The sequence below is a fragment of the Streptomyces canus 299MFChir4.1 genome (assembly GCF_000383615.1).
Lineage (GTDB): Bacteria > Actinomycetota > Actinomycetes > Streptomycetales > Streptomycetaceae > Streptomyces > Streptomyces canus_C.
Genome location: NZ_KB911602.1, coordinates 23,112 through 80,782, shown reverse-complemented (window position 1 = coordinate 80,782; position 57,671 = coordinate 23,112). Strand labels below are relative to the sequence as shown.

The window sequence follows — 57,671 nt, the reverse complement described above, 5'->3', positions numbered from 1 at the left end:
GCCCGCATCCTCGTGGTCTTCCAGCCCCATCTGTTCTCGCGGACGCAGGAGCTCGGCCAGGAGATGGGCGAGGCCCTCGCGCTCGCGGACGGCTCGCTGGTCCTGGACATCTACCCGGCCCGCGAGGACCCGATCCCCGGGGTGACGAGCGCGCTGATCATCGACGCGGCGCGGGCCGCGGGCGCGGACGTGACGCCGGTCCACGACAAGGCGGACGTGCCGGAGGCGGTCGCGGGAATGGCGAAGGCCGGTGATCTCGTTCTCACCATGGGCGCGGGTGACGTGACGGACCTCGGCCCGCTGATCCTGGACCGTCTCGCACAGTAAGGGGCTGAGCTTCATGTCGTACGACGTCGAAAAGCCGGACGAGCAGTGGCGGGCGGAGCTGACCCCGGCCGAGTACGCCGTACTCCGCCAGGCCGGAACGGAACCCGCCTTCACCGGTGAGTACACCGACACCAAGGCCACGGGCGTGTACTCCTGTCGTGCCTGCGGTGCCGAACTCTTCACCTCCACCGAGAAGTTCGAGTCCCACTGCGGCTGGCCGTCCTTCTACGACCCGAAGGACACCGACGCGGTCGAACTGATCCAGGACCGCTCGCACGGGATGGTGCGCACGGAGGTGCGCTGCGCCCGCTGCGGCTCACACCTCGGACATGTGTTCGATGGTGAGGGGTATCCGACACCCACCGACCAGCGGTACTGCATCAACAGCATCTCCCTGCGGTTGACGGCCGACGAGAGCTGACCCCGGGTCCCGTTCACCGAGTCCGGTGGCCGGTTCCGCCAACTCCGCCCGCCCTGCGTCCACTTGTGATGCGGTGGCGGGCGTCCGGGCGGGATACGGTGCGGATTCGGTGATCCAGAGGGAGGCCCGATGCGCGTCGGGGCAGAGTCCGCGGTCCGGCCCGTGGCGGAGTTGCTGGTCGAGAACGCCTCGCGGTACGGCGCGAAGCTCGCCTTCGCCGATGACCGGCGGGCGGTGAACTGGGCCGAACTGGAGCTCCGGACACGGCGGTTGGCGGGCGCGCTCGGGGTGGACCGCGGGGCCACGGTGGCGTTCTGCCTCGACAACGGCGTCGAGCTGGTGGAGGGACTGCTCGCCACGGTGCGGGCCGCCGCCGTCGGAGTCCCGCTGAGCCCGCGCGGCACTCATGCCGAGCTCGCGGCGCTGCTCGCCGACTGTGATCCCGACGTACTGGTCGTCGACCGGCGGCAGTTGGCGCGGATCGCCAGCGTGGTGGGGGAGCGGTCACCGCGACTGGTGGTGACCGGCGAGGGACCCGTGCCCGAGGGGGTCGTGCACTTCGACGACCTCGTGGCGGACGGCCGTTCACCCGGACCCCGCGACGACCTCGCCCTGGACGAGCCCGCCTGGCTGCTGTACACCTCCGGCACCTCGGGCACCCCCAGGGCCGCCGTCGCCAGCCAGCGGTCCGCGCTGTGGTCACCGGTCGCCTGCTATGTGCCCCGGCTGGGGCTCTCGGCGGACGACCGGCTGCTGTGGCCGTTGCCGCTCGCGCACACCTACGCCCACTCGCTCTGCGTCCTCGGCACGACCGTGGCGGGCGGCAGCGCGCGGATCACCGCGGTGCGGGAACCGGCCGCGCTGGTACGGCTGACCGAGGGGTTCGCGCCGACCGTACTGGGTGGAGTGCCGCTCACCTACCAGCAGTTACTGGACGCCGGACTCGGCGAGGTGCCCTCGCTGCGGGTCTGCGTCACCGCCGGGGCACCGAGCGATCCGGAGTTGCGGGAGCGCGTCGAGGCGCGGCTCGGGGTGCCGCTGCTCGACGGGTACGGCTCCACCGAGACCTGCGGCAAGATCGCGATGGAGTCGCCTGCGGGGCCGCGGGTGCGGGGCAGCAGCGGGGCCGTGCTGCCCGGCATGGAGGTGCGGTTCGTCGAGCCCGGGACCGGCACGGAGGTCGTGGGCGCCGAGGGGGAGATCTGGGTGCGCGGGCCCGGCGTCATGCTCGGCTACCGCGACGGGGCGGGGGTGGACGGCGACGGCTGGTACCGCACCGGTGACCTGGGGCGACTGGGTGAGCACGGGCACCTGACCGTCACCGGGCGCGTGAACGACCGAATCGTGCGGGGCGGGGAGAACGTCGACCCCGTCGAGGTCGAGCAGGTGCTGCGCGGGCTGCCCGGGGTGCTGGAGGCGGCGGTGGTGGCGCGGCCGCACCCGCTGCTCGGCGAGGTTCCGGTCGCGTTCGTCGTACCGGACGAGCGGGCCCTCGACACGGGCGCGCTGCTGCGGGCCTGCGCCGAGGTGCTCTCCGCGCACAAGGTCCCCGAGGACGTCCTGGTCACCCCGGCCATCCCCCGCACCGCGGCAGGCAAGCCGCGACGGGCCGTCCTCAGGGAGGGCCTCGCCGCCCGCCCGGCCGAGGAGGCCCTCGCGGGACTCGCCGACCGGACCCCGGCGGAGCGCCGGGTGGTGCTGACCGAGCTGGTGTGCGCGGAGACGGCCGCGATCGGCGGCGCGTCGGTGGTCAACGGGGGTGTGGGGGGCCGCGGAGGTGGGACGGTCGCGGAAGTGGCCGTGGGCGGTGGGCTCGCGGCTGCCGACAGGCCCGCGGCCCTGCGTGAGCCGGCGGCCAGGGGCCGTGAAGGGTCGGGCGGTCAGGATGCTGCGGTTCGCGCCGAGTTCGTGGGCCGTGAACGGTCCGTCGGGCACGAGGCTGCCGACCGTGACGAGGCACCCGTCACCGACGCGGCGGCGATCGACCCGCACACCGCCTTCGCCGACCTCGGTCTCACCTCCATGGGCGCGATGACCCTGTGGCACCGGCTCGGCCTCCGTACCGGACTGCGGCTGCCCGCCACCCTGGTCTGGGACCACCCGACGCCCGCCGCGGTCGCCGCGCACCTGGACGAGCGGCTGCACGGCGGCGGGTCCGCGACCAGGGTTCCGCGCCGCGGCCCCGCCGCCGAGCCGATCGCGATCGTGGCCGCCGGCTGCCGTTACCCGGGCGGGGTGCGCTCGCCCGAGGACCTCTGGCGGCTGGTGTCCGACGGCGTGGACGCCACCGGGGAGTTCCCGGCCGACCGGGGCTGGGATGTCGACGCCCTGTACCACCCCGACCCCGACCGGCTCGGGACGACGTACACCCGACGCGGCGGCTTCCTCACCGACGCGGCCGACTTCGACCCGCTCTTCTTCGGCATCTCGCCGCGCGAGGCCACCGCCACGGACCCGCAGCACCGGCTGCTGCTCGAAGTCGCCTGGGAGACGCTGGAGCGCGCCGGCATCTCCGCGCCCTCGCTGCGCGGCAGCGCCACCGGCGTCTATGTCGGCCTGATGCACGGCGGATACGGCGCCGGGGCCCCGGCGCACGCGCTGGAGTCGCACATCGGCGTCGGGTCGGCGGGCAGCGTGGCCTCCGGGCGGATCTCCTACGTGCTGGGCCTGCGCGGTCCCGCCCTGACCGTCGACACGGCCTGCTCGTCCTCGCTCGTCGCCATGGACCTGGCCGCCGCGGCGCTGCGCGCGGGCGAGTGCACCCTCGCGCTGGCGGGAGGCGTGACCGTACTGACCAGTCCGAAGCCGTTCGTGGTGTTCAGCAGGCAGCGCGGGCTGTCGGCGGACGGCCGTTGCCGGTCCTTCGCGGACGGCGCCGACGGCACCGCGTGGGCCGAGGGGGTCGGCCTGGTGCTGCTGGAGAAGCTGTCGGACGCCCGGCGCAACGGCCATCCGGTCCTGGCCGTGCTGCGCGGCTCCGCCGTGAACCAGGACGGCGCCTCCAACGGCCTCACCGCCCCCAACGGGCAGGCCCAACGCGAGCTGATCCGGCTGGCGTTGGCCGACGCCGGGCTGGACACGGCCGATGTCGACGTCGTCGAGGGCCATGGCACCGGGACCGCGCTCGGCGACCCCGTCGAGGCGGGCGCCTTGCTGGCCACCTACGGCCGGGGCCGCGACGCCGACGACCCGGTGTGGCTCGGCTCGGTGAAGTCGAACGTCGGGCACACCCAGGCCGCGGCCGGGGTCGCCGGTGTCATCAAGGTGATCGAGGCGATGCGCCACGGCGAACTGCCCAGGTCGCTCTACGCGGAGCGGCCGTCGCCGCACGTCGACTGGTCCGACGGGGCGGTACGGCTGCTGGACCGGGCCCGGCCCTGGCCGGAGCGCGACCGGCCGCGCCGGGCGGCGGTCTCGTCGTTCGGGATCGGCGGGACCAACGCGCACCTGATCATCGAGGAGCCGGGGGAAGCCGAGGGGGCGGCGCCGGAGCCGCGGCGCGTCCGCTCCGGCCCGGGCACCGTCACCTCCTGGCTCGTCGGCGGCAGCGACGAGGCCGGACTGCGCGCCCATGCCCGGGCGTTGGCGAGCGCGCTGGCCGACGCCGACGGGGAGACGGACGCGCTGGACGTCGCCTACTCGCTCGCGACCACCCGCGCACCCCTCCAGCGCCGTGCCGCCGTCCTGGCCAACGGGACCGAAGGACTCCTCGCCGGATTACGCGAGTTGGCCGACGGCGCCGACAGCCCCGCACTGCGCAAGGGCACCGCGCGCGGTACCGCCAAGGTGGCGCTGCTCTGCACGGGCCAGGGCGCCCAACGGACCGGCATGGGCCGTGAACTCGCGGCGCGCTTCCCCGCGTTCGCCACCCCCTTCGGCGAACTGTGCGACAGCTTCACCCCGTTGCTCGGCCGTCCCCTGCGCGAGGTGATCGACGACCCCGACAGCGACCTCCTGCACCGCACCGACTACGCCCAACCCGCCCTGTTCGCCTACGAGGTCGCGCTGCACACCCTCCTCGCCGACTGCGGTGTACGCCCCGACTTCCTGGTCGGCCACTCGATCGGCGAACTGGCCGCCGCGCACATCGCGGGCGTCTTCTCGCGGGCCGACGCGGTACGGCTGGTGGCCGCGCGGGGCCGGCTGATGGCCGAACTGCCCGCGGGTGGAGCCATGTTCGCCGTACGGGCGCCCCTGGCGGACGTGGTGAAACGGCTCGACGAGGAACCCGGCGCCCGGGTCGCCGTAGCGGCCGTCAACGGACCCGAGTCCGTGGTGCTGTCTGGCGACGAGGAGGCGGTGTCCGGTCTGGCCGCCCGACTCGGGCGCACGGCAACCCGGTTGAAGGTCAGCCACGCCTTCCACTCGCCGCTGCTCGACCCGATGCTGGACGCGTTCCGGGAGGTAGCGGAGTCGGTCACCTACCACCGGCCGTCCGTCCCGGTGGTGTCGACGCTGACCGGCCGCCCGGAACCGGACGCGATCAGGACCGCCGCGTACTGGGTACGGCAGGCACGGGAGACCGTGCTGTTCGCTGACGCGGTGCATTGGCTGGCGCGGGCGGGGGTGACGGCGTACGTGGAGGCGGGACCGTCGGCGGCCCTGCTCACGGCGGCCGAGGAGGGTGTGGAGCCGGATTCCGGAGCCCTGTTCACGTCCGGTGCCGAGACGGCCGCGGCCCTGGCGGAGCTGCACGTCCACGGTGTGCCGGTCGACTGGCGGTCCGTGTACGCCGGAACCGGCGCCCGGCGGCGGGCGTTGCCGACGTACCCCTTCCAGCGTCAGCGCTACTGGCTCGACGTCCGTGACCAGGGCGGCGGGGCCGACGGGAAGCTGGTCGGCGAGGCGCAGCCGGACGCCGACGGGCCCGGGACCCGGTACAGCGGCGCGCTGTCCACCGCACGGCAGCCCTGGCTCGCGGACCATGTGATGGGCGACCGGGTGCTGGTGCCCGCGACGGTCTTCGCCGAGCTGGCCTTCCGGGCGGCGGGGGCGGACGTGGCCAAGGGCCCGCTGCGGCTGTCCGAGCTGGTCTTCCACGAACCGCTGGTGCTGCCCGCCTCGGACCCGGTGCGGATCCAGGTGGTCGCGGACGCCCCGGATGAGGAGGGGAACCGTCCGGTCGCCATGTGGGCGCGGACGGGCACGACCTGGACGCGCCATGCCGAAGCGTCGGTGGCCCCGGTCGGCACAGCTCCCACAGCCGCCCAGGACACCGCTTGGCCACCCGCCGGCGCCGAGGAGGTCGCCGTCGACTACCAGCGGCTCGCCGCGTACGGGCACCACTACGGTCCGGCCTTCCGCGCGGTCACCGGGCTCTGGCTGCGCGGTGCCGAGACCTTCGCCGAGGTGGCGCTGCGCTCTCAAGAGGCGGCGGAGGCCGGCTCGTACACCCTGCACCCCGCGCTGTTCGACGCCGCCCTGCACGCCGCGCTGCTGGCCGAGGGGCCCGGCGAGGCGCGCGTCCCGCTCGCCTGCACCGGCGTGACCGTGCACGAGACCGGCGCCTCCGCCGCCCGGGTCCGTCTGGAGCGACTCGGGGCCGACGAGACACGGGTGACGCTGACCGGCGTGGACGGGCGGCCGCTGGCCACCGTCGAATCCCTCGTCACCCGGGTGACGAAGGTGCGGCCGACAGAGCTGTACCAGGTGGTCTGGCGGCCCGCCACAGAAGCCGGGCACGCCGACACCGAGCACGAACTCCTCGACACGGCAGACCTGTTGAACCAGCCCGGCGAAGACATGCCGGGCCGGACCCGGGACCTCGTCACGGCCGTCCTCGCCCGGGTGCGCGACCGGGTCGCCGGCACCCGCCCGGGCCGTCTGCTGGTGCTCACGCACAAAGCCACCGGGGACGACCCGGACCCGGCGCAGGCCGCGGTGGCCGGGTTCGTGCGCAGCGCCCAGTCCGAGCACCCCGGCCGGATCGTGCAGGTCGACCTCCGCGGCGGCACCCTCACGCCCGCGGCACGGGACGCAGCCCTGAGCTCCGGCGAACCCCAACTCGCCCTGCACGACGGCACGGTGCTGGTGCCCAGGCTGGTCACCACGGGTCCCGCGAGCACCGCGCCGCCCGCCCTCGATCCCGACGGCACCGTGCTGATCACCGGCGGCACCGGGGCGCTCGGCGCGAGCCTCGCCCGGTATCTCGTGGCCGAACACGGAGCCCGGCACCTGCTGTTGGCGAGCCGCAGCGGCCGTACGCCCCACTGGGCGGCCGAACTGGACGCGGACGTACGGGTGATGGCCTGTGATGTGAGCGACCGGTCCGCCGTGGACGCGCTGGTCGGGTCCTGCCGACTGCCCCTGACCGGTGTGTTCCATCTCGCCGGAGTGCTGGCCGACGGGGTGGTGGACGGCATGACGCCGAAGCGGGTGGCCGAAGTGCTGGCGCCCAAGGCGGACGCCGCCTGGCATCTGCACGAGGCGACCGCGGGCCTGGGCCTGGCGGCGTTCGTGCTCTACTCCTCGGCCGCCGGAGTGCTGGGCAGGCCGGGACAGTCCAACTACGCGGCGGCCAACGGCTTCCTCGACGGGCTCGCCGCGTACCGGGCCGCCCGGGGGCTGCCCGCGCGGTCGCTCGCCTGGGGACCCTGGACCACCGCGCAGCACGACGGCATGGCGGGCCGGGTCGGGCCGAACCCGCCGGCCGAGGACGAGGTGCCCGCGATCACCGAGCGGGCGGGCGTCGAACTGCTGGACTCCGCGCTGCGCACGGCGGTACCCGTGCTGGTGCCCGTCCCGTTCGCCCGCGCCACGTGGGGCGGCTCGCCCCTGCCGTTGCTCGCGGACCTGCGGCCGGCGCGCCCGACGCCGGCCGCCGTGGCACCGGCGGCCGACCAGGCCCCCGGTGCCTGGCGCAAGAGGCTCGCCGCCGCTCCAGAGGCCGACCGCGCCGCTGTGCTGGCCGGTCTGCTCCGCGCCGAGCTCGCTGCCGTGCTCGGCTTCCCGGACGCGGACGCCTTCCCGGCCGACCGCGAGTTCGGACAGCTCGGCTTCGACTCGCTGACGGCCCTTCAGTTCCGCAACCGGCTCAGCGCGTTCACCCGGGTGCGACTGGCGCCGACGGTCGTCCTCGAACACCCGACGCTGGAGGGGCTGTCGGCGCACCTCCTCGCCGCGCTGGGGGCGGCGGGTGCGTTGCCCGAGCCGGTGGACACCCCGGGGCCGGGGACGACGACCACCACGGCGAAGCGGACGACGGAGACCCCGGCGACGGAGCCGCCGACCCAAGTGCCTTCGCCCGCCTACCGGTTCACCACCCTCTACCACCGCGTCCTGCGCGAGCAGGGCCCGCTGGAGGCGATGACCCTGCGGTGCGTCTCCTCGTACGCCCTGCCGTCCTTCACCGCGGACGACCGCGCCCGGCACGCCGTCCGACCCGTCCGGCTCGCCCGAAACGGCACCGGCGGAAGGGCCGCGGCGCTCGCTTACCTCCCCGACTACCTGGCACCCTTCCACCGTGTCCCCACCGGCCTGGCCGAACGGTTTGACGGGGAACGGGACGTGTACCTCCTGGAGCACCCCGGATTCGGTGCCCACAGGGCGGTTCCGGACTCGATGGAGACACTGGCGCGGGCGCACGCCGACGCGGTCCGCGAGATCGCCCGGGGCGGCCCCGTCGTCCTGGTCGGCTACTGCGCAGGCGGTGTGATCGCCCACGAGGTGGCACGCCGTCTGGCGATCGCGGGAGAGCCGCCGGCCGGTGTCGTCCTGGTCGACTCCCACGCGGGCGTGCTCCAGCGAGGGGACGCACGCGCCCTGGCCCTGATGGCCGCCGGTGCCGCCCTGCCGGAGGACGTGGTCGCGGAGTTCGACGACTCGTTGCTCATCGCGGGCGGTGGCTATGCGCGCGTCCTGGAGGGATGGCGGCCCGAGCAGGATCCGGGGATCCCGCCCGTGCCGACGCTGCTGCTGCGCGGCCGGCCGACCGCCGAGATGCGGCGCGGCGACCCCGAGGGTGACTGGCTGCCGCACTGGCCGCTGCCCCACGACACCGCGGACGTCCCCGGCGACCACTACTCCGTCGTCCACCAGGACGCCGATTCCACGGCCGCGGCGATCCGGGCCTGGCTGACCGAGTGACCCGATCGAGGAGCTTCGATGAACCCCGAGTACGACCTGATCGTCGTCGGCGGCGGTCCGGCCGGATCGACCGCGGCGGCCGCCGTCGCGCTGCGCGGACACCGGGTGCTGCTGCTGGAGCGGGAGACCTTCCCGCGGTACCAGATCGGTGAGTCGCTGCTGCCCGCGACCGTGCACGGCCTGTGCGGCCTCCTCGGTGTCGCCGACGAGGTCGCCGCGGCCGGGTTCACCCTCAAGCGGGGCGGCACCCTGCGCTGGGGCCGCGACCCGAAGCCGTGGCAGTTCTCCTTCGCCATGACGCCCCGGCTGCCCGAACCCACCGCGACGGCCTTCCAGGTGGAGCGCTCCCGCTTCGACGAGATCCTGCTGCGCAACGCGGCCCGGGTCGGCGCCGAGGTCCGCGAGGGCAGCCCGGTGCGCCGGATCGTCGCCGACGACGAGCGGGTGCGCGGGGTCGAGTACACCGACGGGGACGGCAACTCCCGTACGGCATACGGCCGTCACGTGATCGACGCGTCCGGCAACACCAGCCGGGTCCACTCCGGGGTGGGCGGGATGCGGGTGTACTCCGACTTCTTCCGCAACCTCGCCGTGTTCGGGTACTTCGCGGGCGGACGCCGGCTCCCCGAACCGAACCGGGGCAACATCTTCTGCGCCGCGTTCGACGCCGGCTGGCTCTGGTACATCCCGCTGCGCGACGACCTGACCAGCGTCGGCGCGGTGATCTCGCCCGAGCACCACCTGGCCGTGCAGCGGGACCCGCGGGCCGCCTGGCAGGACATGGTCCGGGCCTGCCCCGAGGTCGCCGAGCTGCTCGACGGAGTGCCGGCCGCGACCGAGCCGCCGTACGACCGGGTGCGGGTGCGCAAGGACTGGTCGTACTGGAAGACGTCCTTCTGGACGCCCGGCATGGCGCTCGTCGGCGATGCCGCCTGCTTCGTGGACCCGGTGCTGTCCTCCGGGGTCCATCTGGCCACCTACGGCGCCCTGCTGGCGGCCCGCGCGGTCAACTCCGCGCTCGACGGCAGCGTGCCGGAGGAGCGCGGCTTCGCCGAGTTCGAGACCCGCTACCGGCGCGAGTACCGGGTGTTCTACGACTTTCTCATCGCCTTCTACGACATGGAGCGCAACGACCGGTCGTACTTCTGGTCCGCGAAGAAGGTCACGAAGGTCGACAGCACCGAGGTGGCGGCCTTCGCCGAGCTGGCGGGCGGACTGGTCTCGGGTGACACGGCGGTGCTGGGTCCGGAGCGGTTCGGGGACCGGTGGAGTGCCGCGGCGGCCGAACTGGACGGCGCGGTGGGCCGGTTGGCCACGTCGGACGACCGGACCAACCCGCTGCTGTCGACGCGGGTCGTGGGCGAGACCTTCCGGACCGGCAACGACCTCCAGGAGCAGGCGCTCTACGGCGGCCCGCTGGACGAGACCGCGCCCGCCGCGCCGGGCCACCTCGTCGCCTCCGCCGACGGGCTGGGCTGGGAGAGGTAGCCGGAGAGCCGGCGGGGCAGGCAGCGGGAGAGCCGGGGATGAATGGCAGAACCACTGGTCTGTTGACTTTCGGCTGAGCGAGCCAGAGGATTCCAGGGGTGACCCACTCCGAGCGCCCGTCTGCCCGCACCGCCCTCCCCGTCGACCTCGACGAGGCCGCCCACCGCTGTCTCGTCGCCGGGTTCGAAGGCACCACGGCCGTCCCCGACACCCTGAAGCGGCTCATCGACCGCGGTCTCGGCGGGGTCATCCTGTTCACCCGCAACGTGCGCGACGCGGAACAGGTGCGCCGGCTCACCGACACCCTGCGGGCCCTGCGCCCCGATCTGCTGGTCGCCATCGACAACGAGGGCGGCGGCATCGGGCACCTGGTCGCCGCCGACGCCCCGGAGGTCCCCGGCTCCTACGCGCTCGGCGTCGTGGACGACCCGGAACTCACCGCCCGCTGCGCCGACGCCCTCGCCGGACATCTGGCCACCCTCGGCATCACCGCCTCCTACGCCCCCGTCGCCGACGTCCAGCGCCAGGCCGGCAACCCGATCGTGCGCACCCGTGCCTTCGGCGAGGACACCGCGCTGGTGTCCCGGCACCTCGGCGCCTGGATCACGGCCACCGAGGCACGCGGCATCGCCTCCTGCGCCAAGCACTTCCCGGGGCACGGCGGCACGCTCACCGACAGCCACCACGAACTCGCCGTCGACCCGCGGCCGTACGAGGAACTCGACCTCGCTCCCTTCCGGGCCGCGATCGCCGCGGGCGTGCCGATGCTCATGAGCGCGCACGTCGTGTTCCCGGCGCTGGACGCCAACCGGCCGGCCACGCTCAGCCGGCGCGTCCTCGGGGACCTGCTGCGGCACGAGCTCGGGTTCGACGGGGTGCTGGTCAGCGACGCGCTGGAGATGAAGGCGATCTCCGACCTGTACGGGGAGGCGGCCGGGGCGCGGATCGCGCTGGCCGCCGGGGCGGACCAGGTCATCGTCGCCGTGCCGGATCTGGGGGTCACGTTGGAGTGCCGGGACGCGGTGCTGGAGGCGTTGCGGGACGGGGTGCTGGCGCGGGAGCGGGTGGGGGAGGCCGCCCGGCGGGTTCAGCGGCTGGTCGAGCGGTATGCGACGCCGGTGGACGAGATCGCCGTATGGGACGCGGGGGCGGGGTTGGAGGCGGCCCGGCGCGCGGTGGGCTCCCAGCCCCTCCCGGTGCCCGTGTCCGGTGCGCATGTCGTGGATCTGTTCCCGGTGCCGCATCCCGCGCTGAACTGGGGTGGGGAGGATCTGCTGACCGAGGTGCTGGCCGTCGATCCGACGGCCACGGGGGCGGCGGTGGCCGGGGAGCCGGTCGATCCGTCCGCCCTCGTCGACGTGATCCTGGCCAAGGCAGGGAGCGCGCCTCTGGTCGTGGCCACGTGTGATGCGGGCCTGCACCCGTGGCAGGCCCGCGTGCGGGACGAGCTGCTGGGCCGGCGGCCGGGGGCGGTGCGGGTCGCCACGGGGCTGCCGGAGGACGGCGCCTTGTGTTCCTACGGGCGCGGGAAGGTCAATCTGCGGGCGGTCGCTGAGGTGCTGAGCGCCGCGCGTTAGCTGCGGGCCGGTAGGGGGCCGGTCGCGTTCCCCGCGCCCATGAGGACGCTCACCTGCGGGCTCACCTGCTACGGAACTCGAACGAGCTCCTTGATCCCCCTGGCCGCCAAGTAGCTCTCGTCCTCCGCCCGCTCCGCCAGGACCACCGCAGGACGCACCCCCTGCTGACGCGAGCGCATCCACTCGTCGAAGTACGCCCCGCCCGGCCCCGACACCGAGCGCGTGGACGGTGTGCAGTCCAGGACCAGGGCCGTGTCGCGCGGCTCGACCGACGACGGTCCCGCCCGCAGTTCGGCGATCGTCGCCGCCACCGCCCGCGCGATGGGCTTGGGCCTGCCCGCCGCGTCGAACAGCCCGAGCGTGTACTCCAGTTCCGGGAAGTCCGCCAGTGACCGGTCCACGTCGTGGGAGCACCACCACGTCACGCCCCACAGGTCCGCGCACCCCGAGGCGTTCAGGATCGTCTCGCGGGCGAAGTGCGGGGCGTCGGCGGCCGGGATGTGGGGTTCCGGGGCGCCCGTCTCCTGGATCCAGACCGGGCGGGCCGGGTCCTCGGCGTAGGCCTTGGCCAGTTCCGTGCCGTACTCGGCGAGGTGCAGGACCTGGGGGGAACGGGGGCCGTACAGGCTCGCGCAGCCGCCGGAGAAGACCCACGGGTGGACCGTGGTGACATCGCCCTTGCGGGCCGAGGCCTCCGGGGTGAAGGGGTGGTCGTCGCCGTACCAGGCGGCGTCGTACGCGGAGTGCGTGACCAGGCCGCCGTCGGCGCCGAGGCCCGCTCGGGCGGCCGCCAGCAGCGTGTCCAGGTAGTGGTCGACCTCCGCCGCCGTCGCCGGGTTGTGCTCGATCAGGTTGTTGAGCTCGTTGCCCAGCTGGAGGCCGATGAGGTTCGGGCGGCCGGCGAGGGCGCGGCCGAGGGTGCGGAGGAGGTCCGCCTGGGCGGTGATGGCGTCCGGGTCGGTGAAGACGTTGCGGTGGTGCCAGCTGCGGGTCCACTCCGGGTAGAAGTCGAAGCTCGACAGATGGCCCTGCACGCCGTCCACCAGCACGTCGAGGCCCGCCTCTGCGGCTAGGTCGACCAGCCGCGCCAGCTGGTCCACGGCGGCGGAGCGGATCAGCGTGCGGTTGGGCTGGAGCAGCGGCCACAGGTGGAAGACGCGGACGTGGTCGAGCCCGAGCCCGGCTATCTGGGCCAGGTCCTCGCGGGTGCGGGCCGGATCGAAGTCGTGCCAGGCGTGGAACCAGCCGTGGCGGGGCGTGTAGTTGACGCCGAAGCGGAGCGTGGGAATGGGATCCTCCTCGGGTTCGGCCAGGTCCGACCTCGGTCCGGCTCAGGTTCAGCTCTTGTCCTGCGCGAATGTATCAATCACCATAGTCATCGATGGGTAATTATTTGAACCACGACGTGCGCGACTCCGGCGCCCTGGTCATCGGCCTCGACGCCGGCGGCACCCGCACCCGCGCGGTCCTCGCCGCCGCCGACGACGGTCGCGTGCTGGGCGAGAGCACCGGCGGGCCGGGCAACGCCATGACCGTCCACGTCCCCCAGCTCACCGACCACCTCACCGAGGCGCTCGCCCAGGTGGTGCCGGAGGCGGCGCGTGCCCGCGTCGTGGCCGTGACCGGCGGTTTCGCGGGCGCCACGGCGGCCTCCGGGGACGACCCCGGCACCGGCAGGGCCCGCACCGCCCTCACCGAGGCCCTGCGCCGCCTGGGCGTCCCGACCGGCCGGGTCGGCGTCTGCAGCGACATCGAGGCCGCCTTCGCGGCCGCCCCCGGCACCCCCTCCGAGGGCCTCGCCCTGGTCGCGGGCACCGGCGCGGTCGCCATGCGCATCACCGGCCGGCACGCCACGACCACCGTGGACGGCGACGGCTGGCTCCTCGGCGACGAGGGCAGCGGCTTCTGGATCGGCCGCAGCGCGGTCCGCGCCGCCCTGCGCATGGCCGACGGCCGCGGCCGTCCGACGGTCCTCGCCGGCTGGGTCGGCCGCACCCTGGGCCTGCCGGTCGACGTCCTCCCGAAGGGCGGAATCCCTTCCTACGACCGTGGCGGCGCCGTCTCCCCGAGCGGTACCGCCCCCCACCCCACCGGCGTCCCCGGCTGGGAACGCGCCCGGCGTGAGGACTTCCGCCGCCATCTGCTGCCCGCCGTCATGGCCGATCCGCCGATCCGGCTGGCCCGCTTCGCCCCGCTGGTCGCCGAGGCGGCCGCCGAGAAGGACGCCGTCGCCGAGACCATCCTGGGCGAGGCGGCGGACCACCTGCTGGAGGCCGTACGGGCGCTGGAACCGCAGCCCGGGGAGCGGATCGTCGCCACGGGCGGGCTCCTGGGCCCCGAGGGCCCGCTCACCGACCCGCTGGCCGAACGGCTCCGCGCGCACGGCCTGAGCCTGGACTGGGTGGCCGACGGCTGCCCCGGCGCGGTCGCCCTCGCACGCCTGGCGCACCGGTCATGAGCGACGCCGTGTACCGCGACCCCACCGCCCCGGTCGACGCCCGCGTCCGCGACCTCCTCTCCCGGATGACCCTGCGCGAGAAGGTCGGCCAGCTCAACCAGCGGATGTACGGCTGGGACGCCTACCGCCGCACCCCCGACGGCGGCTTCGAGCTCACCGAGGCCCTGCATGCCGAGACCGACCGCTTCGAGGGCCTGGGCGCCCTGTACGGCCTCCAGCGCGCCGACGCCTGGTCCGGCGTGGATCACGGGAACGGACCCGGCGCGGAGGACGGGGCCGCCCTCGCCGACCTGGTGCAGCGGCACGTCGTGGGCCGGAGTCGGCTCGGCATCCCGGCGCTGTTCGTCGAGGAGGTCCCGCACGGCCTCATGGCCCTCGACGGCACGGTCCTCCCGGTCAACCTGGCGATCGGTGCCACCTGGGACCCCGAGCTGTACGAGCGCGCCGCCGCCCACGCCGCCGCCGAACTCCGTGCGCGCGGCGGCCACGTGGCCCTCGTCTCCGCCCTGGACATCGTCCGCGACCCGCGCTGGGGCCGCACCGAGGAGTGCTTCGGCGAGGACCCTCACCTCGCGGGCCGGCTGACGCAGGCGTTGGTCCGGGGAATGCAGGGTGCTTCTCCGGACGGCCTCTTCGCCGCCGACAAGGCCCCCGTCGTCCTCAAGCACTTCGCCGGGCAGGGAGCAACCGTCGGCGGCCGCAACTCCGCGGAGTCGGAGCTGGGTTGGCGTGAGCTGCACGAGATCCACCTCCCCGCCGCCCGGGCCGGTGTCCGCGCGGGTGCCGCCGCCGTCATGGCCGCGTACAACGAGGTCGACGGCATGCCCTGCTCCGGCAACCGCGCCCTGCTCACCGGGCTGCTCCGCGAGGAGTGGGGCTTCGACGGGCTCGTCATGGCGGACGGCCTCGCCGTCGACCGGCTGGCCCGGATCACCGGCGACACGACCTCGGCGGGCGCTCTCGCCCTCGACTCCGGGGTGGATCTGAGCCTTTGGGACGAGGGCTTCACGCACCTGGAGGAGGCGGTCGAGCGAGGGCTCGTCAAGGAGACCGTCCTCGACGCCGCCGTCGCCCGGGTCCTGCGCCTCAAGTTCCGGCTGGGCCTGTTCGAGCGGCAGCACACGACGGCCTCCCGGCCGGCCGGCGGCGCGGAACTCAGCAAGCAGATTGCACGGGCCGCCGTCACCCTGCTGCGCAACGACGGAGTGCTCCCCGTCGGCGCGAACGTCTCACGGATCGCCGTGCTCGGACCCCAGGCAGCCACCACCGCCCACCAGTCGGGCGACTACACGGCCCCGCAGCGCCCCGGCACCGGCAGCAGCGTCCTCGACGCCCTGCGCAGGCTCGCCCCGGCCGGCCTCGACATCCGCCACGCCCCGGGCTGTTCCCTCACCGGTGACGACCTCTCCGGCATGCCGGCGGCGATCGCCCAGGCCGCCGCGTCCGACCTCGCCGTGCTGGTGCTGGGCGGCAGCAGCGCCCGTACTCCCGGCACCGAGTTCGACGCCAACGGGGCCGCGCGCACGGCGGTCTCCGAGATGACCTGCGGCGAGGGCGTCGACCTCGCCGGACTGCGGCTGGGCGGCGCCCAGTACGCACTGCTGGACGCCGTGGTGGCGACGGGTACGCCGACCGCGGTCGTGCTGGTCCAGGGGCGCCCGCACCTCGTGCCGGACACCGCGCCCGCCCTGCTCTCCGCCTGGTATCCCGGCCCCTGGGGCGGCGAGGCGATCGCCGAGGTGCTGCTCGGGCTCACGGAACCGGTGGGCCGTCTGCCCGTCTCCGTGCCCCGCTCGGCGGCCCAACTCCCCGTCTACTACAACCACAAGGACACCGAGTACGGCGGCTACGTCGACGAGAGCGCCGAGCCGCGGTACTCCTTCGGGCACGGACTGTCGTACACGAGCTTCGCGTACGGCGAGCCGCGACCGACGGGACGCACGGTCGAGGTCGACGTCACCAACACCGGTCGCCGGTACGGGCGTTCGGTCGTCCAGGTGTATCTGCGCCGCCTGATCACGCGCACCTGGCCGCGCACCCTCGAACTGTGCGCGTTCGAGGGCGTCGGCCTGGCGCCGGGCGAGCGCCGTACGGTGACCCTGCCCCTGGACGGCGTCACCGGCACCGTCGAGATCCGGGTCGCCGCGTCAGCCCGGGAGGCGCTCACCGCGAAGGGTCACAGCTTGACGGCCCCGGACGACACGCCCTTGTAGAACCAGCGCTGGGTGATCACGAACAGCACCAGCACGGGGACCACCGAGATCACCGAACCGGCCATGACCATCCGCTGGTCGTAGCCGAACGACGAGCTCTGCAGGCGGGAAAGCCCCAGTGTCAGCGTCATGTTGCTCTCGGAGCGCAGCACGATCAGCGGCCACAGGAAGTCGTCCCAGGCGCTGATGAACGTGTTGATGACGACCACCATGATCGCGCCCCACGCGGACGGCAGATACAGGTACCGGAAGCGCTGCCACTCGTTCGCTCCGTCGAGCATCGCCGAGTCCTCGATCTCGCGTGGGACCGCGAGGAAGGCGCCGCGCATGAGGAGGACGTTGATGGCGCCGACGAACCCGGGCAGCCACACGCCCGCCAGGCTGTCGACCAGGCCCAGGTCGCGGATGCTGATGAACAGCGAGACCATGATCGACTCGAAGGGGAACATCATCGAGGCGACCAGCACCACCCAGACCGCCTTGCGGCCCTTCCAGGCGGGCTTGGAGAGCATGTAGCCGGCCGTCGTGGAGAAGACCAGCTGGCTGGTGATCGACAGGGCGACCACGATCAGGCTGTTCCTGATGTACGACCACACCGGCACCTGGTCGAAGACCGTCCGGTAGGCGCGCAGCGTCGGGTGGTGCGGCAGCAGGGTGGCGTCCGCGCCGAAGACATCCTCGCTCGTGCCCTTCAGGGAGGCCAGCAGCTGCCACAGCAGCGGGCCCACGGTGAGGCCGAGCACCAGGAGGAGGAGCAGATAGCGGACGACCAGCTCGCGCGGACGGCCGTAGTCCCGCCAACGCGGCATCAGGCGACGGCCCTTGGTCTCGACGACACTCGTCGTCATGACTCGTCCTCCTTGGTCAGACGCTGCGCCAGCAGGGTCAGCCCCAGCGTCAGCGCGAACAGGGCCACGCTGACGGCCGAGCCGTATCCCGCGTTGCCGGTGATCGGGTCCAGGCCGACGTCCCGGATGTAGAACGGCAGGGTGCGGTCGGCGCCGCCGGGACCGCCGGTGGAGCTGCCGAGCATGTAGATCTCGGTGAACACCCTGAGCGAGCCGATGCCGGTGAGGGTGCCGACGAGCATCATCGCCGTCCGTACGCCGGGAACCGTGATGTGCCAGAAGCGGCGCACGGCACCGGCGCCGTCCATCTGCGCGGCCTCGTGCAGTTCCCTGGGCACGTTCCCGAGGGCGGCCAGGTAGAAGACCGTGTACCAGCCGAGGCCCTTCCACAGGGTCAGGCCCATCGCGGAGAGCAGGATCAGCCACGAGTCGGAGAGGAACGGGATCGCCGACTTGATCAAGTGGGCTTTCTGCAGCCAGGTGTTGACCAACCCGTCGTCCGCGAGCAGCCACTGCCAGCTCAGGCCCACGACCACGCTGGAGGCGAGCACCGGGGTGTAGAAGGCGGAGCGGAAGAAGCCGATGCCGGGCAGGTTCCGCTCCACCAGGACGGCCAGCATCAGCGGCAGCAGCACCATCAGCGGCACCACGATCACGGCGTACAGGACGCTGTTGCGGGTGGCGAGCCAGAAGTCGTCGTCCTGGAGCATCCGCGTGTAGTTGTCGAGTCCGACGAACCCCGCGGTGCCGCCCAGCGGCTTGGCGTTGGTGAACGACAGCAGGAGCGTGTTGAGGAACGGGAACACCCCGAAGACCACCGCGCACCCGATCGCCGGGGCGGTCCACAGCCACGGCAGCCACCAACGGCGGTACATGGCCGCTCCGTTGGCCCCGGGAGCGGGACCCGGCAGCACGGCCCTGGCGAGTCGGCGGAGGCGGGACGGGGCCGGGGCCGGGCCCGGCGCGGAGCTCGGGGACTCCGTGCCGGACACCGGCTGCGTGATCTGCGCCGTCACCGTCAGCTGCCCTGCTTCAGCAGCTCGTTCGCCTTCTCCTGGGCGTCCTTGACGGCGTCCGCCGGGCTCTTCTTGCCCTGCATGGCCAGCTGCACCTGGGACACGATGGCGTTCTGCACGGCCGGGGAGAGGTTGGTCTGGTTGGTGGAGGCCGTCTTGAGCTGGTCGGCGACGAGCTTGCGGGCCTGGGAGAACGGGTCGCTGCCGGTGACGTTCTGGAAGAACGGGTCGCTCAGCGACTCGGTGGTGGTCGGGAAGATCACCACGGCCGGGTCCTTGCACCAGGCCGTCTGGTTCTCGGCGTTGGTGAGGAACTCCGCGAACGACAGCGCCGCGGGGGCGTGCTTGCTGGTCGCGGCGACCGAGATGTACTGCGGGGCGCCGGCGGAGGCGACGCCGAGGGCGTCGTAGGGCTGCTGGCCGACGGCCGTCTTGTCGTACACCGACGGGCTGTTCTGCTTCACGAACCGCACGAAGCTCGGGTTCGTCGAGCCGTAGGCCACCTTGCCCTGGCTGTAGAGGGTGGAGGGGTCGTTGCTGGAGGACAGCGAGTCCTTCGGCATCGCGCCCTCCTTGTACAGCTTCGCCATCCACGCGACCCACTGGGTGGTGCGCGGGTCGTCGCCGAACACGGCGGACTTGCCGTCGCCGGAGAGGACCTTGATGCCCATCTGGTCGAAGTCGGCGGGGATGCGCCAGATCGGGTTGGCCATCGTCGCGAAGTACTTGCCGTCGGCGGCCTTGGCGACCTTCTCGTAGTCGGCGAAGAGCCCGAAGATGCTCGTCGGCGGCTTCGCCGGGTCGACACCGGCCTTCTCCAGCAGGTCCTTGTTGTACGTCAGCAGGACACCGCCGGTGTACCAGGGCAGCGTGGTGTGGATCGCCGTGCCCGAGGCGTTCGCGAAGGTGGCGGTCTTCCAGAAGGACGGGACGAAGGGCTTGGCGGCGGCCGGGTCCTTGGTGCCGATGTCGAGCAGGTAGCCGGCCTTGGTGAGGGCGGTCGCCGTGGGCGCGTTGACGTTGATGACGTCGGCCATCGTGCAGGCCTGGGCGTCGGCGACGGTCCGGCTCGTGAAGGTGTTGTCACCGGGGTCGTCGATCCACTTGACCTTGGTGCCGGGATGGGCCTTCTGGAAGTCCGCGATCACTCCGTTGAAGAAGCCGCCGAAGTCTTTCTTCAGATTGGTGGTCTGGAAGGTGATCGTGCCCTTGACGTCCCCGGTCAGCTTCCCCGACCCGATGTTTCCCTTGTCGACCTTGCAGGCGCCGGCGGTGGCGTCACCGCTGTCGGAGCCGCCGCCGAGGCCGCAGCCGGTGGCCGCGAGCGACAGAACGGCGATACAGGTCAGGGTGCGGGTCAGTCTCTTTGCGTGCATGTGATGCCCTCCACGGCTGGTTCAATGAACCAACTCCGACTCCGATTGATGAAAAGGTGGACCAGAATTCATCGGAGGTCAATGGTTTCCCGTGTTGCGTTTAGGTTCCGTACGAGATCAGTGACGGTGTTCGTGGTCCGGGTGGGACGGGTCGCCGGGGTGTTCGTGCCCGTGGGAGTACGTCACACCGCCGCGCGCCTGGTCCAGCCAACCGAAAAACGCCTGGCGGCCGGCTGCCGTGCGGAGCTCGCGGGTGATGTGGTCGCGGACCTCGTCGTACGGCAGCGTGTCGCCGGGCGCCGCCTTGTCGAAGGGATCGACGCCCCGCCTGAGGGCGTCCGGGGTCAGGAAGCGGTCCCGGTTGCGGTCGTAGTAGTCCCGTACGGCGTTCTCGGGGACGGTCTGTTCGGCTTCCAGGGCGGCGAGGAGGGTGCGGACCGCGGGGGAGTGGGCCAGCGCCGCCGCGACGATGCTGCCGAGGTCTGCCACGTCTGTCTCGGCGACGGCCAGGACGGAGGCGGGTGACACCTCTTCCGGTACTTTCAGGCCCCGGTCGGCACAGGCCCTTCGGGCGAGTTCATCGGTGACGATTACTTGTGTGGCCCAGCGGCGGCGTTGTCTCGCGACAGAGGGCGCCTCGATCGGCAGTCGGGCGGGTGCGGGGCCGTCGTGGCTGGTCGCGCAGTTCCCCGCGCCCCTGTGGGGCACTACCAGGAAGGAGTCCACCCGTTCCCTCGGTAGTGGTTCGCCGTCTATCAGTGCCGCGTGTTCCGTTGTCACGGGGTCACCTCCAGGGGGATCGCTCTCGTGTACGCCACCTGGCCGTTCCACGCCGCCTTGGCCAGCAGCCAGTACGTGCCCGGGGGGATCAGCGAGCCGTCCACCTCGATCACCGACTCCCGCTGCTCCCCGCCGGGGACGGTGAAGCCCTGGAGGCAGGGCGCCACGCCCTGCCAGGTGCCCCAGGACGACACCGCCCACAGCTGACCGCCGACCGGGCCCCGGGTGGAGTTGCGCAGGCTCACCGGAACCTGAGCCCGCTCACCCCTGCGCACGGTGACCCGGTCGGCGGCCAGGTCGCACACCAGGCCCTGCCCCGGGGGCGGTCCGCCTGGTACGTCGAGGCCCACGACGTCCTCGTACGTCTGGCCGCCGTACGACAGCCGGGCCGTGAGCCAGTGCCGGCCGGGCTCGGCGCCCGGTGGCGGTGTCACCGTCACCTCGGCCAGCGAGAAGCCGCCGGGCCCGAGCGCGTACGGCAGTTCGGGGGGCTCGGCGGTCCAGCCGGGCGGCACGTCGAGGACCACCGTGCCGTTCGCCGACGTGTCCGTGAGCTCGGAGCCGATCCGCACGGTCGCGGTGACGGGGCCGGTTGCGGTGAGCGCGGTCGGGGAGAGGTAGACGGAGACCGGCATGTTGCCGCGCGGGGCGGGCCCGGAGTTGTGCAGCCAGTAGCGGGTGTGGACGGGCTGGGCGGGCTCGTGGGCGGCGATCCCGGAGTCGGTCCCCGGTTCCGGCGCCTGCGGGGGCGTGGCCACGACGGTGGCCACCTCGAAACCGGTGAGCCCCGCCTCCAGCGCTCCGTCCTCGTCCGGGAGCAGGGACTCCCCGGGCCTTTCCAGTACGTCCGCCCGGGCGCCCTCGGTCCAGGCGACCGGCCCGCGCACCCGCGCCCGCACCGGCCGACCGTTGACCTCGTGCACGCGGACGACGACCCCGCGCCCCGGATCCACGGGCGCCGCGCTGCCCCTGGCCAGCGGGGAGCCCAGCGGCTTGAGGGCGTCGAGGAGTACCTCGCGGGCCGGTTCCACCTCCAGCAGGGAGGCGCTGCGGGGCAGGAGCGCGGACTCGCCCTCGCCGCGCACGCGGGCCGTGAGGGGATGGTTGAACTCATGGCCCCGCGCGGGCAGTCGGAGGTCCCGCCAGTCGCCCTCGCCCGCGACGACCGCGTACTCGAAGGTGTGCGACCAGCGCTGGAGCTGGAAGCCCGAGCCGTCGGGGGTCGTACGGCGGGGCGGGTCGACCCAGATGCCGGACGGCCAGCCGGTGCAGGAACGCATCAGGGACATGTAGAGGTCGCCGGAGGTGGTGACCACACAGCCGGGCGTGCCCCGGTTCAGGACGGCGAACCCGCGCCCGTCCCAGGCGTCACCGGGCGGGAGCGCCTCGCCACCGCCCGCCGCCGTGGCGGTGACGGTGAAGTCCTCCAGGTCCGCGATCAGCGCGTCGACGGCCTTGGCGTCCCCCGCGGGGTCGGCGCCGGCGATCACCAGCAACGGCAGCCGCTCCAGGTCGCGCAGGTCGGCGCCGGGCACCCACTCCTCGCGCAAGGAGGCGCGCGGAGCGACCCAGACGGCCACCACGCCCTGGTGGGCGATCTGGCGGCGCAGCTCGCGGCCGGCGGCCGGGTCCATGGCGAGCGCCTCGGCGACCAGGGAGTTGCGGTCGGGGCCGCCCACGGCGATCCGGATGTCGGGAAGGTTGGAGTCGACTTCGAGGTCGCCGTAGCGGGGTCCGCCCGCCACGGTCGAGGTCGCGGTGACGCCCGCGCGGACCAGGGCGGCCGCGAGCGGGGCGCCCAGCTCACCCGCCTCGTCCCAGTCGGCGTACACCAACTCGGCTACGCCGAAGGCCCGTTGGCCCAGCAGCGCGCCGGAGTCGTCGCGCAGGGCCACCCGTGCCGTGGACCCCAGCCCGAACCAGGTGTTGGCCGGGTTGTCCAAAGTCCACGGGAACTCCTCGCTGTTCACCTCCACGAACCCGAACCCCCGCCCGATCACCGCGTCGGCGACCTCGTGCACGGGCAGTCCGCCCCGTACGTCCGAGGGCCAGCGGACCCGGATCAGGCGGTCCTCGCCGTCGTAGCCGTCGAGCGTCGTGGAGACGTCGAGCCGGTCGACGCCGGTCCAGAGGGTCAGCTTCTGTGTGTACGTGAAGAGTCCGAGGTCGGCGCGGACGGTGACGCGGGACCCGGCAGGGGAGTGCTCGACGTCGATGTCCGCGGTGACGTCCCGGCTGCGGGCGGCGGTCGTGCCGGTCGGGGTGAGGTGCCACGGGCCCTCGCCGAAGCGGGGGTGCCTCGGGAACTCCTCCTGGACGACCAGCTCGTTGCCGATGTCACCGGCGGGCAGCAGCTCGCGGCCCTCCCCGGTGACGGACCGCAGGCTGCTCACGGCGCCGCCGCGCGCGGGGTCGACCGTCACCTCGTAGAACTCGTTGCGGATGGTCGTGCCCGCGCCGGAGGTCCACCCGGGGAGCGAACCGGCCGCCAGGGGCAGCGCCTTGAGGCCCATGCCGGGCACGTGAGGGACGACGACCCGGAGCGTGCCGTCCTGCTCGCGTACCGCGGGCAGCGGCTGGAAGTCGTCGCCGACCGGTACCAGCCCCGGGTCGTCGACGCTCAGCACGTCCTGTCGTTCCCAGGTGGCCGAGTTGAAGACCACCAGGTCGGGACCGCTGCCCGGCTCGACCCGGTCGGCCAGCGCCTTCGTCGCGTCGGCGTGCACGGTCTCGGCGAGGTCGGCCAACTCCCGCCAGCCCGTGAGGAGATCGATGTACACCTGGTCCGACTCGGAGCCGGTGATGGCGTCGTGGTGGGCGCCGTAGACGAGCTGCCGCCACGCCTTGTCGAGGGCCGCGTCCGGATAGGGGTGCCCGGTGACGAGGGAGGCGAGCGTCGCCCAGGCCTCCGCGTCGGCGAGCAGGGTCTCTCCGTACCGCTGGGCCTGCTTGGTGTCGATGTAGGAGACGTCCTTGCCGGTGTAGACCGGGTTCATGTCCCGCGTCTGCGGCGAGGCCTTACGCCCCTCGGCGTCCAACTCCGCGCGTACCGCGGCGAAGAAGTCCCGGGGGATGCCGGAGACGAACCGGGGCCAGACGTAACGGGCGTTCCAGTCCCGGTGGATGTCCATCACCCAGCGGCACGGCGGCGCGTAGTCCCCGCCGACCGGGAGCAGCACGTTGCGGGTGAGCGCGACCTTCTTGAGGCCCCGGAACAGCTTGAACGCCTCCGCCTCCGCCTGGGGCAGCGTCGGAGCGTTGTCGATCCGCCAGCCGGCGCCGTAGTGGTTGACCATGTACGCGGTGAGGATCCCGCGCCCCGAGGGGGCGATCCAGTCGAACTCGGCCGGGAACTGCATCCGCTGCGGGTCGCGCGGCTCCTCCCCGAAGACGGAGAGGGTTGGCCCCCACTGGTGGTACGGCCCGCGCGCCCAGGAGCTCGACGTGACCCCCGCGTCCGCCATCAGCCCCGGGAACTGCGGGTCGTGCCCGAACGCGTCCAGCTGCCAGGCGGTCTCCGGGGACGCCCCGAGGATCGCCCGCTGGTACCCGTCGCCGTACAGGGCGTTGCGTACGGTCGCCTCGGCGCCGGTGAGGTTGGTGTTCGGCTCGTTGTAGGTGCCGCCCATGATCTCGACGCGGCCGGTGCGGATCAGCTCGCGCAGGAAGCCGCGCTCCTCCGGGAAGGCGTTCCAGTACGGTTTGAGGTAGTCCACCTCCGCCAGCACGAAGGTGTACGCCGGGTCGCGCCGGGCCAGGTCGGAGTGCGCCCGGACCAGGCTCATCCCGGACTGGCCGCGCGAGTCGAAGGTGCGGGCGGGCAGACCGGTCGTGGCCGGGTCGTCGGCGACGTCCCAGGTCTCGGTGTAGGCGCCCTGGGTGTTCCACCAGACCGGGTCGTAGTGGAAGTGGCTGACCATGAACATGGTCCAGCCGGGCTCGGCGACCGTGAACTCGCCGGTGCCGCTCGCCGTCTCGTCCCCGTCGGCCGCGGTGACCGTGATCGGTCCGCCGGCGCCGGTCACGGGTATCTCGGCGCGGACGGTGCCGTCCTCGCCGACGGTGACGACGGTCTCCCCGGTGCCGTGCCCCTCGACCCGCACGTGGACCGAGCGGCCCGGGAGGTGCTCGATCCCGGCCGACACCACCTGGAGCGGTTGCTCGGGTGTACCGACGAACAGCTCGGTCGACTCAACAGAGGTGACGCGCATGGGGCTCCTACGAGATGACTCGGGGGAGCCCCATCCTGGCACCGGGAGGATGATTCAAACAACCATCCTTGTGTTATCTCGGTGGTTCATCCATGCAAGATCGGACACGGTCACCGTGCCGTCGGACACGGTCAACGCGTCCGGCGTGCCTTTACCGCATGCTGCGGGGTGATGTGGTCGGTGAGGGCGAGGGAGGCGCTGGCCCGCTGGTAGGCGACCTGGCCGACCCGGACGTAGAGGCAGTCGACGATCATCAGGACGGAGTGCCGGCCGCCGATGCTGCCGGTGCGGAAACTGGTCTCGGAGGTCGCGGAGATGAGCCGGATGTCGGCGGCCTTGGCCAGCGGGGAGCGCGGGTCGGTGGTGATGGCGATGGTGGTCGCGCCCCGCTCCTTGGCCATCTCGAAGGGTTCGAGGGTCTCGCGGGTGGCGCCCGAGTGGGAGATCCCTATGGCCACGTCGGCCGGGGTGAGCAGGGCCGCGGAGGTGGCCGCGCCGTGCACCTCGGTCCAGCCGCGGACCTGGCAGCCGATGCGGAACAGCCGGGTCTCGGTCTCCTGGGCGACCGCGCCGCTGCCCCCGACGCCGTACACGTCGATGCGGCGGGCCTTGGCCAGCGCCTGGGCCGCTCGCTCCAGCGAGTCGAGGTCGATGCGCTCGATCGTCTGCTGGATCGCCCGCAGGTCCGCGCTGCCGACCACCTGGACGACCCGCTCCAGGCTGTCGTCCGGGGAGATGTCCGGACCGATCTCGGCCGAGCCCCAGTCGGAGACCTCGCCGCGACCGCGCTCCTGGGCCAGCTCGATCAGCAGGTGCTGGTAGGACTCGAGCCCGATGGCGCGGCAGAACCGGGTCACCGTGGCCTGCGAGGTTCCGGTGCGGCGGCCCAGTTCGGCGGCCGAGCAGTGGGTGACGGCGGCCGGATCCTCCAGGATCAGCTCGCCGACCTTCCGCAGTGAACCGGCCAGCCGGGGCAGTTCGGTGCGGATCAGTGTGGTGACGTCGGTCGGAGGCATGGAAAGAAGGTATCAGCCACCCTTAGGGCCACTGATTGAATACCAGGACCGCGGTATGGTTTATTGATTCATCGATGGCTGATTGTATGGTGGTTCAATCCATCAGTGGGGAGTGTCGCGTGTCCGTCGAGTCAGTCAGCGCCCAGGGCTTCGCCGAACAGAGTCTGGACGTCCTCCGTCATGTCGTCGAGTCCGCCCGCGAGGACGTGCGCCGCGCCGCCGAGCTGATCGCCGACTGCATCCGCGCCGACGGCGTGATCCAGGCTTTCGGAACCGGCCACTCCCAGGCGATGGTCCTGGAGGTCGCGGGCCGCGCCGGCGGGCTCGTGCCCACGAACCGGCTCCAGATCTCCGACCTCGTCCTCTACGGCGGTGACGACCCGAGCGTCCTCGACGACCCGCTGCTCGAGCGGGAGCCGGGGGTGGCCGTCCGCCTCTACGACCTGGCCGCGCCGCGCGCCCGGGATCTGTTCGTCATCATCTCCAACTCCGGCGTCAACAACGTCATCGTGGAGATGGCGCTGCACGCCAAGCAGCAGGGGCACAAGATCCTCGCCATCACCTCCCGCACGCACACGGCGGCGGTGCCCGCGGGGCACGAGAGCGGCAAGAAGCTCGTGGACCTGGCGGACGTGGTGCTGGACAACGCGGCTCCGGTCGGGGACGCGTTGTTGTCGTTGCCGGGGGGTGGGGCGGTGGGGGCGCTGTCCACGTTGACCGGGGTGATGCTGGTGCAGATGGCCGTGGCGGAGGCGTCGGGTCTGCTGCTCGCGTCCGGGGAGCGGCCGCCGGTTTACGTGTCGGCCAATGTGCCTGGTGGGTTCGAGGGCAACCTGGAGTTGGAGAAGCGGTACGCGGGGCGGGTTCGGCGTACTGCTACGTAGGTTCTTTCGAGGGGTTGGGGTATCGCGGGGAACTTGCGGTCGGTGGGGGCTGGTCGCGCAGTTCCCGGCGCCCCTGGGTGTGTTGCACCTCCCTCAGTTGGGCCCGTGTGCGTGGCGGAGAAGTCCTTCCGGACGGTGTTCAGCAGACGGGCCTGCGCGGTCCCGGCCGCACCGCCACCCGAGCCGGACTCCCGCTCGTCCCGCCGGCGCCGGGGCAGTTCCACTTCGTTTCTGCGCGCTGTGCAAGAACGGGTCCTGGTCTTACCGGCGCTCCGCAGGCTGATACCGCCAGTCCGGCGGCCTGTTTGATGTTGAGTGCGGCGTTGGTGTGAACCGGCCGATCCTGACCAGGGTGCGGCCGTACCGTTCCGCTTTGTACGCCAGCATGCCGAGGAAGGATGACCATCCGGCGTCGTGCACGGACTTGGCCAGCCTGGTGCGGGCCAGTCCCGCCACTGACAGGTCCTCCACGGCGATCCCTTGGTTCTCGGAGATCAGCTTGGTGGAGAGCTGGATGGGGGAGGAACTCGCGGCGGGCGTCAGCAACTTCGGCGTGGGCGCGAGCGAGGTCGGGGACGGGGAGCCGGCCGGGTCCGACGGTCATCCTCTGGGGCGTCGTCCGTACCTCCGGCACGGACTGCCGGGGTTCGGCCGAGGCGGGGGCCGAGAGGCCGAGCGCCAGCAGCAGGGCGGCGGCCATGCATCTGAGAGGGTGGATGTCGCCAGGTGTTCACAGCGCCTTTCGGTGGACGAGGGCCGACATGCAGAGCACCCCGGGCAACAGGGGCAGCCACACCGTCAGGACGCGGTAGCCGATCAGGGTCGCGGTGCCGACGCTCAAGGGGACGCCGTAGACGGCGAGGGTGAAGACCATGGCCGCGTCCACCGGGCCGATGCCGCCGGGCGCCGGCACGGACCCGACCGCGCTGCTCGCGGCGAGGTACGCGAACGCGACCTGCGCCCAGGACAGCGTCACCCCGAGCGAGGCGCCGACCGCGTGGATCACGCTCGCCTGGAGCAGTGGCGCGGCGGCCGCGCCGCCCCACAGGGCGAGGATCCGGCTGGGCATGGTGTGCAGACGGCGGGCGTCGGTCAGGGCGGTGCGCACGAACGTGACCGCCGGGCGGCGCAGCGGGCGGACCAGGGTCAACAGCAGGAGCGCGGCGCCGAGTCCGAGTCCCGCGGCCACCAGTGGCAGGAACAGCATGCGCCGGTCCGGGACGAGATCACCGAGCCGCAGCAGACCCGGCAGGGCGACCAGGAAGCCGATCAGGACGAGCGTCTTGGCGATCGGCCTGACCAGCGCGTACAGGGCGAGCGAGGCGGTGGCGCGGGCCAGCGGGATGCCCTGCCCCTGGAGGAAGCGCAGGGTGACGGCGTGGGCGCCGAGGCTCGCCGGCAGCACATGATTGGCGGCGCCCGCGGCGAACTGCGAGGCCACCAGGAGCCCCGACGGCAGCCGCTCGGGCAGCGCGCCCTGGCGGACGACGGAGGCGGAGATCCAGCCCAGGCAGGTGTAGAAGAGCCCGACGAGCAGCCAGCCGGGATCGGCCGAGGCCAACCGCGCGGTGCCGTCGTACAGGGCACGCCAGTCCAGCGCCGCCCATATGCCGATGAGCAGCAGGGGGAGCACGGTGACCAGGCGGCGGGTGAGCCGGGTCAGGGGGCGGCGGGAGCCGGCGGGAGCGGGGGCCGGGGTGCTGACCGGGAGCGGGGCCGGGGCGGCGGCGGGGAGCGGACCCGGGGGACCTTCGAGCGGAAGCAGGGACACGGCGCACGTCGTCCTTTCGCGTCATGCCCCGTGCGGGACACGGGGCATGACGGAGGCAAGGCGATGCAGAGGGGACGAGGGAAACGTTCCCTCTCGGTGTGACGTTCAAATGTCCGGCAGCCGAAGGAGTGCGGGCGGCTGGGCGACACGAGGTGCGGCGACCGGTCTTCCGGCCGAGAAGTATCGGAGAGCGCTCTGCGACAAACAATCGGAGAGCGCTCATACGAACGCCCCCGACCAGCCGTCCCTCAGATGAGGGGCAGCTGTGGGCACCGTCGAAATCCAGTCAACCGCCGTCCGGAGAGGGAGTCGGGAAAACAGCCCCTTCGTACCGGTGTCACGCCCCGCTGCCGGGCCCGCGCACGGCGGCCGACTGGCAGGATCCGGCCAGGACGGCGCGGCTCACGTCGTCCGCGGACACCGCCCGTCGATATCGTCGAACACGCATCCGCGGGGCGGGCGGTACGGCGATCGGGGAACGATGCTCCAGGTACGTCTTCTCGGTCCGGTGGAGGTGTGGGAAGGGAACCGACGGGCCCCGCTTGGCGGGGTCAGACCCCTGGCGGTCCTGTCCGCACTCGTCGTCCACCTCGGCGAGGTGCTCTCCACCGAACGGCTCGTGGACTGTGTCTGGGACGAGCAGGCGCCCGCCACCGCCAGCGCCCTCGTCGCCACCCATGTCTCCGCGGTACGCCGCGCCCTGGCCCGCGTCGGCGAGGCGGAGGTGATCCGCACCCGGCCCCCGGGATACGTGGCCGATCTCGACGCCTCCCAGGTCGACGCCCGCCGCTTCGAGGAACTGCTCGGCTCCGGCCGGGCCCGGGCCGCCGGGGGCCGCGCCGAGGAGGCCGCCGAGCTGCTGTCCGAGGCACTGGGGCTGTGGCGGGGGCAGGAGGCCCTCGAAGGGCTGAACCAGTCGTTCGCCCGGATCGAGGCGGCCCGGCTGGCCGAACTGCGGCTGGTCGCCCAGGAGGAGTCCTTCGGCCTCCAGCTGGAGCTCGGCCGCGCGGACGGCGCCATCGCGCCCCTGCTCGCGCATGTCGCCGCCCACCCCCTCCGGGAACGGCCGCGAGGCCAGCTGATGACCGCCCTGTTCCGCACCGGACGGGTCTCCGACGCCCTGCGCGCCTACCAGGAGGGCCGCGACGTCCTGCGTGAGGAGCTGGGCATCGACGCCGGGTCCGAACTGCGGGCGCTGCACAAGGCCGTCCTCACCAACGACCCCGCACTGCTCGGCCCCGGCTCCCGCCCGCACGATCCCTCGCCGTTCGGCCCGGGCGCACACTCCCACGGCCCGTCACTCCTCGGTTCCGGCGCACGCTCCCACGACCCCTCGCCGCCCGGCCCCGGCTCCGGCCCCTCGTCCCGGGAATCCGCCGCCGCCGCGAAGACCCGGCAGCGGACCACGGACCGTACGGCGGCGGTCGGCGGCGGACCGGGCACGCCGGCCCCGAGACCCGCCCCCTCCCATCTCCCCCCGGACATCGCCGACTTCGTCGGCCGGTCGGAGCAGATCGACTGGGCCGTCGCGCTGCTGGGCCGCGTCGACGAGCCCGGCCGCACCGCACCGCCGATCGGCGTCGTCTCCGGGCGCTCCGGCACCGGCAAGACCGCGCTCGCCGTCCACGTCGGCCATCGCACCGCGGAACTCTTCCCGGACGGCCGCCTGTTCGTGGACCTGCGGGCCGCCGACACCGCCCCCCTGCAACCGGCCGACGCCCTCGCCCGGCTGCTGCGCGCCATGGGCGCCGAACCGGAGACCCTGCCGAGCTCCGTCGAGGAACTGACGGGGCTGTACCGCACCTACACGGGGCACCGCCGCATCCTGCTGATCCTCGACAACGCCGCCGGGGAGGCGCACGTACGGCCGCTGCTGCCGCCCGGTCCCGGCTCCGCCGTGCTCGTGACGAGCCGGCGCAGGCTGGTGGCGCTGGAGGGCGCGGCACACCTCGATCTGACCGTCCCGGACGAGGAGGAGGCCCTGGAACTCCTGCGCCGGGTCGCCGGAGCGGACCGGGTGCGCGCCGAGCCGGAACAGACCGCCGAGATCGTCTCCCTGTGCGGGCGGTTGCCGCTCGCCGTGCGCATCGCCGGGGCACGGCTCGCGGCCCGGCCGCACTGGGTGCCCGGCCGGCTCGCCGCCCGGCTGCGGGACGAGCGGCTCCGGCTCAACGAACTGCGCGCCGGGGACCTGGAGTTGCGCACCAGCCTCGAACTCGGCTACGCCGACCTCGACCCGCAGGAACAGCGCGCCCTGCGCCGGCTGGCCCTGCTCGACCTGCCCGACTTCGCGGCCTGGATCGCCGCACCCCTGCTGGACATCGGCACGGAGGAGGCCGAGGAGGCCGTCGAGCGGCTCGTGGACTGCCACTTCATCGATGTGATCGGCGTGGACGCCACCGGCCGCGGCCGCTACCGCATCCACGACCTGGCCCGGGAACACGCCCGCGAGCGCTGTCTGTCGGAGGAGAGCGCCGAGGAGCGGGCGGCGGCCGTGCGGCGCCTCGTGGAGTGCTGGCTGGGGCTGGCCGAGAAGGCCGCCGCGCGGGGCCCCGGCGGCGCGGCACGGTACTTCCCCGAACCGGCCGCCGTACGGCCCCTCGACCCGGCAGATCCGCGGGCCGAGGAGGATCTGCTCACGCGGCCCGCGGCCTGGTTCGCCGCCGAACAGGCCGGTCTGCTGGCGGCGGTGGAGTACTGCGCCGACCACGGCATGGACCGCGCCGCCCGGGACCTCGCCGGCGCGCTGATCGCGAGCTCGGTCGCGCTGTACAACCAGTTCGACGCCTGGTCCCGCTCGCACACCGCGGCCATGGCGGCGGTGCGGCGCAGCGGGGACGGCGAGGGCGAGGCGTGGCTCCTCACCGGGCTCGGCCAACTGCGCTACGAGCAGGACGAGTTCGAGGAGTCGTACGCCTACTACCGGGACGCGCTGCGGCTGTTCGAGGCCCACGACGACGTCCAGGGCGCCGCCCAGGCGCTGCTCGGCATGGCCACCGCCCGGCGTGAACAGGCCAGCTACGGCGAGGCGTTGGAGCTGCTCAACCGGGCCCTGGAGGGGTACGGGCGGCTCGACGACCGCGGTGCCCGGGCGCGGGTGCTCTACGGCCTCGGCTACGTGTACCGGGAACAGGGCGACGACCCCGCCGCCCGCGAGGCCTTCGGGCAGGCCCTGGAGCTGTACCGGGCGGAGGACGACCGGCACGGCGAGGCGCTGGTGCTGCGCGCGGTGGCGCTGTGCCACCGGGCGGAAGGGGAGTACGCGCGGGCCGAGCTGCTGCTGCGGGACGTGCTGCGGATCTTCGCCGGCCTCCACGACTCGTTCGGCGTGATGTACACGGAGCAGTCGCTGGCCAAGGTGGAGCTGCGTCTCGGCCTCCTGGACGCGTCGCGCGAGCGCCTCGGACGGTGCCTGGAGCTGGCTCGCGAGCGGCAGGACCGGTTCGGCGAGGCGCTGGTGCTGCGGACGCTGGGGGAGTGGCGGCTGGCCGCCGGTGACGCCGGGAGCGCACGGGACCCGCTGGAGCGGGCCCTGTCGCTCTGGGAGGCGCTGCGGCTCCCGCTGTGGCGGGCGCGGACGCTGTGGAACCTGGCCGAGGTGTGGGAGGCCGCCGGCGAGACGGACGCGGCCTCGGGCGCCCGCACCGAGGCGATGCGCTTCTTCCGGGAATCGGGGGCACGGGAGGCGCGGGAGCGGGGGTAGGTGGGTGGCACGGGGGTGCCGCGGATCGGGGCGGGTGCGGGCGTAGGTGGTCCGGGGGTGCCGTGGTGCGGGTGCGGGTGCGGGGGTCGGTGGGCCGGGGTGCCCTGGTTTGGCGCGGGCGCGGGCGCGGGCGCTGGCGCTGGCGGGACGGGGTGCCGTGGTGTGGCGGGGGCGGCGGTTTGGGTGTGCCGCGGATCGGGGCGGGTGCGGGGGTCGGTTGGCGGGGTGCCCTGGTTCGGCGCGGGCGCGGGCGCTGGCGTAGGCGGGACGGGGCGCCGTGGTGTGGTGGGAGCGGCGGTTTGGGTGTGCCGCGATTCGGGGCGGGTGCGGGGGTCGGTGGTCCAGGCGTGCCGTGGTGCGGGGAGGGAGGGGGCGTCGGTGGTCCCGGTGTGCCGTGATTCGGTGCGGGAGTCGGCGTAGGCCGGATGGAGCGCCGTGATGTGGCGCGGGCGCGGGCGTAGGTGGTCCGGGTGTGCCGTGATTCGGTGCGGGAGTCGGCGTAGGCCGGATGGAGTGCCGTGATGTGGCGCGGGTGCGGGCCTCGGCGGTCCGGGGTGGCGCCAGGGCGTTGCAGAACCCCCGGTCCGGCGCTTGCAGGCGATCTGCAGAGCAATTGCAGAGGCCCCCGGGATGCTCTTCCCGTGACCGACATCATCACGCTCGCGGACCCGAGGGTTGCCGCGGTGACGCACGACGAGTGCGGGGAACCGCTCGTCGATCTGCGGGAGGAGGGGCAGCTGCTCCTCGATCCCCGGCAGGCCGACGACGACGGGAGCTACGCCCACCTGAGGGCCGGTGCGCTGCAGCGGCTCGTGCGGGCGCAGCGGATGCTGCCCGCGGGGATCCGGTTGCTGGTGGTGGAGGGGTACCGGCCGCCCGGCCTCCAGCGCCGGTACTTCGAGCAGTACGCGGCGACCATGCGACGGGCCCACCCGGACGCGGCTCCCGAGCGGATCCGTGAGCTGGCGAGCGCGTACATCTCGCCGCCGGAGGTCGCCCCGCACGTCAGCGGCGGCGCGGTCGACCTGACCCTGTGCGACCACGCGGGCCGGGAACTGCCGCTCGGCACGGAGGTCAACGCCACCCCGGAGGAGAGCGCGGGCGCCTGCCGCACCGACGCGCCCGGCATCGGCGCCGAGGCGCGCGAGTACCGGGCCCTGCTGGGCCGGGTGCTCACCGAGACCGGGTTCGTCAACTACCCGACGGAATGGTGGCACTGGTCGTACGGCGACCGGTACTGGGCCCTGCTGCGCCGCGTACCGGCCGCCCGCTACGGCCCCGCCGACCCGCCCCGTCCTCCGGCCTGACCACCGGAGCGGGACGGCGCACGAGGACCGCAGCGAGAGAACACCGCAGGGATCACCGCAAGGGATCACCGCAAGGGGGAAAGAAATGCACCACAGCCACGCCACCTGTCCGCCACCACCGCGCGAGACCGACAACCGGATGAGCGCCGGGGACTTCGACGCGTCCTTCACGGCCGACATGCCACGCCTGCGAAGGCGGCTGCTGGCACTGACGGGCAATCCGTACGACGCCGACGACCTGCTCCAGGAGACCTATCTGCGGCTCTCCCGGCGAGCCCGCTCACAGAGCCTGACACGGCAGCAGCACCCGTACGCGTACACCTGCGCCGTCGCCCTCAACCTGCTGCGGGACTCCTGGCAGCACCCCTCCCGTCGCGAGCGCACCACGGACCAGCTGCCGGAAGCCGGCTGGGACGGCGGACTCGACTCCTACGAGGCCTCCGCCACGGCGCTCGCACTGCTGCGCATGCTCTCCGAGAAGGAGGCCGCCGCGGTGATCCTCGTGGACCTGGAGGGACTCACCCACGACACGGCCGGGGAGCGGCTCGGCGCCCATCGCGGCACGGTCCAGCGCAACCGTCTGCGCGGCCTCGCCAAGATGCGTGCCGCCCTCCACCCGTAGCCCGGATGGCACACCTCCACGGGGGTGGGGTGTGCCATCCGCGTCTCCCACCGCGTCTCCCGCCGGCGTCACCGGCATCCCGCTGACGCCACCTCGACGAAGGAAGAGTCCCTTGCAGACCATCAGCACGCGCCGCCGGACCAGCGGCGCGATCCTGGGCGCCTCGGCCCTGGCGCTCACCGCGTTCTTCTCCGCCCCGGCCCACGCCGCCCAGGACGCCGGCTGCGGTGTCCTGGCACCCGGCGCCTCGGCCACCGCGCAGGCCGCCGTCGACGCGGCCTGTTCGCAGATCGGCGTCTGGTACAGCTGGGGCGGCGGCCACGCGGCCACGCCCGGCGCCAGCTACGGCTACTACGACGGCTCCGACCCGGACAGCCTCCACGACGGCGAGCGCAAGGGCTTCGACTGCTCGGGCCTGATGCGGTACGCCTACTACCGGGCGACCGGCAGGGACCTGCTCAACGGCACGGCCGACGACCAGTTCCACACCTCGCAGGCCACCGCCCGGTTCTCCGCCGGACAGGGCACCGCCCCGCTGCTGCCGGGCGACCTGATGTTCTGGGGCAGCGGCCACATCCACCACGTCGCCATGTACCTGGGCGGCGGCCAGATGGTCGAGGCGTACGAGTCGGGCACCCACATCAGGGTCACGTCCGTGCGCACCGGCGGCGACTACGCGGGCGCGGTCCGCATCAACGGCTCCGGCACGCCCGTCCCGCCGCCCGCGAACGGCGGCACGGTCTTCGAGACCTGGGGAACCAGCGTGCGCACGCACCGGTCGCCGAGCGTGGGCTCCGGCGTCGTCGACACCTTCCCCGGACCGACCCAGGTGTCCGTCCAGTGCCAGCAGCACGCGGAGACCGTGACCGCCGAGGGCTACACCAACGACGCCTGGGCCAAGCTCGCCGACGGCTCGTGGATGACCAACATCTACATCAAGGGCCCGGCCTGGCTGCCCGGCATCCCGGACTGCGGCGGCAGCAGCACCCCGCCGCCGTCCGGCGGCAGCAAGGCGTTCCAGACCTGGGGCACGGGCGTGCGCACCCACAGCGAGCCCAACGTCAACGCGGGCGTGGTCGACTACTTCGCGCAGCCGACCACGGTCAACGTGGTCTGCCAGGCCCACGCCCAGACGGTGACGGCCGAGGGCTACACCAACGACGCCTGGGCGAAGCTGACCGACGGCTCGTGGATGACCGTCATCTACATCAAGGGCCCCGACTGGCTGCCGGGCGTGGCCACCTGCTGACCCGGCCCCTCCCGACCGGACCGGCCGTGCACGGCCGGTCCGGTCCTCTCGGCCGTCTCGGACCTCCACGGCAGTCGTGGTGCCTCACCACCCCGTCAGCAACAGGTGGTTGAGGAGCAGCGCCAGCACCGCCTGCCCGACCAGCCATCCGCGCGCCCCCGTCAGAAAGGCGCACGCGGGCAGCAGCCACATCGCGAACGGCAACCAGATCCGCTCGGTCTCCGCCTTGCTCATCCCGGACAGATCCGCGAGGAGGAGCGCGAGAAGAGCACTGAGCACCAGCAGACTGAGCCGAAGATCGCCGTGGTCACCGCGCGGCCGCGACCGCAGCCGTGGCCACAGTCCCGGCCGGACCACAGCCCGCCGCACCCCCGCCACCGTCGCCGGCCCCACGATCAGCACCGTGCACGCGAGGTTCGCCCACACCCAGTACCCGTACGGCCGGACCCCGCCCGCCCCCTGGTAGTACCGCGTCACCAGCACCCGGTACCCCTCCCACCACGCGAACCCGGACACGGTGAACAGCACCGGCACGACCACGAACCCGGCCAGCGCGAACAGCAGGGGCCGACGCGCGGAGCCCAGCAGCAGCACCGCCCCCGCGACGACGGCCATCAGGGTCAGGCCGTACGACAGATAGACGGTCAGCCCGAACAACAGCCCTGAGCAGAAGCCGTACGGTCCCGGCCGTACCCCCCGCACCGCGAGGGCGAGCAGGGTCACCGCCCACGCGGCCACCGCCGCGAAGTACCCGTCGGCCGACGTGCCCACCCAGACCGCGGCCGGGGCCAGGACCAGGAAGGGCGCGGCGCGGCGGGCGAGCGCCTCGTCGGCAAGGGTGCGTACGGCGATCAGGACCGCGACCGCCGCGGTCGTGCCGACGGTGATGCACCAGGCCCCCGCCCAGCCACCGCCGCCGAGCCCGACCCGGTCGAGCAGGACGAAGGTGAGGGTCGCGCCCGGGGGATGCCCGGCGACGTGGGCGCCCCAGTTGTCCGGCGAGCCGATCAGGATGTGCCCGGTGAAGCCGCGCAGGGCCGCCGGGATGTCGTGGAAGCGATCGACGGCCCGGAGGTACTCGTTCTTGGTGGTGAGCTGCTCGGCGACGCCCCGGTGCCAGCCGTCCACGAGGGCCAGGGACCACGTCCAGGCCATGCCCGCGCCCCAGACGGCGAGCAGCAGCGGACGCCAGGGGAGCCGGACGGCGAGCGAGGGACCGTAGACCACCACGACGACGGCGACGAGCACCGCGGCCGGGGTGCCGGGGCCGACATGCGGGTCCCAACTCGCCAGCAGAGGCGGCCAGTCGACACGGAGCGAGCCGTCCCGGTGCTGGATCGCCCGGCCGACCAGGACGGCGGTCAGCACGAGCAGCGCGGCGCACACGGCCGCGTACAGGTCACGAAGGAGGTCCCGGTTCACCCGCACGACGCTAGGCCGCACGACCGCCTCCGTACGGCTGACATGCGACGACGTCAGAGTTTCGTCATGGTTCGCGGGCGGTCCCCGGGGTGGCGCGGGCCTACCGTCGGGACATGGCACGGTCTCCCTTCGCACCCTCCTTCTGGCGCAGCCCGCTGCGCGGTCCCTGGCTCACCTCGGTCCTCGGGATCGTCCTCCTCGGCGGAATCACCCTGCTGTTCGTGACGGGCCTGCTGTCGTACGCCGCCTACAACCCGGACCTCGCGCCGGTGAACGACAAGACCCCGGACAAGGGGATCCTCGGCTTCTACCTCTTCTCGTGGCCGACCGACCCGCACTGGCTGTACCGGCTGGACCAGGGTGTCCACGTCACCCTGGGCATCACCCTGATCCCCGTCCTGCTGGCCAAGCTGTGGTCCGTGGCGCCGAAGCTGTTCACGCTGCCGCCCGCGCGTTCGCTCGCCCACGCCCTGGAGCGGGTCTCGCTGCTGCTGCTGGTCGGCGGCGCCCTGTTCGAGTTCGTGACCGGGGTGCTCAACGTCCAGCTGGACTACCTCTTCCCGGGCTCCTTCTACCCGCTGCACTTCTACGGGGCGTGGGTGTTCTTCACCGCGTTCGTCGTCCATGCCGTGCTGAAGACGCCGCTCGCGCTGCGCAATCTCCGCCGGCTTCGGGAATCCCGGGAGGAGCAGGGTGAGTCGGTGTCCCCGGACCCGGCCGAGCCGACCGTGTCGCGGCGCGGGGCGCTCTGGTTCGTCGGGGGCGGTTCGCTGCTGCTGTTCCTCACCACGGCCGGACAGAACTTCGACGGCGTCCTGCGCCGGACCGCCCTCCTCGCCCCGCACGGCGGCGCCGAGCCGGGGTCCGGACCGGGCGGCTTCCAGATCAACAAGACCGCCGCGTACGCGGGGATCGACCCGGCCGAGACCGGTGAGGAGGCCTGGCGGCTGGTCGTCGCCGGGCGCGACGGCCGCACGGTCCGCCTTGGCCGTGCCGAACTCCTCCGACTGCCCCTGCACAGCTCGGCGTTGCCCATCGCCTGCGTGGAGGGCTGGTCGACCTCCGACCAGTGGTGGCGCGGAGTACGGCTGCGGGACCTCGCGGTGCTCGTCGGGTACGAGGACGATCCGCCGGACGTCCTCGTGGAGTCGCTGCAACGGCACGGCGCCTTCCGGCGGGCCGCCCTGCGCGCCAACCAGGTCGCCGACCCGCGGTCCCTGCTCGCCCTGTCCGTCAACGGCGAGGACCTGACCCCGGACCACGGCCACCCGGCCCGGATCATCGTGCCCGCGGCCCCCGGTGTGCTCAACACCAAGTGGGTGGCGCGGCTGACCTTCGGAGACCTGTGATGCGGATCCCTCTCGGCAGTCCTCTCCAACTCCTCCTGCTCGTCTGTTCGTTCGCCCTCGCGGGATATGCGGGAGTGCGGCTGCTGGCAGGCGACTGGTTCGGGGTCGCGCTGTGGTTCGTCGGCGCGGCCCTTCTGCACGACCTGGTGCTGCTGCCGCTGTACGCTGCGGCGGACCGGGCACTGGTGAGGACGGCGGGGCGGCACGTCCTGTACGTCCGGATCCCCGCCGCCTTCTCCCTGCTGCTCCTGCTCGTGTGGTTCCCGCTGATCAGCGGGCAGGTCGCGGACCGTTACGCCCGGGTGACCGGCCTGTCCGCGGACGGATTCCTGGCCCGCTGGCTGCTGGTGACGGCCGTGCTCTTCGGCGGTTCCGCGGTGGTCTTCGTCGTACGGCGGCGCAGGGCGACGAAGGAGCGGCCGCCCGCCGTCCACTGATCCACGGACGCCCAGCCGGAGCGTGCGGCGTGCCGCAGCAGGGCGGGGGTGCCGAGCCGGGCCCACGGGAACGGGTTGCCGACGGCACCCCGGGCGTCGGCGACACGCACCTGGACCCGCTCGTCGAGATCCGGGCCGGTGACCGTCTCGGCGATCAACAGGCCGTCGGAGTCGAGCAGTTGGGTCATCCGGTCGAGCAGGGCCCGCGGGTCGCCGCCGATGCCGACGTTGCCGTCGATCAGCAGCGCGGTGCCCCAACGGCCCTCGCCCGGCAGGGACTCGAAGACGGACCGCCGTAGGGCCTGCCCGCCGAGCGCGACGGTCCGCGCGACCGCAGCCTCGCTCACGTCGATGCCGAGCACCCGCCGGCCACGGGCCCCGAGCGCGGCGACCAGCCGTCCCGGACCGCACCCGACGTCCAGCACCGCACCCTCGCAGCGCCGCAGCACCTCCAGGTCCGCGGCATCCGCGGCGGCGCACCAACGCTCCAGTTCCAGCGGGAGCAGCCAGCCGTCGGAGCGGCGCAGGAAGAGGGGCCCGCGACCGGTGCGCAGGGCCCGCGCGTAGGGGTCGGCGGACCAGGTGCCGTCGTACGGCCGGGCGTCGACGCCCGGGAGTGCCGGCCGGGGGCCGGGGAGTGTGCCGGTCGCCGCCGCTGCCGCCGCGACCGTCTCCGAGTCCTCTGTCCGGCCGGTGTCCGGCCGGCGTCCGACACCGTCCGTCCGTGGGGGTGGAGTGTCCGCGCGGCGTGGGCGGGTTCCGCCCGTCTCCGGCCCGGCTCCCGTCCCGCCGTCCGGCCGTACGGGTGCCGTGTCCGCGGCGGGCCGGGTCGCCACGCCGACCTGCGGCCCCCTCACCGCGGCACCGCCGCGAGCCGTGCCAGCTCCGCCGCGAACCGTCCGTCCGGTGCCGCCCGCGCGACCAGTTCCGCGTCGTGCGCCGTGTCCACGTCCCGCAGCGCCGGCAGCTCCCGCACCCGCAGTCCGCTGAGCCGGGCGCGCTGGGCGGCGCCGGTGCGGGGCGTCGACATCGGGACGCCGCGCAGCAGGGCGGGGTCAGGTTCCGCCAGGCCCAGGGCCCAGAAGCCGCCGTCCTCGGCCGGCCCGAACCAGGCATCGCAGTCGGTGAAGTCCACCGTGAGCAGCTCGGGGGTCACCTGGGGCGTGTCCATGCCGATGAGCAGGGCCGGGCCTTCGCAGCCCGCGAAGGCGGCGGCCAGCCGTTCGTCGAGGCCGCCCGCGCACTGCTGGACGACCTCGAAACCCGGCGGCAGCCAGGGGCCAGGCGCGCCCTCCAGGACCAGCACCCGGCGCCGGGCCGGGGTACGGGCCACCACGTCGAGGGTGTCCGCGAGGGACGCCTCGGCCAGCGCGGCCGCCGCCTCGGGCGTGAACGGCGGGGTGAGCCGGGTCTTCACCCGCCCCGGCCTCGGCTCCTTGGCGATGACGAGCAGCGTGGTCACGCGCGCACCCCCGTCTCGTTGAGGACGTGGCTCATGTCCCGCACCGCCTGCCAGGTGCCCCGCCAGGTGCCCGTCACCTTCGAGGCGCCGGTGCGCGGGTGGTACGGCACGTCGTGCTCGGTGATCCGCCAGCCCGCGTCGGCCGCCCGCACCACCATCTGCAGGGGATAGCCGCTGCGCCGGTCCGTCAGGCCGAGGGCGAGCAGCGGCTCGCGCCGGGCGGCCCGCAGCGGGCCCAGGTCACGCAGGCGCAGACCGGTACGGCGGCGCAGCAGCCGGGAGAGCGCGAGATTGCCGGCCCGGGCGTGCGGCGGCCAGGCGCCACGGGCCTGCGGACGGCGCCGGCCGAGCACGAGGTCCGCCTCGCCGGCCAGCACCTCGGCCACGAAGGGCACCAGGTCGGAGGGGTCCAGCGAGGCGTCGCAGTCGCAGAAGCACACGATGTCGGCCGTGGCCGCGGTCAGCCCCGCATGGCAGGCGGCGCCGAAACCGCGCCGCTCCTCGTGGACGACGGTCGCGCCGAGGGCGTGGGCGATGCGGGCGGAACCGTCCGTGGAGCCGTTGTCGACGACCAGCGCGCGCCACCCGGGCGGAATGCGTTCCAGCACCCACGGCAGGGCCCCTGCCTCGTCCAGACAGGGCAGCACGACGTCCACGGACGCCGCCGGTTCGTTCAGAGAAGGTGTCGTCACGGCTTTCACCCTACGAACGCAAAGCGCGCATACCGGACTCCGGCTCCTTACGAAACAAGGACGTCGGCGGCAGCCCGCGGCGCATTCGCGCGCGCGGTGCGAGGCTGGCGGCATGGAGCAGCAGCAGTACGCACAGACCCGGCCCCGGGTCCTCGTCGTCGACGACGACCCCACCGTCGCCGAGGTGGTCTCCGGCTACCTGGACCGGGCCGGATACCTCGTGGACCGGGCCGCCGACGGCCCCGAGGCACTCGCCCGCGCCGCCGAGCACCGCCCGGACCTCGTCGTCCTCGACCTGATGCTGCCCGGCATGGACGGCCTGGAGGTGTGCCGCCGGATGCGGGGACGCGGGCCCGTCCCGGTCATCATGCTCACCGCCCGCGGCGACGAGGACGACCGCATCCTGGGCCTGGAGGTCGGCGCCGACGACTACGTCACCAAGCCCTTCAGCCCCCGCGAACTGGTGCTGCGCGTCGAGTCCGTGCTGCGCCGCTCCCGGCCCGCCCAGCAGTCCGGAGCCCTCCGCGCGGCCGGGCTGAGCCTCGATCCGCAGGCCCGCCGTGCCGTCAAGAACGGCGCCGAACTCGCCCTCACCATCCGCGAGTTCGACCTCCTCGCGTTCTTCCTGCGGCACCCCGGCCGGGTCTTCGGCCGGGAGGACCTGATGCGTGAGGTGTGGGGCTGGGACTTCGGCGACCTGTCCACCGTCACCGTCCACGTCCGCAGGCTGCGCGGAAAGGTGGAGGACGACCCGGCGCGCCCGCGGCTCATCCAGACCGTGTGGGGTGTCGGATACCGCTTCGAAGGCGTCGCGGAAAGCGGGGCCCGGCCATGAGCGACACGCTTCTCATCGCCCTCTACGCCTTCCTCGGTGCCGCCGTCGCCGGGCTCCTCGGCGCCTGGGTGCTGCTGCTGATCCGCCGCCGCTCGCTCTCCCTGCACCTCACCGTGGTCGCCGCCGTCGGCGTCACCGCGATGCTGGCCGGGACCCTCGCGGTCGCCCAGGCCATGTTCCTGTCCGGGCACGACCTGAGGGTCGTCACGACCGTCGTGCTGATGGCCGCCGTGGTCTCACTGGCCACCGCCCTGCTGCTCGGCCGCTGGGTCTCCGCCCGCAGCCGGGCCCTCACGCTCGCCGCCCGCTCCTTCGGTGACGGCGGCGACTTCACCTCGCCCGGCGGCCCCACGACCGCCGAACTCACCGATCTCAGCCGGGAGTTGGAGCTCACCAGCGCTAAACTCGCCGAGTCCCGCGAGCGGGAGCGCGCCCTGGAGTCCTCCCGGCGCGAACTCGTCGCCTGGATCTCCCACGACCTGCGCACCCCGCTCGCCGGCCTGCGCGCGATGTCCGAGGCCCTGGAGGACGGCGTCGCCGCCGACCCCGCCCGCTACCTGCGGCAGATCCGCACCGAGGTCGAACGCCTCAACGCCATGGTCGGCGACCTCTTCGAGCTCTCCCGCATCCACGCGGGGGCGCTGGCGCTGAGCCCGAGCCGGATCTCCCTGTACGACCTCGTCTCGGACGCCCTCGCGGGCGCCTACCCGCTGGCCCGCGAGCACGGCGTACGGCTGGTCGGCGACCGGGTGGCGGCCGTGCCGGTCGAGGTGGACGGCAAGGAGATGAGCCGCGTGCTCGGCAACCTCCTCGTCAACGCCATCCGCCGCACCCCCGCCGACGGCACGGTCGCGGTGGCCGCAGAGCACCGCGCCGAGGGGGTCGTCGTGTCCGTCACGGACGGCTGCGGCGGCATCCCCGAGGAGGACCTGCCCCGCGTCTTCGACACCGGCTGGCGCGGCACCCACGCCCGGACCCCGCCCGCCGGAGCGGGACTTGGCCTCGCCATCGTCCGGGGCATCGTGGAGGCCCACGCGGGCCGGGCCACCGTACGCAATGTGCCGGGCGGCTGCCGCTTCGAGGTGGTGCTGCCGACGGCGGCCTCCTGAAGCGGCCGCCTCCCGACCGGTCGCCTCGTGAAAAAGCGGCCCCTTGGTAAAGGGGCCGCTGCAAAAATGGTGGCGCCGCCCGCGGCCGCTTTCTTTCGCGGGCGGCACCACCGGTCCACCGCGGGCTACGCGTCCCGCATCCCCGCGCCCGCGAACTCCCGCATTCCCTCGGCGAATCCGACCTCCGCCTTCCACCCCAGCTCCGCCCGCAGCCGCGCCGAGTCCGCCGTGATGTGCCGTACGTCCCCGAGACGGTACTCCCCGGTGACCACGGGCTCGGGACCGCCGTACGCCTCGGCCAGCGCGCGGGCCATCTCGCCCACGGTGTGCGGCTCGCCGCTTCCGGTGTTGTACGACGTGAGCGCGCCGTCCCGTGAACTCGCCTCCAGCGCCGCCACGTTGGCCGCCGCCACATCCCGCACGTGCACGAAGTCCCGGCGCTGACCGCCGTCCTCGAAGACGCGCGGGGCCGCACCGCGGGCGAGCGCGGAGCGGAAGAAGGAGGCGACCCCGGCGTACGGGGTGTCGCGGGGCATGCCAGGGCCGTACACGTTGTGGTAGCGCAGGGCCACCGCGGAGCCGCCCGTGGCCCGCGCCCAGGACGCCGTCAGATGCTCCTGGGTGAGCTTGGTCGCCGCGTACACGTTCCGCGGGTCGACCGGAGCGTCCTCGCCGACCAGACCGGGGGACAGGGCCGCGCCGCACCGCGGGCACGGCGGCTCGAAGCGCCCCGCGTCCAGGTCGGCCACGGCCCGCGGACCCGGCCGTACGGTTCCGTGCACGGCACAGGCGTACCTGCCCTCGCCGTACACCACCATCGACCCGGCCAGCACCAGCCGCCGCACCCCCGTCTCGGCCATCGCGGCGAGCAGGACCGCCGTTCCGAGGTCGTTGTGGGAGACGTACCCCGGAGCGTCGGCGAAATCCGCACCGAGGCCGACCATGGCCGCCTGGTGGCACACCGCGTCCACTCCGCTCAGGGCCTTCCGGACGGCGTCGGGGTCCCGTACGTCGGACGCGGGGTCGGACCGGACGTCGTACAGGAGGGGCTCGTGGCCGTGTGCCGCGAGCGCCTCGACGATCTGGGACCCGATGAAACCGGCACCGCCGGTGACCAGTACGCGCATGCCCTCACGCTAGGGCCCGGACCGGGCCGGACGGCCGGGCCGCGCGGTCACGTCACGGCTTCGTAAGACTCACGGCCGGGTGAGGTTCAGCGGCAGCGACACGGTGAACACCGTCGAGCCGGGCGCGCTGCCCAGCTCGATCGTGCCGCCGTGCGCCCGCACCAGGGAGCTCGCCACCGCGAGGCCGAGGCCGCTGCCGCCCCGGTCCCGGCTGCGGGCCTTGTCGACACGGTAGAAGCGGTCGAAGACCCGCTCCTGGTCGGCGGCCGGGATGCCCGGCCCGGCGTCGGCGATCCGCACCTGTGCGTGCCCGTCCCGCACCCGCACGCCGACCGAGACCGCCGTGCCCGCCGGGGTGTGCACGGCCGCGTTGGTGAGGAGGTTGTCGACGACCTGGCGCACCCGCTGCGGGTCGAGGCGCAGCTTCAGAGCCTGCGGACCCTCCTCGAAGGACAGCGGATGGTCCGGGTGGCTCGCCCGGAACGCGTCGGCCGCGTGTTCCACCAGCTCCACCAGGTCCACCTCGACGGGCCTGAGCGGGGTCTCCACCTCCGCCGCGTCCAGCCGGGCGAGCAGCAGCAGGTCGTCCAGCAGGAAACCCATGCGGGCGGCCTCGGCGCGCAGCCGGGCCAGGTGCTTGTCGCGCTCCTCGGGGGCGTTGGCGGCGGCGTACTGGAAGAGGTCCGCGTAGCCCCGTACCGACATCAAGGGCGTGCGCAGCTCGTGCGAGGCGTCCGCGACGAACCGGCGCAGCCGCTGCTCGGCCGCCGCGCGGACCGCGAGCGAGTCGTCGATGTGCTCCAGCATGGTGTTGAACGCCGTCCGCAGCTCCTCCACCTCCGGCCCGCCGCCCCGCCTGTCGGCGCGCAGCGGCAGCCGGGACGCCGTCTCGGTGAGGTCGTGCAGGGCGATGCCGTGCGCGGTGTGCGCCATGTCGCTCAGCGGCTTCAGGCCCCGGCGCAGCATCCGCCGGCCCGCCAGCACCAGCGCCAGCAGGGCGAGCCCGAAGGCGACCACCTGGACCGTGATCAGCCGCCGTACCGTGTCGTCGATGTCGGCCATCGGCGCGGCGCTGACCAGGATCACGCCGGGTTTGACCTCGCAGCTGCGCAGCCGGTACTCGCCCTGGCCCGCGATGTCCTCGGTGCTCAGCACCTCGGTGTTCGCGGAGATCTGCGCCTTGGCCACGGCGGTGAGGCCGGCGACGTCCTCGGGCAGGTCGCTCGGCTCCTCGGGCCTGCGGAGCACGGGGGAGCCGTGCGACACGTCGTACACCGCGTAGTACCAGCCCCAGTACTTCTTGCCCGCGAGCGTGCCGTTCTCCGCGATGCTCCTGGACTGGGCGACCTGGGCCAGCCCCAGCTGGTCGTCGAGCTGGTTCGACAGGTAGTCCCGCATATAGGTCGTCAGGGCCGTGCCGACCACGGCGAACACCACCAGCGCCAGCGCCCCGAGCCCCAGCGCCAGCCGGGTACCGAGCCGCAGCCGCCGGTACGACCTGAGGAGCCGGCGGATCACTCGGCCGCCTGCCGGATGACGTACCCGAAGCCCCGCACGGTGTGGATCAGCGGCTCGCCCGTGTCGTCCAGCTTGCGGCGCAGCCGGCTGACGACCAGCTCGACGACGTTGGAGCGGCCGCCGAAGCCGTACTCCCACACGTGGTCGAGGATCTGCGCCTTGGTGAGCACGGTCGGCGACTTGCGCATCAGGTACCTGAGCACCTCGTACTCGGTCGGGGTGAGCGTGAGCAGCTTGTCGCCGCGCCGCACCTCGCGGGTGTCCTCGTCCATCGTGAGGTCCGCGACCCCGAGCACCGAGCGCTGGAAGCCGGGCCCGGCGCTGCGCCGCAGGACGGTCCGCAGCCGGGCCATCAGCTCCTCCACCGCGAACGGCTTGACCAGGTAGTCGTCCCCGCCGCGGGTCAGCCCCGCCACCCGGTCGGCGACCGCGTCCCGAGCCGTGAGGAACACCACGGGCACCATGGTGCCCGAGCGGCGCAGCCGGTCCAGGACCCCGAAGCCGTCGATGTCGGGCAGCATCAGGTCGAGCACCACGATGTCGGGACGGAACTCGGCGGCGCGGCCGAGCGCCTCCTCGCCGGAGTTGGCGGTGACCGCCTCCCAGCCCTCGTAGCGGGCGACCGTCGCCACGAGATCGGCGATCGGCGGGTCGTCGTCCACGACGAGGAGTCGTACTTTTTCCACCCGCTCATAGTGCTTCACGGCGGCCGGAAAGCCAGAGCGGGGTGGGTCCCGTGCGCAGATCGATAACCTCTTGAAAGTTGTACGACAGCTGATCGACAGCTCCGGCCGGACAAGCTCGGTTGTCCACTCGGTTATCCCAGGCCCCGACCAAGGAGCTACGACCCGTGACGACCGTCCAATCGCCCCCCACGTCCCCCACGGCGATCAAACGCCCCAGGGTGGTGGCCCGCACCGGGCTCTACGCCGTGCTGGCCGCCAACGCGGCCGTCGTCGCCTGGTTCTTCGCCCAGGCCGGCTTCGCCTCCAACGCGCTCATCGTGCTCGGCCGCCTCACCGGCCTGTACGCCGCGCTCATCATGGCCTTCCAGCTGGTCCTGGTGGCCCGGCTGCCCTGGCTCGACCGCCGCATCGGCATGGACCGGCTGACCTCCTGGCACCGCTGGACCGGCTTCGGCATCCTGTGGACGCTCCTCGCGCACGTCGTCTTCATCAGCTTCGGCTACGCCGAGGGCACCGACGTGGGGCCGATCGGTGAGATCGTGGACCTCGCCGAGACCACCGAGGGCGTGCTCCGCGCGGTCGTCGCGTTCTTCCTGATCCTCGTGGTCGGCGCGGTCTCCGCCCGCTACGCCCGGCGCCGCCTCGCGTACGAGACCTGGCACTTCATCCACCTGTACACCTACGTCGCCGTGGTGCTCGCCTTCACCCACCAGGTCTCGGTCGGTACGACCTTCACGTCCTCGTCCCTCGCCACGGCCTACTGGTACGGCGTCTGGAGCGTGGCCCTCGGCTCGGTCGTCCTGGGCCGCGCGGTGCTCCCGCTGTGGCGCAACTGGCGCCACCAGTTCCGGGTCACGGCCGTCGTCCCCGAGAGCGACCACGTCGTCTCGGTCTACGTCAGCGGCAAGGACCTCGACCAACTCCCCGCGCGGGCGGGCCAGTTCTTCCTGTGGCGGTTCCTGACCGCCGACCGCTGGTGGCAGGCCAACCCCTTCTCCCTGTCCGCAGCCCCGGACGGCAGGACCCTGCGCCTGACCGCCAAGGCGGCCGGCGAGGGCAGCGCCGCCCTGAGGCACCTCAAGGTCGGCACCCGCGTCTTCGCCGAGGGCCCCTATGGCGCCTTCACGGCCCTGCACCGCACCCGGCCCGAGTCCGTGCTCATCGCCGGCGGCGTCGGCGTCACCCCCATCCGGGCCCTGCTGGAGGAGGTGCACGGCCACGCCGTCGTCATCTACCGGGTCGGCTCCGACCGGGACGCCGTCCTCTACGACGAGCTGCGCGACCTCGCGATCGCCAAGGGCGCCGATCTCCACCTGGTCACCGGACCGCCGGTGCCCGACAAGCTGGCGGCCGGCGAGCTGGCGCGGCTCGTGCCCGACATCGCCGACCGGGACGTCTTCCTGTGCGGACCGCCCCCGATGATGAAGGCGGTCCTGGGCAGTCTGCGCGAGCTGGACGTGCCGGGGCCGCAGATCCACTTCGAACGCTTCAGCCTGGCGGGATGAGGAACAGACCGTGAAACGAGCCATACCTGTCGTCGTCCTCAGCATCGCGGGCCTGGTCCCCGTCTGGCTGTACCAGCCCTCGGCGGGCTCCTCGACCGTCCAGGCCACCACGCCTGCGCCCTCGTCGGCCTCCTCCTCGTCCTCGGGATCCTCCGGTTCGAACGTCGTCACGAGCTCGACGATCAACACCGAGAAGGGGCCCGTACAGCTCCAGGTCACCTTCGACGGTACGAAGATCACCGCCGTGAAGATGCTCCAGCAGCCGGACCACCCGCAGACCACGGCGGCCGTGCCGAAGCTCGTCGCGGAGACGCTTCGGGCGCAGAGCGCGGACATCGACACCGTGTCGGGCGCGACGATCACCAGTGAGGCCTACAAGAAGTCCCTCCAGGCCACGATCGACGACAACGCGAAGAGGGCGTCGGCGGCCTCGTCGTCTCCCTCCTCCTCTGCCTCCTCCTCGTCCTCGGAGCAGGCGTCCAAGACCGTCGACGGCACCGCGGTCGACACGGAGAAGGGCACCGTCCAGGTCCAGGTGACCTTCTCCGGTACGGAGATCACGGCGGTGAGGATGCTCCAGCAGCCGAACCATCCGCAGACCACGGCGGCCGTGCCGAAGCTGGTCGCGGAGACGCTTCGGGCGCAGAGCGCGGACATCGACACCGTCTCCGGTGCGACCATCACCAGCGGGGGCTACAAGGAGTCCCTCCAGGCCGCCATCGACGCGAAGGGCTGAGGAACGGGCATGCTGCACCGCGTCGAACACGTCATGGGCTTCCCCGTCTCGCTGCGGGCCGACGACGAGAGCGTCCCCGAGTCCGCGGCGGACACGGTCTTCGCCTGGCTGCGCGAGGTGGACGCCAGGTTCAGCCCGTTCAAGGAGGACAGCGAGGTCTCGCGGTACGACCGCGGCGAGCTGTCGGAGGTGAGCGCGGACCTCGCCGAGATCCTCGACCTGTGCGAGCACTACCGGAAGGCCACCGGCGGCGCCTTCGACGTACGGCTGCCCGGTCGCCGCCTCGACCCCTGCGCGGTGGTCAAGGGCTGGTCGGTGCAGCGGGCGGCCGAACTGCTCGGGGCGGCCGGCGCGACGCGTCTCGTCCTGAACGCCGGTGGTGACGTGGTCGTCTCCGGCGGCCCCTGGCGGGTGGGCGTACGCCACCCCGAGCACGCCGACCAGCTGTGCACGGTGCTGTCGCTCACCGACGGGGCGGTGGCCACCTCCGCCCGCTACGAGCGCGGCGACCACATCCTCGACGGCCGCACCGGCCGCCCGGCGACGGGCCTGCTCAGCCTGACGGTCGTGGCGCCGACCCTGACGGAGGCCGACTCGGTCGCCACAGCGGCCTTCGCGATGGGTGCGGAGGGCGTCGACTGGGCGGCCTCGCTGGAGGGCTGCGAGGTGTTCGCGGTGGACGCGGAGCGACGGGTGCTGCGTACCCCTGGATTCCCCGCCGTCAGGGAGGGTGTCACGGCAGAGTGACCCTGCGCACTCATGGAGGGCACCGCGGCCCGGTGCCTGCCCTCCGGAACGGACGGCGCGGGCGGTGGGGCAAGGGTCGTCATGGCGCGTTCTCCCGAAGGGTGAGAACCAGGGGACTCACAGGACACCCACAGCGGCGCCGGGACCAACCGCCTTCGACGTACACAACCGGTCTAGACTCTGCCGGACGGCCTGCTGGACCGGCCGAATGCGGACGACCTCTGCCAGACCCGAAGGGTATTCGGCGCCTTGATACGGATAGATTCAGTCACCAAGCGGTACCCGGACGGCACGGTGGCGGTCGACCGGCTCTCCCTGGAGATTCCCGACCGCTCGATCACGGTCCTCGTCGGTCCCTCGGGCTGTGGCAAGACCACGACCCTGCGCATGATCAACCGGATGGTCGAACCCAGCGAGGGGACCATCCTGATCGACGGCAAGGACAGCCGGCAGCAGTCGGTCAACACGCTGCGCCGGTCCATGGGGTACGTCATCCAGAACGCCGGCCTCTTCCAGCACCGCACGATCGTCGACAACATCGCGACCGTGCCCCGGATGCTGGGCTGGGGCAAGGAGAAGGCGCGGGCCCGGGCCCGGGAGCTGATGGAGCGGGTCGGGCTCGACGGTTCGCTCGCCAAGCGGTACCCCTACCAGCTGTCCGGCGGCCAGCAGCAGCGCGTCGGTGTGGCGCGGGCCCTCGCCGCCGATCCGCCGGTGCTGCTGATGGACGAGCCGTTCTCCGCCGTCGACCCCATCGTCCGCAAGGGGCTCCAGGACGAACTCCTGCGCATCCAGGACGAGTTGGGCAAAACTATCGTCTTCGTCACCCATGACATCGACGAGGCCGTCAAGATCGGCACGATGGTCGCCGTGATGCGCACCGGCGGCAAGCTCGCCCAGTACGCGCCGCCCGCCGAACTTCTGTCGAACCCGGCCGACGCGTTCGTCGAGGACTTCCTCGGCACCGACCGGGGCATCCGGCGGCTCTCCTTCTTCCCCTCCGCGGGACTGCGGCTGCTCACCGCGCCGGTCGTCGCCGTCGACGCCACCGCCGAGCAGATCGCCGCCCGCGGCACTTCCGAGGCCCCCTACCTCCTCGTCACCGACGTGGACGGCAGGCCCCTCGGCTGGATCGAGCCCGGGGACCTGACCGCGGGCGGTGTCGACGCGACGCGACTGGTCTCGTACGGACGGCCCTTCCTGGCCGGCACCGACTCGCTGCGGGCCGCGCTGGACTGTGCCGTGCTCTCGCCCACCGGGTGGGCCGTCGGTGTCGACGCCGAGGGGCGGGTGGCCGGGGTGGTCTCCCAGCAGGCCATCGGCGAGGCGATCCGCGGGGCCCACGCGGAGGGCCGTACGGACGCCCAGGTCGCCCGATGAGCGGCTTCTTCGACATCCCGAGCGACCTCCAGCACAGCTGGCTCGGACTGATCGGGCTGCACCTCAGGGAAGCCCTGCTGCCGGTCCTCGCCGGGCTGCTGATCGCCCTGCCGCTGTCCCAGCTGTGCGTGCGTTTCCGGTGGCTGTACCCGCCCGTGCTGTGGGTGACGACCGTGCTGTACGCGATCCCGTCGCTGGCCTTCTTCGTGGTCCTCATCGACTACACCGGTCAGACCGAGCTCACGGTGATGATCCCGCTCACCGTCTACACGCTCGTCATCCTGGTCCCGGCGATCGTCGACGGCGTCCGTTCGGTGCCGCAGGAGACCCTCGCGGCCGCGACGGCGATGGGCTTCGGACCCGTACGCCGCTACGTCCAGGTCCAGCTGCCGATCGCCGTGCCCGCCATCATCGCGGGGCTGCGGGTGGCGACTGTGTCGAGCATCTCGCTCGTCAGCGTCGGCGCGCTCATCGGCAACCAGGGCGCGCTCGGCAACCTCATCAACGACGCCAACATCTACAACCGGCCCGAACTCGCCGTGAACGCCGTGCTGACCATGGCGGTCCTCGCGATCCTCGCCGACGGGCTGCTGGTCGGTGTGCGACTGCTCATGACGCCGTGGATGCCGAGCGGCGCGCGTGCGCGGCGCGCGCAGCGGCCCGAACCGGAGGTAGCCGCCCGGTGAACATCCTCAACTTCATCAACGCCTTCTTCAGCGACAGCGCGCACTGGCAGGGCTACGACGGCATTCCCACGCGGCTGGGGGAGCACGTCCAGTACACCCTGGAGGCGCTCGCCATCGCCGCGGCGATCGGGCTGCCGGTGGGGCTCGTCACCGGGCACTACGGGCGGGGCGGCAACGCGTTGGCCTTCATCGCCGTCGCCGGGCGGGCCGTGCCCACCTTCGGACTGCTGGTGCTGATGACCCTGTCGCTCGGGTTCGGGCTGATCAACGTGATGATCCCGCTGGTCGTGCTCGCCGTACCGCCGATCCTGGTCACCAGCTACGAGGCGATGCGGTCGGTGGACCCCGCCCCGGTGGACGCGGCCCGCGGGATGGGCATGCACGAGGTGGAGGTGCTGTTCCGGGTCGAACTGCCGGTGGCCCTTCCGCTGATCCTCGGCGGGCTGCGCTCGGCGGCCATCCAGATCGTGTCGACGGCCACGATCGCCGCGTACGTCTCCTTGGGCGGGCTCGGCCGGTACATCGTGGACGGGCTGTACCAGCGCAACTACGAGAAGGTCGTGGGCGGGGCCGCGCTGGTCGCGCTCATGGCGCTGGCGACGCTGGCGGTGTTCTGGGGGATCACCCGGCTCACGGTCTCGCGCGGGGTACTCAGGAGCAACTAGAGCAACCAGGGAGAGGGCCGGGGGAGTTCGCCCCCGGCCCTCGTCACGCCTGCGTGCGGGCCAGCGCCTGTTCCAGGACGACCAGCAGCGCGTCCCGCACCGAACCCCGCTCCCTCGCGTCGAAGACGATGACCGGGACCCGCTCGCTGACGTCGAGGGCCCAGCGGACCTCGTCCAGGGTGTGCTCGACCTTGCCGTCGAAGGCGTTGACGGCGACGGCGAACGGGATCTGCTTGTGCTCGAAGTAGTCGACCGCGGCATAGCAGTCGTCGAGGCGGCGGGTGTCGACGATGACCAGACCCCCGAGCGCGCCCTCGACGATGTCGTCCCACATGAAGCCGAAGCGCTCCTGGCCCGGCGTGCCGAACAGGTACAGCTTCAGGGTCGGGTCGACGGTGATGCAGCCGAAGTCCATCGCGACCGTCGTCGTGGTCTTGCGCGGGGTGTGGCTGAGGTCGTCCACACCCGCGGCGACCTCGGTGATGGCGGCCTCGGTGGTCAGCGGCTCGATCTCGGAGATCGAGCCGACCGCGGTGGTCTTGCCCACCCCGAAGCCGCCCGCGATCACCATTTTGACCGGCAGCGGCGGTCGTACGGCGGCGGAGGGCGCGGCCGAGGGCCGGGTGGCCGGTTCAGTCGGTGTCACGGAGTACCCCTCGGGAGTCGGGGATGGCACGCAGGCCGTCGATCAGCCTGCGCAGGACGGACGCGTCGTGGGTGACGTCGGTGTCGGGCACGTGCACCGTCAGCTGCCCCGCCGTGCGCAGGTCCTCGGCGAGGATCCGCACCACGTTCAGGTGCAGCCGCAGCCGGGCCGCGATCTCCGCGATGGACTGCGGGATGCGGCACGCGGCGACGATGTCGTGCTGTTCGAAGGCGAGCCGGTCGAGCACGGCGAGTCCCTCGGCGGTGGCCACCACCTGGGTCTCGACGGGCATCGTCCGGCCGGACGGATCGGGCGCCACCCGGCCGGCGGTGACGAGGAACGGCCGTACGGCGGGCACCGGACCGCCCGGCTCCGGGTTCGGAGGCGTGCTGCCGTCCGCCATGAATGCGCTTCCTCCTCGATCGGCTCGGTCAGCGCTTCGCCGCGGTGCCGACGCTGTTCTTCAGTTCGAGTACGAGCTGGGGGCTGAGCGCGCTGCCGGCACGGTTCGCGAACAGCGTCATCTCGTACGCGATGTTGCCGAGCTTGGCCTCCTTGTCGGTGACGACGCCGAGCACGGCGCCGCTGCCGATCGCGGAGACCAGGACATGGCCGCCCTCCAGGTCGATGATGACCTTGTTGAGGCTGCCGAGGCCGTAGTTGCCGGAGGCTCCGGCGGCCAGGCTGGTGATGCCGGAGACGATCGCGGCCAGGCGTTCGGAGTCCGCGTGCTCGCGCAGCTCCGACACGGCGATGAGCAGCCCGTCGGAGGACACGGCGATGGCGTCGACGACACCCGCGGTCTCCGTCGCGAAACGGTTCAGCAGCCAGGTGAAGTCGGCTGCGGCGGCCTGCAGGTCGGCGGGCGTGGTGCCTTCCGTAGGCGTGTCACCTGTGGACGTGCTCACTGCTCCGCTCCTTCCGGGGAGTGGTTCTGTTCGTGCGGGGGGTTGGCTGCGGTCTGGTGGGTTTCCACGTCGGCCTTGTCGGCGACGGACGCCGGTCTGGTGTGGCTGCCGGTCTCGCTGTCCCGGTGGGCGCGCTCCACGGCCGCCTCGAACTCGTCGAGCGCGTCGCGTACGGCATCCGCGTCGGCGGGCTTGGGCGGAGCCGTCTTCTGCACGGCCTCGGCACCGACGGTGGTGCGCAGCGTGGCGCCGCGGACCCGGCGACGCAGGGGCCGGGGGCCCTCGCCTCCGTCACCGTCACCGCCCCCGGGTACCTCGCCGGTGCGGGCCTTCGGGATGAACGGGGCCGCGGGGGAGGAGGGTTCGGGGGCCGGGTCGCGGTGCGGGACCCGGCGGGGGAGCGGGGCGTGATCGCCGTCGGCGGCGGCCCCCGTGACGCCGGGCTCCGAGGCGGTGGTACCCCGTCGGGCCGTCGGGGCCCCGGTCGCCTCCTGGACGGACTCGGGCCGTGCGGCCGTAGGACCTGTTGCGGGGACCGGCTTCGGGGCCGGAGTCGTGTCCGCGCCGGAGTCCGAGGCCCAGGCCGGTGCCGGGCGCGTTTCCGGGGCGGTGGCCGCCGCCGAGACCGTACGGGAATCCTCCGCCGTGTCCGGCACCGTGCCGGAGTCCGCCGCGGTGGAGGTCACCGCCACCGGGCTCATCGTCAGCAGCAGGGACGAGGGGATCGTCACCTCGGCCGTCACGCCGCCGCCGGGGGTGCGGGAGAGTGCGACGCCCACCTCCCAGCGGCGGGCCAGGGTGCCGACCACGAACAGGCCGAGCACCTTCGTCGGGACGAGGTCGAGGCGTTCGCGGCGGATGAGGCGGCCGTTCTCCTCCTCCAGGCGCTCGGCGCTCATGCCGAGACCGTGGTCGGAGATCACGACCAGCGCGCCCTCGTGGCTGTCCTTGACGATCACCTCGACGGGACTGCCGACGGGCGAGAACGACACGGCGTTCTCGACGAGTTCGGCCACCATCAGGGTGAGGTCGCCGATGATGTCCGGCTCGACCATGACCTCCGTCCCGGCCTGGAGGGAGACCCGCTGGAACCCCTCGATCTGGCCGAGCGCGGCGCGGACCACGTTGGTGAGGGCGAGCGGCCCGGAGTCGAGGACGGTCTCGCGGATGCCGGCGAGCAGCATCAGGCTGTCGGCGTTGCGGCGCAGGCGGACCGCGATGTGGTCGATGCTGTAGAGGCGTTCGAGGAGTGCGGGGTCGGTCTCGCCGCGTTCCACGGCGTCGATCAGGGCCAGCTGCCTGGTCGTGAGGTTGCTGACCCGGCGCCCCACGCTGCCGAACATCTCGGCGACGTTGCGGCGGCTGAGCACCTGGCGTTCCAGGAGCGCGACCGCGGTGGTCTGCACCTGGTTGAACACGTCGGCGAGATCGCCGATCTCGTCCTTCGCGGTGACCGGCATCTCCTGGAGCAGCGGTGTCCCGGTGTCCTCGGTGTCGTCGTCGGCCACCCGGGCCAGCTCACGGCCCGCGACCTCGGCGACCTGCTTGGCGGCACCGGTGAGCGCCTGCACCGGGCGCACCACCGAGCGCCGTACGGCGACCGAGAAGGCGAGCCAGAGCACGAAGCCGAGCAGGGCCGATCCGAGCAGCCAGGCCGCGTTCGTACGCGCGTCCCGGGAGGCGGCGTCGGCGCGGTCGGCGATCTGGTCGATGAGCGAGGTGGTGGTCTTCAGCCGGGTCCGGGCCTGGGCGCGGTAGTCCGGGTAGGAGTCGAGCGCCGTCTGGAAGGCCTGCTTGATCTCGGCCGGGCTCTGCGCCTGCAGCGAGCCGGGGTCGATCTGGAGCTCGGCGTACTGCCGGGCGATCGCCGCCTGGGCCGTGTTGTGCTCGATGTCGCCGAGTTGCTCGGCCTGCCCCGCCGTGGCGAACCGGCCGAAGCGCTCCACCTGGTGGATGTACTCGTCGTAGGAGCCGATGGCGCCGATCAGCTCGATGAGGGCGTTGGAGTCGCCGGTCGTCGCGGAGAAGACACCGGTCTCGAAGGAACCGTGCGCGGCGTCGGCGCGCAGCAGCGAGTCGAGCAGGTTGCCGGTGAAGGTGGCGGCGAGGGCCGGGTCACGGTCGAGCCCGAGGCCGTCGATCAGGCCCTTCGCGGCGTCGCTGTAGGCCGGGTCGATGTTGTCGGCGGGCAGGTAGGACCGCTCGATGGTGCCCCGCAGGTCCTCCAGCCCGTCGACCTCGCGCAGTGCCTGGGCCTCCTCCCGCGGCAGCCGGCCGCCGAAGACCGCTCGGACCTTCTCCACCTGGTTGTCCACGCGGATCTGGGCCTCGCGGTAGGCGGTCCGCGAGGGGGTGGCGCCGTTCCAGCTGGACTGGTGGCGCACGGAGAGCAGGACGGCCTGCTGGTGCTCGGCCTCCAACTGCCCGACGAGCTTGGCCACCTGGGCGCTGTCCCGCACCAGCTGGGCCGCGTCCGACGCGTCCTGGGACTGGCCGACCTGGTCGGCGAAGAGATACGCCAGCAGCGCGGCGACCACCGCGAGGGGCACACCCACCAGGATGTTCAGCTTGCGCCGGAACGGCCAGCGCTCGGCGAAGTCCCGCAGGCCCCGGTTGCCGCGTGCACCGTCCCGGTCCGGCGACGGTGCCGACCGGGTGGACGCGTCCACCTCGTTCGTGGACACCAGCCCTCCTTCGTGGGTGTCTCGGTCGGCGCGCGCGAGCGGACCTGACCGAATATGATCGCTACGGGACGGTGCGTAGGGACACCTGAATGGCTCCTGCACGCCTGTGTGACCGGCGCCAACTGCGGCGAGACTACAGCCTCTTCGGACAGCGCTTGTTGCCGCCCTGAGTCAAGAATCCGTTACAACCCGAGTCGTACCCCGCGCGCCGGTTTCGCTTTTCCTTCACAACCGACCTTAGGGTGTCGCCAATTGTGACCAGGCTGGTCTTGACTGAGTGAGAACAGGCTGGATTGGATCAGTGCAAGGGCTTCCCTTCTCGAACGCCCCGGATCACCTTGCATCCCCTGACTTCCGGAACGGGAATCGTGACTTCTACCGCCGCACACCGCAGGTCCCTCAGGAAGAACCCCGGCGTGGCCGCCGTCGCGCTCGCCGCCGCCACGGTCCTGCTGGCGGGATGCGGGTCCTCCGACGACAGCTCCGACCCGCTGAGCGAGGACACGGGAGGCGCCGCCAGTGGTGACACCGTCGTCGTCGGCTCCAACAACTTCGCCGAGAGCATCCTGCTCGCCGACATCTACGGCGAGGCCCTGAAGGCCAAGGGCGTCAAGGTCACCTACAAGCCCAACATCGGCAGCCGCGAGACCACCTACGGCCTGCTGAAGAACGGCTCCATCACCGTCCTGCCCGAGTACAACGGCTCCCTGCTGGCCTACCTCGACAAGGACGCGAAGCAGGAGTCCAAGGAGGGCGTGAACACGGCCGTCAAGGCGAAGCTCGACTCCAAGCTGACGCTGCTGGACTCGGCGCCCGCCGAGGACAAGGACTCGGTCACGGTCAACGCGGCCACCGCGAAGCAGTACAACCTGACCGCCGAGTCCACCCTCGCCGACCTCAAGTCCATCGCCCCGAAACTGGTCATCGGCGGTTCGCCGGAGTTCCAGACCCGGCAGCAGGGTCTGCTCGGCCTGGAGTCCCAGTACGGGCTGAAGTTCGAGTCCTTCAAGGCCCTCGACGCGGGCGGCCCGCTGACCCAGGCGGCGCTCAAGAAGAACACCGTGCAGGCCGCGGACATCTTCACGACCGACCCGACCATCACCAAGGAGAAGTTCGTCGTCCTCCAGGACCCGAAGAACCTCTTCGGCTTCGCGAACGTGACCCCGCTGGTCTACAAGTCCGGTCTCACCCAGGAGGGCGTGGCCGCCCTGAACGCGGTCTCGGCCAAGCTGGACACGAAGGCCCTCCTCGTCATGGACTCCCAGGTCCAGCTGGAGAACGGGGACCCGCTGGACGTGGCGAAGGCCTGGCTGAAGTCGAACGGTCTCGGCTGACGCACCCGGTCGCAGGGCACGGGCCGGGCAGCTCACGTTCCCAGTTCCGCCCGTGCCCGGGCCGCCGCTCGCACCGCCATCGCGTCCTCGCCGAGCCGTGAGCGGAGCACCCGCACCGGGTGCCCGCCGACCGGCGGTTCGGCGGTCAGGGCCCGCAGGATCGAGGGTTCGAAGAGGGACGCGGCGCCGGCCTCCGGGAGACGCGCGTACATCATCAGCGACACCGGGGACATCCGGCCCGGTGGTCGTCTACGACTCGCTCCCGGGCCCGTCCGCCGTCGATACGGCGGCACGGGCCGGCGTGGGCGCCACGGTCACTGTCACCGCGGGTGCGGCGGTCGACGACCGGCATGCGGGCCTGCTGAACCGGCCCGGTGGTCGTCTATGGCTC

General features: G+C 72.9%; 43 protein-coding genes and 2 pseudogenes (1 of these 45 only partly in view). 24 read left to right on the top strand and 21 right to left on the bottom strand.

Going from position 1 to position 57,671, the window contains the following annotated elements; all coding sequences use genetic code 11:
- The 5 genes from murC to H293_RS0133140 form a co-directional block, all read left to right on the top strand.
- A protein-coding gene (murC, locus tag H293_RS0133160) for a UDP-N-acetylmuramate--L-alanine ligase (RefSeq protein WP_028808416.1) crosses the window boundary here: on the top strand, window positions 1-327 show its end. 1,065 nt of this gene lie to the left of the window's left edge; 327 of the gene's 1,392 nt are visible here — the last part of the coding sequence; the start codon falls outside the window, past its left edge; it ends in the stop codon at window positions 325-327.
- 13 nt (window positions 328-340) lie between these two features.
- Window positions 341-748 (top strand): peptide-methionine (R)-S-oxide reductase MsrB, encoded by a 408-nt coding sequence (msrB, locus tag H293_RS0133155; RefSeq protein WP_020122123.1) that lies wholly within the window; start codon window positions 341-343, stop codon window positions 746-748.
- Window positions 749-877: 129 nt separating this feature from the next.
- Window positions 878-8,833, top strand: a complete 7,956-nt coding sequence (locus tag H293_RS0133150; RefSeq protein ID WP_033415937.1) for a type I polyketide synthase — start codon at window positions 878-880, stop codon at window positions 8,831-8,833.
- Window positions 8,834-8,851: 18 nt separating this feature from the next.
- Complete coding sequence (locus H293_RS0133145; RefSeq protein WP_020122122.1) at window positions 8,852-10,321, top strand: tryptophan 7-halogenase; 1,470 nt, start codon at window positions 8,852-8,854, stop codon at window positions 10,319-10,321.
- Between the two features lie 98 nt (window positions 10,322-10,419).
- Window positions 10,420-11,898: a glycoside hydrolase family 3 N-terminal domain-containing protein gene (locus H293_RS0133140; protein WP_020122121.1), complete on the top strand. Its 1,479-nt coding sequence runs from the start codon at window positions 10,420-10,422 to the stop codon at window positions 11,896-11,898.
- Window positions 11,899-11,966: 68 nt separating this feature from the next.
- On the opposite strand, the gene H293_RS0133135 is transcribed toward H293_RS0133140, so the two are convergent.
- On the bottom strand, window positions 11,967-13,211 hold the full coding sequence (locus H293_RS0133135; RefSeq protein WP_078612745.1) for a glycoside hydrolase 5 family protein: 1,245 nt from the start codon (window positions 13,209-13,211) through the stop codon (window positions 11,967-11,969).
- Between the two features lie 68 nt (window positions 13,212-13,279).
- On the opposite strand from H293_RS0133135, the gene H293_RS0133130 reads away from it, so the two are divergent.
- Both H293_RS0133130 and H293_RS0133125 read left to right on the top strand, forming a co-directional pair.
- The gene (locus tag H293_RS0133130) at window positions 13,280-14,356 is read left to right on the top strand and encodes an N-acetylglucosamine kinase (protein WP_051138195.1); all 1,077 of its coding nucleotides are present in this window, start codon (window positions 13,280-13,282) and stop codon (window positions 14,354-14,356) included.
- On the top strand, window positions 14,353-16,569 hold the full coding sequence (locus H293_RS0133125; protein WP_028808413.1) for a glycoside hydrolase family 3 N-terminal domain-containing protein: 2,217 nt from the start codon (window positions 14,353-14,355) through the stop codon (window positions 16,567-16,569). Before H293_RS0133130 ends, H293_RS0133125 begins: the two co-directional genes overlap by 4 nt.
- Here the strand turns inward: H293_RS0133125 and H293_RS0133120 are convergent.
- From H293_RS0133120 to H293_RS0133095, 6 genes are all read right to left on the bottom strand, one after another.
- Window positions 16,533-17,417 carry a carbohydrate ABC transporter permease gene (locus H293_RS0133120; protein WP_020122117.1) on the bottom strand — a complete coding sequence of 295 codons (885 nt, stop codon included), beginning with the start codon at window positions 17,415-17,417 and terminating at the stop codon, window positions 16,533-16,535. The two genes, H293_RS0133125 and H293_RS0133120, sit on opposite strands and share 37 nt — an antisense overlap.
- Window positions 17,414-18,433 carry a carbohydrate ABC transporter permease gene (locus H293_RS0133115; protein ID WP_020122116.1) on the bottom strand — a complete coding sequence of 340 codons (1,020 nt, stop codon included), beginning with the start codon at window positions 18,431-18,433 and terminating at the stop codon, window positions 17,414-17,416. The genes H293_RS0133120 and H293_RS0133115 overlap by 4 nt, the downstream gene beginning before the upstream one ends.
- 2 nt (window positions 18,434-18,435) lie before the next feature.
- The gene (locus tag H293_RS0133110) at window positions 18,436-19,809 is read right to left on the bottom strand and encodes an extracellular solute-binding protein (protein WP_020122115.1); all 1,374 of its coding nucleotides are present in this window, start codon (window positions 19,807-19,809) and stop codon (window positions 18,436-18,438) included.
- 117 nt (window positions 19,810-19,926) lie between these two features.
- Entirely contained in the window at window positions 19,927-20,589 is a 663-nt protein-coding gene (locus H293_RS59320) for a hypothetical protein (protein WP_028808412.1), read from the bottom strand.
- A complete protein-coding gene (locus tag H293_RS0133100) occupies window positions 20,586-24,800 on the bottom strand; it encodes a glycoside hydrolase family 38 N-terminal domain-containing protein (protein WP_020122113.1) in 4,215 nt (1,404 codons plus the stop codon). Before H293_RS0133100 ends, H293_RS59320 begins: the two co-directional genes overlap by 4 nt.
- A gap of 131 nt (window positions 24,801-24,931) precedes the next feature.
- Window positions 24,932-25,816 carry a MurR/RpiR family transcriptional regulator gene (locus tag H293_RS0133095; protein ID WP_020122112.1) on the bottom strand — a complete coding sequence of 295 codons (885 nt, stop codon included), beginning with the start codon at window positions 25,814-25,816 and terminating at the stop codon, window positions 24,932-24,934.
- Window positions 25,817-25,935: 119 nt separating this feature from the next.
- Here H293_RS0133095 and H293_RS0133090 point away from each other — a divergent pair, with 119 nt between their 5' ends.
- Window positions 25,936-26,700, top strand: a complete 765-nt coding sequence (locus H293_RS0133090; RefSeq protein ID WP_020122111.1) for a sugar isomerase domain-containing protein — start codon at window positions 25,936-25,938, stop codon at window positions 26,698-26,700.
- 139 nt (window positions 26,701-26,839) lie between these two features.
- Here the strand turns inward: H293_RS0133090 and H293_RS60505 are convergent.
- Together H293_RS60505 and H293_RS0133080 are read right to left on the bottom strand one after the other, a co-directional pair.
- Window positions 26,840-27,268: pseudogene (locus tag H293_RS60505) on the bottom strand (RNA-guided endonuclease TnpB family protein); the annotation flags it as partial.
- A gap of 162 nt (window positions 27,269-27,430) precedes the next feature.
- Window positions 27,431-28,471: a lysylphosphatidylglycerol synthase transmembrane domain-containing protein gene (locus tag H293_RS0133080; RefSeq protein ID WP_020122110.1), complete on the bottom strand. Its 1,041-nt coding sequence runs from the start codon at window positions 28,469-28,471 to the stop codon at window positions 27,431-27,433.
- Window positions 28,472-28,952: 481 nt separating this feature from the next.
- Between H293_RS0133080 and H293_RS0133075 the strand changes: the two genes are divergently transcribed.
- The 4 genes from H293_RS0133075 (at window position 28,953) to H293_RS0133060 (ending at window position 35,352) form a co-directional block, all read left to right on the top strand.
- Window positions 28,953-32,174 (top strand): AfsR/SARP family transcriptional regulator, encoded by a 3,222-nt coding sequence (locus H293_RS0133075; RefSeq protein WP_020122109.1) that lies wholly within the window; start codon window positions 28,953-28,955, stop codon window positions 32,172-32,174.
- 641 nt (window positions 32,175-32,815) lie between these two features.
- Complete coding sequence (locus H293_RS0133070) at window positions 32,816-33,481, top strand: M15 family metallopeptidase (RefSeq protein WP_020122108.1); 666 nt, start codon at window positions 32,816-32,818, stop codon at window positions 33,479-33,481.
- Window positions 33,482-33,566: 85 nt separating this feature from the next.
- The gene (locus tag H293_RS0133065) at window positions 33,567-34,103 is read left to right on the top strand and encodes an RNA polymerase sigma factor (RefSeq protein ID WP_020122107.1); all 537 of its coding nucleotides are present in this window, start codon (window positions 33,567-33,569) and stop codon (window positions 34,101-34,103) included.
- Between the two features lie 112 nt (window positions 34,104-34,215).
- Complete coding sequence (locus tag H293_RS0133060) at window positions 34,216-35,352, top strand: C40 family peptidase (RefSeq protein WP_020122106.1); 1,137 nt, start codon at window positions 34,216-34,218, stop codon at window positions 35,350-35,352.
- Between the two features lie 84 nt (window positions 35,353-35,436).
- Here the strand turns inward: H293_RS0133060 and H293_RS0133055 are convergent, their stop codons facing one another.
- The gene (locus H293_RS0133055; RefSeq protein WP_028808410.1) at window positions 35,437-36,774 is read right to left on the bottom strand and encodes a hypothetical protein; all 1,338 of its coding nucleotides are present in this window, start codon (window positions 36,772-36,774) and stop codon (window positions 35,437-35,439) included.
- A 113-nt stretch (window positions 36,775-36,887) separates the two neighbouring features.
- Here H293_RS0133055 and H293_RS0133050 point away from each other — a divergent pair, with 113 nt between their 5' ends.
- Window positions 36,888-38,123 (top strand): molybdopterin-dependent oxidoreductase, encoded by a 1,236-nt coding sequence (locus H293_RS0133050; RefSeq protein ID WP_020122104.1) that lies wholly within the window; start codon window positions 36,888-36,890, stop codon window positions 38,121-38,123.
- Window positions 38,123-38,560: a hypothetical protein gene (locus tag H293_RS61505; RefSeq protein ID WP_310591938.1), complete on the top strand. Its 438-nt coding sequence runs from the start codon at window positions 38,123-38,125 to the stop codon at window positions 38,558-38,560. Before H293_RS0133050 ends, H293_RS61505 begins: the two co-directional genes overlap by 1 nt.
- Before the next feature lie 176 nt (window positions 38,561-38,736).
- On the opposite strand, the pseudogene H293_RS61500 reads toward H293_RS61505, so the two are convergent.
- The 3 genes and pseudogenes from H293_RS61500 to H293_RS0133035 form a co-directional block, all read right to left on the bottom strand.
- Window positions 38,737-38,985: pseudogene (locus H293_RS61500) on the bottom strand (methyltransferase domain-containing protein); the annotation flags it as partial.
- A gap of 428 nt (window positions 38,986-39,413) precedes the next feature.
- Window positions 39,414-40,022 carry a TIGR04282 family arsenosugar biosynthesis glycosyltransferase gene (locus tag H293_RS0133040; protein ID WP_020122102.1) on the bottom strand — a complete coding sequence of 203 codons (609 nt, stop codon included), beginning with the start codon at window positions 40,020-40,022 and terminating at the stop codon, window positions 39,414-39,416.
- Window positions 40,019-40,723 carry a glycosyltransferase family 2 protein gene (locus tag H293_RS0133035; RefSeq protein WP_020122101.1) on the bottom strand — a complete coding sequence of 235 codons (705 nt, stop codon included), beginning with the start codon at window positions 40,721-40,723 and terminating at the stop codon, window positions 40,019-40,021. The genes H293_RS0133040 and H293_RS0133035 overlap by 4 nt, the downstream gene beginning before the upstream one ends.
- Window positions 40,724-40,826: 103 nt before the next feature.
- Here H293_RS0133035 and H293_RS0133030 point away from each other — a divergent pair, with 103 nt between their 5' ends.
- Complete coding sequence (locus tag H293_RS0133030; protein WP_020122100.1) at window positions 40,827-41,549, top strand: response regulator transcription factor; 723 nt, start codon at window positions 40,827-40,829, stop codon at window positions 41,547-41,549.
- The gene (locus H293_RS0133025) at window positions 41,546-42,658 is read left to right on the top strand and encodes a sensor histidine kinase (RefSeq protein WP_020122099.1); all 1,113 of its coding nucleotides are present in this window, start codon (window positions 41,546-41,548) and stop codon (window positions 42,656-42,658) included. Before H293_RS0133030 ends, H293_RS0133025 begins: the two co-directional genes overlap by 4 nt.
- A gap of 125 nt (window positions 42,659-42,783) precedes the next feature.
- On the opposite strand, the gene H293_RS0133020 is transcribed toward H293_RS0133025, so the two are convergent.
- The 3 genes from H293_RS0133020 to H293_RS0133010 form a co-directional block, all read right to left on the bottom strand.
- Window positions 42,784-43,785 carry an NAD-dependent epimerase/dehydratase family protein gene (locus H293_RS0133020; protein ID WP_020122098.1) on the bottom strand — a complete coding sequence of 334 codons (1,002 nt, stop codon included), beginning with the start codon at window positions 43,783-43,785 and terminating at the stop codon, window positions 42,784-42,786.
- Window positions 43,786-43,854: 69 nt separating this feature from the next.
- Window positions 43,855-45,303: a sensor histidine kinase gene (locus H293_RS0133015; protein ID WP_020122097.1), complete on the bottom strand. Its 1,449-nt coding sequence runs from the start codon at window positions 45,301-45,303 to the stop codon at window positions 43,855-43,857.
- On the bottom strand, window positions 45,300-45,989 hold the full coding sequence (locus tag H293_RS0133010; RefSeq protein WP_028808409.1) for a response regulator transcription factor: 690 nt from the start codon (window positions 45,987-45,989) through the stop codon (window positions 45,300-45,302). Before H293_RS0133010 ends, H293_RS0133015 begins: the two co-directional genes overlap by 4 nt.
- Window positions 45,990-46,153: 164 nt before the next feature.
- On the opposite strand from H293_RS0133010, the gene H293_RS0133005 reads away from it, so the two are divergent.
- The 6 genes from H293_RS0133005 (at window position 46,154) to H293_RS0132980 (ending at window position 51,708) form a co-directional block, all read left to right on the top strand.
- On the top strand, window positions 46,154-47,494 hold the full coding sequence (locus tag H293_RS0133005; protein WP_020122095.1) for a ferredoxin reductase family protein: 1,341 nt from the start codon (window positions 46,154-46,156) through the stop codon (window positions 47,492-47,494).
- Window positions 47,495-47,504: 10 nt separating this feature from the next.
- A complete protein-coding gene (locus H293_RS0133000) occupies window positions 47,505-48,230 on the top strand; it encodes an FMN-binding protein (RefSeq protein ID WP_020122094.1) in 726 nt (241 codons plus the stop codon).
- Window positions 48,231-48,239: 9 nt separating this feature from the next.
- Entirely contained in the window at window positions 48,240-48,977 is a 738-nt protein-coding gene (locus H293_RS0132995) for an FAD:protein FMN transferase (RefSeq protein ID WP_020122093.1), read from the top strand.
- A 249-nt stretch (window positions 48,978-49,226) separates the two neighbouring features.
- Entirely contained in the window at window positions 49,227-50,357 is a 1,131-nt protein-coding gene (locus H293_RS0132990; RefSeq protein WP_078612744.1) for an ABC transporter ATP-binding protein, read from the top strand.
- Entirely contained in the window at window positions 50,354-51,043 is a 690-nt protein-coding gene (locus tag H293_RS0132985; RefSeq protein ID WP_020122091.1) for an ABC transporter permease, read from the top strand. Before H293_RS0132990 ends, H293_RS0132985 begins: the two co-directional genes overlap by 4 nt.
- The gene (locus tag H293_RS0132980; protein ID WP_020122090.1) at window positions 51,040-51,708 is read left to right on the top strand and encodes an ABC transporter permease; all 669 of its coding nucleotides are present in this window, start codon (window positions 51,040-51,042) and stop codon (window positions 51,706-51,708) included. Before H293_RS0132985 ends, H293_RS0132980 begins: the two co-directional genes overlap by 4 nt.
- Window positions 51,709-51,751: 43 nt before the next feature.
- On the opposite strand, the gene H293_RS0132975 is transcribed toward H293_RS0132980, so the two are convergent.
- From H293_RS0132975 to H293_RS0132960, 4 genes are read right to left on the bottom strand one after another with little or no spacing between them, the layout of a single operon-like run.
- Window positions 51,752-52,354 carry a GTP-binding protein gene (locus H293_RS0132975; RefSeq protein WP_028808408.1) on the bottom strand — a complete coding sequence of 201 codons (603 nt, stop codon included), beginning with the start codon at window positions 52,352-52,354 and terminating at the stop codon, window positions 51,752-51,754.
- On the bottom strand, window positions 52,341-52,757 hold the full coding sequence (locus tag H293_RS0132970; protein WP_020122088.1) for a DUF742 domain-containing protein: 417 nt from the start codon (window positions 52,755-52,757) through the stop codon (window positions 52,341-52,343). The genes H293_RS0132975 and H293_RS0132970 overlap by 14 nt, the downstream gene beginning before the upstream one ends.
- A gap of 28 nt (window positions 52,758-52,785) precedes the next feature.
- On the bottom strand, window positions 52,786-53,262 hold the full coding sequence (locus H293_RS0132965) for a roadblock/LC7 domain-containing protein (protein ID WP_007385464.1): 477 nt from the start codon (window positions 53,260-53,262) through the stop codon (window positions 52,786-52,788).
- Window positions 53,259-55,946: an ATP-binding protein gene (locus H293_RS0132960; protein ID WP_020122087.1), complete on the bottom strand. Its 2,688-nt coding sequence runs from the start codon at window positions 55,944-55,946 to the stop codon at window positions 53,259-53,261. The genes H293_RS0132965 and H293_RS0132960 overlap by 4 nt, the downstream gene beginning before the upstream one ends.
- A gap of 368 nt (window positions 55,947-56,314) precedes the next feature.
- Here H293_RS0132960 and H293_RS0132955 point away from each other — a divergent pair, with 368 nt between their 5' ends.
- A complete protein-coding gene (locus H293_RS0132955; RefSeq protein ID WP_028808407.1) occupies window positions 56,315-57,280 on the top strand; it encodes an ABC transporter substrate-binding protein in 966 nt (321 codons plus the stop codon).
- A gap of 32 nt (window positions 57,281-57,312) precedes the next feature.
- On the opposite strand, the gene H293_RS60495 is transcribed toward H293_RS0132955, so the two are convergent.
- The gene (locus H293_RS60495; protein WP_259294575.1) at window positions 57,313-57,495 is read right to left on the bottom strand and encodes a hypothetical protein; all 183 of its coding nucleotides are present in this window, start codon (window positions 57,493-57,495) and stop codon (window positions 57,313-57,315) included.
- 26 nt (window positions 57,496-57,521) lie between these two features.
- On the opposite strand from H293_RS60495, the gene H293_RS55475 reads away from it, so the two are divergent.
- Window positions 57,522-57,671: MlrC C-terminal domain-containing protein (locus H293_RS55475; protein ID WP_397895715.1), on the top strand; the 150-nt coding region annotated here is incomplete at its 3' end.

What these genes read in the sequence shown, in the direction of transcription:
- msrB (WP_020122123.1), top strand. Translation starts at nt 341, where the DNA reads ATGTCGTACGACGTCGAAAAGCCGGACGAGCAGTGGCGGGCGGAGCTG.
- H293_RS0133150 (WP_033415937.1), top strand. Translation starts at nt 878, where the DNA reads ATGCGCGTCGGGGCAGAGTCCGCGGTCCGGCCCGTGGCGGAGTTGCTG.
- H293_RS0133145 (WP_020122122.1), top strand. Translation starts at nt 8,852, where the DNA reads ATGAACCCCGAGTACGACCTGATCGTCGTCGGCGGCGGTCCGGCCGGA.
- H293_RS0133130 (WP_051138195.1), top strand. Translation starts at nt 13,280, where the DNA reads ATGGGTAATTATTTGAACCACGACGTGCGCGACTCCGGCGCCCTGGTC.
- H293_RS0133125 (WP_028808413.1), top strand. Translation starts at nt 14,353, where the DNA reads ATGAGCGACGCCGTGTACCGCGACCCCACCGCCCCGGTCGACGCCCGC.
- H293_RS0133120 (WP_020122117.1), bottom strand. Translation starts at nt 17,417, where the DNA reads ATGACGACGAGTGTCGTCGAGACCAAGGGCCGTCGCCTGATGCCGCGT.
- H293_RS0133110 (WP_020122115.1), bottom strand. Translation starts at nt 19,809, where the DNA reads ATGCACGCAAAGAGACTGACCCGCACCCTGACCTGTATCGCCGTTCTG.
- H293_RS0133100 (WP_020122113.1), bottom strand. Translation starts at nt 24,800, where the DNA reads ATGCGCGTCACCTCTGTTGAGTCGACCGAGCTGTTCGTCGGTACACCC.
- H293_RS0133095 (WP_020122112.1), bottom strand. Translation starts at nt 25,816, where the DNA reads ATGCCTCCGACCGACGTCACCACACTGATCCGCACCGAACTGCCCCGG.
- H293_RS0133075 (WP_020122109.1), top strand. Translation starts at nt 28,953, where the DNA reads ATGCTCCAGGTACGTCTTCTCGGTCCGGTGGAGGTGTGGGAAGGGAAC.
- H293_RS0133065 (WP_020122107.1), top strand. Translation starts at nt 33,567, where the DNA reads ATGCACCACAGCCACGCCACCTGTCCGCCACCACCGCGCGAGACCGAC.
- H293_RS0133050 (WP_020122104.1), top strand. Translation starts at nt 36,888, where the DNA reads ATGGCACGGTCTCCCTTCGCACCCTCCTTCTGGCGCAGCCCGCTGCGC.
- H293_RS61505 (WP_310591938.1), top strand. Translation starts at nt 38,123, where the DNA reads ATGCGGATCCCTCTCGGCAGTCCTCTCCAACTCCTCCTGCTCGTCTGT.
- H293_RS0133030 (WP_020122100.1), top strand. Translation starts at nt 40,827, where the DNA reads ATGGAGCAGCAGCAGTACGCACAGACCCGGCCCCGGGTCCTCGTCGTC.
- H293_RS0133025 (WP_020122099.1), top strand. Translation starts at nt 41,546, where the DNA reads ATGAGCGACACGCTTCTCATCGCCCTCTACGCCTTCCTCGGTGCCGCC.
- H293_RS0133020 (WP_020122098.1), bottom strand. Translation starts at nt 43,785, where the DNA reads ATGCGCGTACTGGTCACCGGCGGTGCCGGTTTCATCGGGTCCCAGATC.
- H293_RS0132995 (WP_020122093.1), top strand. Translation starts at nt 48,240, where the DNA reads ATGCTGCACCGCGTCGAACACGTCATGGGCTTCCCCGTCTCGCTGCGG.
- H293_RS0132985 (WP_020122091.1), top strand. Translation starts at nt 50,354, where the DNA reads ATGAGCGGCTTCTTCGACATCCCGAGCGACCTCCAGCACAGCTGGCTC.
- H293_RS0132970 (WP_020122088.1), bottom strand. Translation starts at nt 52,757, where the DNA reads ATGGCGGACGGCAGCACGCCTCCGAACCCGGAGCCGGGCGGTCCGGTG.
- H293_RS60495 (WP_259294575.1), bottom strand. Translation starts at nt 57,495, where the DNA reads ATGATGTACGCGCGTCTCCCGGAGGCCGGCGCCGCGTCCCTCTTCGAA.